Source organism: Mesorhizobium sp. M0306, from assembly GCF_040321655.1.
Taxonomy (GTDB): Bacteria; Pseudomonadota; Alphaproteobacteria; order Rhizobiales; family Rhizobiaceae; genus Mesorhizobium.
On sequence record NZ_JAMYRY010000003.1, the window covers coordinates 1 to 55,533 of the forward strand.

At 61.5% G+C, this 55,533-nt stretch carries 61 protein-coding genes (1 of these 61 only partly in view); 27 read left to right on the forward strand and 34 right to left on the reverse strand.

The annotated features are described in order from the left end of the window. Positions 1–40 precede the first annotated feature (40 nt). The 7 genes from NKI95_RS06930 to NKI95_RS06960 all read right to left on the reverse strand — a co-directional run bounded on the left by NKI95_RS06930 (position 41) and on the right by NKI95_RS06960 (position 5,151). Positions 41–769, reverse strand: a complete 729-nt coding sequence (locus NKI95_RS06930) for a hypothetical protein (RefSeq protein ID WP_352715249.1) — start codon at positions 767–769, stop codon at positions 41–43. Positions 770–1,041: 272 nt separating this feature from the next. After that, positions 1,042–1,515, reverse strand: coding sequence for a DUF2269 family protein (locus tag NKI95_RS06935; RefSeq protein WP_352715251.1), 474 nt, complete (start codon positions 1,513–1,515; stop codon positions 1,042–1,044). After that, entirely contained in the window at positions 1,515–2,801 is a 1,287-nt protein-coding gene (locus NKI95_RS06940) for an SDR family oxidoreductase (protein WP_352715253.1), read from the reverse strand. Before NKI95_RS06940 ends, NKI95_RS06935 begins: the two co-directional genes overlap by 1 nt. A 34-nt stretch (positions 2,802–2,835) precedes the next feature. Continuing rightward, positions 2,836–3,174: a hypothetical protein gene (locus NKI95_RS06945; protein WP_352715255.1), complete on the reverse strand. Its 339-nt coding sequence runs from the start codon at positions 3,172–3,174 to the stop codon at positions 2,836–2,838. After that, the gene (locus NKI95_RS06950; RefSeq protein WP_352715257.1) at positions 3,174–3,536 is read right to left on the reverse strand and encodes a hypothetical protein; all 363 of its coding nucleotides are present in this window, start codon (positions 3,534–3,536) and stop codon (positions 3,174–3,176) included. The genes NKI95_RS06945 and NKI95_RS06950 overlap by 1 nt, the downstream gene beginning before the upstream one ends. Beyond that, on the reverse strand, positions 3,536–4,756 hold the full coding sequence (locus tag NKI95_RS06955) for an NRAMP family divalent metal transporter (RefSeq protein ID WP_352715260.1): 1,221 nt from the start codon (positions 4,754–4,756) through the stop codon (positions 3,536–3,538). The genes NKI95_RS06950 and NKI95_RS06955 overlap by 1 nt, the downstream gene beginning before the upstream one ends. Beyond that, on the reverse strand, positions 4,753–5,151 hold the full coding sequence (locus tag NKI95_RS06960) for a hypothetical protein (protein WP_352715263.1): 399 nt from the start codon (positions 5,149–5,151) through the stop codon (positions 4,753–4,755). The genes NKI95_RS06955 and NKI95_RS06960 overlap by 4 nt, the downstream gene beginning before the upstream one ends. 219 nt (positions 5,152–5,370) lie before the next feature. On the opposite strand from NKI95_RS06960, the gene NKI95_RS06965 reads away from it, so the two are divergent. From NKI95_RS06965 to NKI95_RS06975, 3 genes are read left to right on the forward strand one after another with little or no spacing between them, the layout of a single operon-like run. Continuing rightward, entirely contained in the window at positions 5,371–5,586 is a 216-nt protein-coding gene (locus tag NKI95_RS06965; protein WP_352715265.1) for a DUF2934 domain-containing protein, read from the forward strand. A 5-nt stretch (positions 5,587–5,591) separates the two neighbouring features. Beyond that, positions 5,592–5,720 carry a hypothetical protein gene (locus NKI95_RS06970; RefSeq protein WP_352715267.1) on the forward strand — a complete coding sequence of 43 codons (129 nt, stop codon included), beginning with the start codon at positions 5,592–5,594 and terminating at the stop codon, positions 5,718–5,720. Between the two features lie 8 nt (positions 5,721–5,728). Then, a complete protein-coding gene (locus tag NKI95_RS06975) occupies positions 5,729–5,917 on the forward strand; it encodes a hypothetical protein (protein ID WP_352715270.1) in 189 nt (62 codons plus the stop codon). Here NKI95_RS06975 and NKI95_RS06980 read toward each other — a convergent pair. From NKI95_RS06980 to NKI95_RS07005, 6 genes are all read right to left on the reverse strand, one after another. Next, positions 5,903–6,664: a GntR family transcriptional regulator gene (locus NKI95_RS06980; RefSeq protein WP_352715272.1), complete on the reverse strand. Its 762-nt coding sequence runs from the start codon at positions 6,662–6,664 to the stop codon at positions 5,903–5,905. The genes NKI95_RS06975 and NKI95_RS06980 overlap by 15 nt on opposite strands. A gap of 71 nt (positions 6,665–6,735) precedes the next feature. After that, positions 6,736–7,518, reverse strand: coding sequence for an SDR family NAD(P)-dependent oxidoreductase (locus NKI95_RS06985; RefSeq protein WP_352715274.1), 783 nt, complete (start codon positions 7,516–7,518; stop codon positions 6,736–6,738). Between the two features lie 98 nt (positions 7,519–7,616). Then, positions 7,617–8,531 (reverse strand): PfkB family carbohydrate kinase, encoded by a 915-nt coding sequence (locus NKI95_RS06990; RefSeq protein ID WP_352715277.1) that lies wholly within the window; start codon positions 8,529–8,531, stop codon positions 7,617–7,619. Next, the gene (gene uxuA / locus NKI95_RS06995) at positions 8,528–9,727 is read right to left on the reverse strand and encodes a mannonate dehydratase (RefSeq protein ID WP_352715279.1); all 1,200 of its coding nucleotides are present in this window, start codon (positions 9,725–9,727) and stop codon (positions 8,528–8,530) included. Before uxuA ends, NKI95_RS06990 begins: the two co-directional genes overlap by 4 nt. Before the next feature lie 151 nt (positions 9,728–9,878). Beyond that, positions 9,879–10,538 (reverse strand): ThuA domain-containing protein, encoded by a 660-nt coding sequence (locus NKI95_RS07000; RefSeq protein ID WP_352715282.1) that lies wholly within the window; start codon positions 10,536–10,538, stop codon positions 9,879–9,881. 11 nt (positions 10,539–10,549) lie between these two features. Beyond that, positions 10,550–11,647: a Gfo/Idh/MocA family protein gene (locus NKI95_RS07005; protein ID WP_352715284.1), complete on the reverse strand. Its 1,098-nt coding sequence runs from the start codon at positions 11,645–11,647 to the stop codon at positions 10,550–10,552. 266 nt (positions 11,648–11,913) lie between these two features. On the opposite strand from NKI95_RS07005, the gene NKI95_RS07010 reads away from it, so the two are divergent. Beyond that, positions 11,914–12,822 (forward strand): dihydrodipicolinate synthase family protein, encoded by a 909-nt coding sequence (locus tag NKI95_RS07010; RefSeq protein WP_352715285.1) that lies wholly within the window; start codon positions 11,914–11,916, stop codon positions 12,820–12,822. On the opposite strand, the gene NKI95_RS07015 is transcribed toward NKI95_RS07010, so the two are convergent. From NKI95_RS07015 to NKI95_RS07040, 6 genes are all read right to left on the reverse strand, one after another. Further along, a complete protein-coding gene (locus NKI95_RS07015) occupies positions 12,823–13,221 on the reverse strand; it encodes a DUF1801 domain-containing protein (RefSeq protein WP_292654454.1) in 399 nt (132 codons plus the stop codon). A gap of 91 nt (positions 13,222–13,312) precedes the next feature. Continuing rightward, positions 13,313–13,783: a DUF1801 domain-containing protein gene (locus NKI95_RS07020; RefSeq protein ID WP_352715287.1), complete on the reverse strand. Its 471-nt coding sequence runs from the start codon at positions 13,781–13,783 to the stop codon at positions 13,313–13,315. Positions 13,784–13,787: 4 nt separating this feature from the next. Continuing rightward, positions 13,788–14,018 (reverse strand): hypothetical protein, encoded by a 231-nt coding sequence (locus NKI95_RS07025; RefSeq protein ID WP_292654431.1) that lies wholly within the window; start codon positions 14,016–14,018, stop codon positions 13,788–13,790. 85 nt (positions 14,019–14,103) lie between these two features. Next, a complete protein-coding gene (locus NKI95_RS07030) occupies positions 14,104–14,496 on the reverse strand; it encodes a VOC family protein (protein WP_352715291.1) in 393 nt (130 codons plus the stop codon). Positions 14,497–14,570: 74 nt separating this feature from the next. Continuing rightward, positions 14,571–14,981 carry an SRPBCC family protein gene (locus NKI95_RS07035; protein WP_352715293.1) on the reverse strand — a complete coding sequence of 137 codons (411 nt, stop codon included), beginning with the start codon at positions 14,979–14,981 and terminating at the stop codon, positions 14,571–14,573. After that, positions 14,978–15,301: an ArsR/SmtB family transcription factor gene (locus NKI95_RS07040; protein ID WP_023716560.1), complete on the reverse strand. Its 324-nt coding sequence runs from the start codon at positions 15,299–15,301 to the stop codon at positions 14,978–14,980. Before NKI95_RS07040 ends, NKI95_RS07035 begins: the two co-directional genes overlap by 4 nt. Positions 15,302–15,499: 198 nt before the next feature. On the opposite strand from NKI95_RS07040, the gene NKI95_RS07045 reads away from it, so the two are divergent. From NKI95_RS07045 to NKI95_RS07055, 3 genes are read left to right on the forward strand one after another with little or no spacing between them, the layout of a single operon-like run. After that, entirely contained in the window at positions 15,500–15,742 is a 243-nt protein-coding gene (locus NKI95_RS07045; RefSeq protein WP_352715296.1) for a type II toxin-antitoxin system Phd/YefM family antitoxin, read from the forward strand. Next, a complete protein-coding gene (locus NKI95_RS07050; protein ID WP_352715834.1) occupies positions 15,742–16,167 on the forward strand; it encodes a type II toxin-antitoxin system VapC family toxin in 426 nt (141 codons plus the stop codon). The genes NKI95_RS07045 and NKI95_RS07050 overlap by 1 nt, the downstream gene beginning before the upstream one ends. Beyond that, the gene (locus NKI95_RS07055; RefSeq protein ID WP_352715298.1) at positions 16,164–16,325 is read left to right on the forward strand and encodes a hypothetical protein; all 162 of its coding nucleotides are present in this window, start codon (positions 16,164–16,166) and stop codon (positions 16,323–16,325) included. Before NKI95_RS07050 ends, NKI95_RS07055 begins: the two co-directional genes overlap by 4 nt. Before the next feature lie 87 nt (positions 16,326–16,412). Here NKI95_RS07055 and NKI95_RS07060 read toward each other — a convergent pair whose 3' ends face one another. From NKI95_RS07060 to NKI95_RS07100, 9 genes are all read right to left on the reverse strand, one after another. Beyond that, entirely contained in the window at positions 16,413–17,669 is a 1,257-nt protein-coding gene (locus tag NKI95_RS07060) for an RNA polymerase sigma factor (RefSeq protein WP_352715301.1), read from the reverse strand. An 85-nt stretch (positions 17,670–17,754) separates the two neighbouring features. Continuing rightward, positions 17,755–18,156, reverse strand: coding sequence for a YciI family protein (locus NKI95_RS07065; RefSeq protein ID WP_352475767.1), 402 nt, complete (start codon positions 18,154–18,156; stop codon positions 17,755–17,757). A 205-nt stretch (positions 18,157–18,361) separates the two neighbouring features. After that, positions 18,362–19,144: an ABC transporter ATP-binding protein gene (locus NKI95_RS07070; protein WP_292654399.1), complete on the reverse strand. Its 783-nt coding sequence runs from the start codon at positions 19,142–19,144 to the stop codon at positions 18,362–18,364. 10 nt (positions 19,145–19,154) lie between these two features. Continuing rightward, entirely contained in the window at positions 19,155–19,952 is a 798-nt protein-coding gene (locus NKI95_RS07075) for an ABC transporter permease (protein ID WP_352715303.1), read from the reverse strand. A 97-nt stretch (positions 19,953–20,049) separates the two neighbouring features. Beyond that, a complete protein-coding gene (locus tag NKI95_RS07080) occupies positions 20,050–21,051 on the reverse strand; it encodes an ABC transporter substrate-binding protein (RefSeq protein ID WP_502908316.1) in 1,002 nt (333 codons plus the stop codon). Positions 21,052–21,276: 225 nt separating this feature from the next. Beyond that, positions 21,277–22,008 (reverse strand): histidine utilization transcriptional repressor HutC, encoded by a 732-nt coding sequence (gene hutC / locus NKI95_RS07085; RefSeq protein WP_352715306.1) that lies wholly within the window; start codon positions 22,006–22,008, stop codon positions 21,277–21,279. 31 nt (positions 22,009–22,039) lie between these two features. Beyond that, on the reverse strand, positions 22,040–23,062 hold the full coding sequence (locus NKI95_RS07090) for a zinc-dependent alcohol dehydrogenase (protein ID WP_352715308.1): 1,023 nt from the start codon (positions 23,060–23,062) through the stop codon (positions 22,040–22,042). 15 nt (positions 23,063–23,077) lie between these two features. Beyond that, complete coding sequence (gene hisD / locus NKI95_RS07095; protein ID WP_352715310.1) at positions 23,078–24,400, reverse strand: histidinol dehydrogenase; 1,323 nt, start codon at positions 24,398–24,400, stop codon at positions 23,078–23,080. 80 nt (positions 24,401–24,480) lie between these two features. After that, a complete protein-coding gene (locus NKI95_RS07100) occupies positions 24,481–25,254 on the reverse strand; it encodes an SDR family NAD(P)-dependent oxidoreductase (protein ID WP_352715312.1) in 774 nt (257 codons plus the stop codon). A gap of 196 nt (positions 25,255–25,450) precedes the next feature. On the opposite strand from NKI95_RS07100, the gene NKI95_RS07105 reads away from it, so the two are divergent. After that, positions 25,451–27,514 carry a N,N-dimethylformamidase beta subunit family domain-containing protein gene (locus tag NKI95_RS07105; protein ID WP_352715315.1) on the forward strand — a complete coding sequence of 688 codons (2,064 nt, stop codon included), beginning with the start codon at positions 25,451–25,453 and terminating at the stop codon, positions 27,512–27,514. 58 nt (positions 27,515–27,572) lie between these two features. Here the strand turns inward: NKI95_RS07105 and NKI95_RS07110 are convergent, their stop codons facing one another. Then, complete coding sequence (locus NKI95_RS07110; RefSeq protein WP_352715318.1) at positions 27,573–28,427, reverse strand: SDR family oxidoreductase; 855 nt, start codon at positions 28,425–28,427, stop codon at positions 27,573–27,575. Positions 28,428–28,561: 134 nt separating this feature from the next. On the opposite strand from NKI95_RS07110, the gene NKI95_RS07115 reads away from it, so the two are divergent. The 7 genes from NKI95_RS07115 to NKI95_RS07145 all read left to right on the forward strand — a co-directional run bounded on the left by NKI95_RS07115 (position 28,562) and on the right by NKI95_RS07145 (position 35,240). Continuing rightward, the gene (locus NKI95_RS07115) at positions 28,562–28,912 is read left to right on the forward strand and encodes a winged helix-turn-helix transcriptional regulator (protein WP_352715320.1); all 351 of its coding nucleotides are present in this window, start codon (positions 28,562–28,564) and stop codon (positions 28,910–28,912) included. Between the two features lie 486 nt (positions 28,913–29,398). Then, positions 29,399–29,752 carry a hypothetical protein gene (locus tag NKI95_RS07120; protein ID WP_352488411.1) on the forward strand — a complete coding sequence of 118 codons (354 nt, stop codon included), beginning with the start codon at positions 29,399–29,401 and terminating at the stop codon, positions 29,750–29,752. Positions 29,753–29,855: 103 nt separating this feature from the next. Beyond that, positions 29,856–30,218 carry an ArsR/SmtB family transcription factor gene (locus NKI95_RS07125; protein WP_352715322.1) on the forward strand — a complete coding sequence of 121 codons (363 nt, stop codon included), beginning with the start codon at positions 29,856–29,858 and terminating at the stop codon, positions 30,216–30,218. After that, the gene (locus NKI95_RS07130; RefSeq protein ID WP_352715324.1) at positions 30,199–30,717 is read left to right on the forward strand and encodes an SRPBCC family protein; all 519 of its coding nucleotides are present in this window, start codon (positions 30,199–30,201) and stop codon (positions 30,715–30,717) included. Before NKI95_RS07125 ends, NKI95_RS07130 begins: the two co-directional genes overlap by 20 nt. An 869-nt stretch (positions 30,718–31,586) precedes the next feature. Then, on the forward strand, positions 31,587–32,801 hold the full coding sequence (locus NKI95_RS07135; RefSeq protein WP_352468839.1) for a glycosyltransferase family protein: 1,215 nt from the start codon (positions 31,587–31,589) through the stop codon (positions 32,799–32,801). A 1-nt stretch (position 32,802) separates the two neighbouring features. Further along, positions 32,803–34,047, forward strand: coding sequence for a glycosyltransferase (locus tag NKI95_RS07140; RefSeq protein WP_352715326.1), 1,245 nt, complete (start codon positions 32,803–32,805; stop codon positions 34,045–34,047). After that, a complete protein-coding gene (locus tag NKI95_RS07145; RefSeq protein WP_352715328.1) occupies positions 34,044–35,240 on the forward strand; it encodes a glycosyltransferase family protein in 1,197 nt (398 codons plus the stop codon). The genes NKI95_RS07140 and NKI95_RS07145 overlap by 4 nt, the downstream gene beginning before the upstream one ends. Positions 35,241–35,435: 195 nt before the next feature. Here the strand turns inward: NKI95_RS07145 and NKI95_RS07150 are convergent, their stop codons facing one another. Both NKI95_RS07150 and NKI95_RS07155 read right to left on the reverse strand, forming a co-directional pair. Continuing rightward, entirely contained in the window at positions 35,436–36,107 is a 672-nt protein-coding gene (locus tag NKI95_RS07150) for a class I SAM-dependent methyltransferase (protein WP_352715836.1), read from the reverse strand. Between the two features lie 145 nt (positions 36,108–36,252). Next, a complete protein-coding gene (locus tag NKI95_RS07155) occupies positions 36,253–36,546 on the reverse strand; it encodes a hypothetical protein (protein WP_352715329.1) in 294 nt (97 codons plus the stop codon). 29 nt (positions 36,547–36,575) lie between these two features. Between NKI95_RS07155 and NKI95_RS07160 the strand changes: the two genes are divergently transcribed. The 3 genes from NKI95_RS07160 to NKI95_RS07170 all read left to right on the forward strand — a co-directional run bounded on the left by NKI95_RS07160 (position 36,576) and on the right by NKI95_RS07170 (position 40,873). Then, positions 36,576–39,290: an ABC transporter transmembrane domain-containing protein gene (locus NKI95_RS07160; protein ID WP_352715332.1), complete on the forward strand. Its 2,715-nt coding sequence runs from the start codon at positions 36,576–36,578 to the stop codon at positions 39,288–39,290. Positions 39,291–39,447: 157 nt separating this feature from the next. Beyond that, positions 39,448–39,897 carry a cyclic nucleotide-binding domain-containing protein gene (locus tag NKI95_RS07165; RefSeq protein ID WP_352468857.1) on the forward strand — a complete coding sequence of 150 codons (450 nt, stop codon included), beginning with the start codon at positions 39,448–39,450 and terminating at the stop codon, positions 39,895–39,897. A 121-nt stretch (positions 39,898–40,018) separates the two neighbouring features. Then, positions 40,019–40,873: an MBL fold metallo-hydrolase gene (locus NKI95_RS07170; protein ID WP_352715333.1), complete on the forward strand. Its 855-nt coding sequence runs from the start codon at positions 40,019–40,021 to the stop codon at positions 40,871–40,873. A 90-nt stretch (positions 40,874–40,963) separates the two neighbouring features. Here NKI95_RS07170 and NKI95_RS07175 read toward each other — a convergent pair whose 3' ends face one another. Both NKI95_RS07175 and NKI95_RS07180 read right to left on the reverse strand, forming a co-directional pair. Beyond that, a complete protein-coding gene (locus NKI95_RS07175; protein ID WP_352715334.1) occupies positions 40,964–41,740 on the reverse strand; it encodes a polysaccharide deacetylase family protein in 777 nt (258 codons plus the stop codon). Beyond that, positions 41,737–42,825, reverse strand: a complete 1,089-nt coding sequence (locus NKI95_RS07180; protein ID WP_352715336.1) for a glycosyltransferase family 4 protein — start codon at positions 42,823–42,825, stop codon at positions 41,737–41,739. The genes NKI95_RS07175 and NKI95_RS07180 overlap by 4 nt, the downstream gene beginning before the upstream one ends. Positions 42,826–42,917: 92 nt before the next feature. Here NKI95_RS07180 and NKI95_RS07185 point away from each other — a divergent pair, with 92 nt between their 5' ends. The 8 genes from NKI95_RS07185 (at position 42,918) to NKI95_RS07220 (ending at position 53,726) form a co-directional block, all read left to right on the forward strand. Beyond that, positions 42,918–44,078, forward strand: coding sequence for a DUF3095 domain-containing protein (locus tag NKI95_RS07185; protein ID WP_352468858.1), 1,161 nt, complete (start codon positions 42,918–42,920; stop codon positions 44,076–44,078). Positions 44,079–44,183: 105 nt separating this feature from the next. After that, complete coding sequence (locus tag NKI95_RS07190; RefSeq protein ID WP_352715337.1) at positions 44,184–45,527, forward strand: nucleotide sugar dehydrogenase; 1,344 nt, start codon at positions 44,184–44,186, stop codon at positions 45,525–45,527. 51 nt (positions 45,528–45,578) lie between these two features. Beyond that, complete coding sequence (locus tag NKI95_RS07195) at positions 45,579–46,919, forward strand: adenylate/guanylate cyclase domain-containing protein (RefSeq protein ID WP_352715338.1); 1,341 nt, start codon at positions 45,579–45,581, stop codon at positions 46,917–46,919. A 149-nt stretch (positions 46,920–47,068) separates the two neighbouring features. Further along, positions 47,069–48,964, forward strand: a complete 1,896-nt coding sequence (locus tag NKI95_RS07200) for an ABC transporter ATP-binding protein (protein ID WP_352715340.1) — start codon at positions 47,069–47,071, stop codon at positions 48,962–48,964. Continuing rightward, positions 48,961–50,859: an ABC transporter substrate-binding protein gene (locus NKI95_RS07205; protein WP_352715342.1), complete on the forward strand. Its 1,899-nt coding sequence runs from the start codon at positions 48,961–48,963 to the stop codon at positions 50,857–50,859. The genes NKI95_RS07200 and NKI95_RS07205 overlap by 4 nt, the downstream gene beginning before the upstream one ends. 2 nt (positions 50,860–50,861) lie before the next feature. Next, positions 50,862–51,860 carry an ABC transporter permease gene (locus NKI95_RS07210; protein ID WP_352570080.1) on the forward strand — a complete coding sequence of 333 codons (999 nt, stop codon included), beginning with the start codon at positions 50,862–50,864 and terminating at the stop codon, positions 51,858–51,860. Then, a complete protein-coding gene (locus NKI95_RS07215) occupies positions 51,857–53,038 on the forward strand; it encodes an ABC transporter permease (protein WP_352715344.1) in 1,182 nt (393 codons plus the stop codon). Before NKI95_RS07210 ends, NKI95_RS07215 begins: the two co-directional genes overlap by 4 nt. A 208-nt stretch (positions 53,039–53,246) precedes the next feature. Further along, positions 53,247–53,726, forward strand: a complete 480-nt coding sequence (locus NKI95_RS07220) for a class I SAM-dependent methyltransferase (RefSeq protein ID WP_352715347.1) — start codon at positions 53,247–53,249, stop codon at positions 53,724–53,726. A gap of 37 nt (positions 53,727–53,763) precedes the next feature. Here NKI95_RS07220 and NKI95_RS07225 read toward each other — a convergent pair whose 3' ends face one another. Continuing rightward, positions 53,764–55,179: an adenylate/guanylate cyclase domain-containing protein gene (locus NKI95_RS07225; protein ID WP_352715349.1), complete on the reverse strand. Its 1,416-nt coding sequence runs from the start codon at positions 55,177–55,179 to the stop codon at positions 53,764–53,766. A gap of 203 nt (positions 55,180–55,382) precedes the next feature. Between NKI95_RS07225 and NKI95_RS07230 the strand changes: the two genes are divergently transcribed. Further along, positions 55,383–55,533, forward strand: partial view of a hypothetical protein gene (locus NKI95_RS07230; RefSeq protein ID WP_352715350.1) — the beginning only. 674 nt of this gene lie beyond the right edge of the window; 151 of the gene's 825 nt are visible here — the first part of the coding sequence; its start codon is at positions 55,383–55,385; the stop codon falls past the right edge of the window.

The window sequence follows — 55,533 nt, forward strand, 5'->3', positions numbered from 1 at the left end:
CTGACAAGGGTTGTCAGGCTGCGAGTGTCCTGATTGTCAGTCATGGGTTTCGCTCCAGGCTTGCATTGGCCCAGTCATCGCCGGACTGATCGGATCCTAGCGGGGCCGGCTCAACTGCCTCTGCCGATCGCCATCCGAACTCATTCGAGCTAGGACCCGTCTCGGGCGCCCGGCCTGTTCCCGACTGGCCCGGTGCTCCGGTTTGGGCAGAGGGTGGCGAGCTCTTGATGAACCGTCCCAACGCCAGGCCTGCCAATACCGAACCGGCGATCAGCGCCCCCGAGTTTTCGCGGCCGAACCACTGAATTTCGCCAAGCACCTCGTCGAACGGTTTATCCTTCAGGGACGAGGAAAGCCGCTCGAGCCCGCCTGCGGCGTCAAGGGCGAATTTCGAAGCGGTCCGTTGATCATTGTTGGCAAGATGCTCGCTTGCCGCGCGCAATGCGCCGCTGAAGGCCTTGAGATTGGCGCTCACGTCGCGCTGCGTTCCCTCCGCCTTGTTGAACAATGCTTGCTTTGCTTCCGATGCGTAATCTCCGGCTTTCCTGGTGATCTCGTCACGCGCATCGTGGAGCGCTTCCGTCGCGGTCTGCTTTTCCCGTTGTAGTCTTTCCGAAAGCTCGCTTCTGGCGGTCTCGAAATCGGCCGTCTGACGGCCCTGATCGTCCTGGTCCTGCATGGTATCTCCTAGTGGAATCCGAGGAAGGAGAGGATTGCAAGCACGACGACGACGAGGCCGATGAGATAAATAACACTGTTCATGGCGCAATCTCCTCCACTGCGCACCGAACTTGCCTGTGCTTCCCGTGTTCCCTCAGACGTCATCTTTTTTGGTAAGCGAAGCCTAACCAGCCTCAAGACGGGATCTTGTCCTGTGCCGATGGCGGTGAGCGCGCGGTTGGAAATGATACGGGACCGGACTCCGGTGCGACTTACAGGTCGAGGCGCAGGTCCGCTCCGGGCAGATATTCGCGCTGCATGGGCCGGAATTTTTCCGCAGTGCTTTGACTGGGCATTATCGCAGGGGGACCTGCCTGCGACCTACCATTCGATTGCTGGCCGAGCGATCATCACCCAGAAAATCCCGAGTACCGCAGCGAAGGCGGGGAAGCCGAAGGCGAACCACAGCCAGAAGAGCCGATGATAGCGCGGCGGCAACGGCGCGCCTGCAGCGGCGGCTTGAGATGCCAGCTTGCGCATCTCCATTTGCATCCAGACGACCGGGAGCCAGAACATTCCGGTGAAGATATAGAGCGCGATCGAAAGTACGATCCAGCCCTCCGACAGCGAGTAGCCTGCCTGCCAGGCGAGCGCGGCTCCCGTCAAAGGTTGCGCGACCACGGCCGTCGCTGTGAAAAGGAAGTCGGCGACGACGACGATACGCGCCACCGCCGCAACCGCCGCGGCATTGCCGGTCCTGTGGGCGAGCAGCATGAAGAAAGCGATACCGGCGCCGGTGCCAAGCAGCACGGATGCGCCGATGACATGCAGAAATTTCAGCAGGAAATAGAGCATCAACGCTCCTCCAGCACCGCCAAGGCCACAAAGTGCAGCACCAGGATCGGTAACACCTTGAGGAACGGCCCAAGCGGGTCGTTCCACAGCTCTGGGCGCAGGAAACTTCCGACGGCCAGGTAGAAGAGCGAGAGCGCGATGCCGCCATAGAGGCCTTTTCGCGTCGCCGGCCGCCAGGCTATGAGCGCGCCGACGGCGATGTCGGCAAGAGCGCCGGCGAGCACGGTCGGCGCCGACAAGATGCCGGCCCCCGTGCTTTGCATCAGATCGACGCCGCCGACGTAGCCGGTGGTCAGCGACACGATCCCCGTCACGATCCAGAAGACGGGCAGGACCACGAATATCGCCGGCTTGATGAAGTACAGCCGGGCAAACCATTTTTCCTGCACCGTTGCCGGATTGAGCGCGAGGAAGCCCGCCAGGGTTTGCGGGCGTATGCCGGTCGCGGCGGTCCAGTCCGAGGGATCTCCAACCGCTCCTCGGGCGATCTCCCTGGCCGCGTTGGTGCGCATCGGTGGGCGCCAGCCGAACATCGCGGCAAGGTCGCCGAAGCGGTAGAGAAGCCTTGCAACAGCCACTGGCAAGACAAACCTGGCTGCCGGAGCCCAGCCGAGCCATCGGCGATAGCTGCCGACGACCTCGTCCATGCTCAGCTGTTCGGGACCGACAAGTTCCAACACGATGCGAGACGGACTGTCGGGATCGAGAAGGAAGACGACTGTTGAGACCACATCGTCGAGTAGTACCACCTGGAGCCGGCCGGTGCCGGGCATGGACGGCAGCACCGGCAGCGAAGCGAGACCCCGAAACAATGCGCTGGCTCCGAAGACCGGCCGGCCGAGCACCACGGACGGGCGCAGGACCACCCAATCCAGATCAAGCGCCATAAGCGCTTGATCGCCGGCCAGTTTCGTCGCCGAGAACGTCGAAGGCTGCGCCCGATCGACGCCTATCGCCGAGAAGTGGATCACCCGGGCAACCCCTGCCCGCGCACAGGCGAGGAAGAGTGCTGCCGCCGCATCGCGATGGACTTCGCGCGTCTTTTCGCGAGGGCTGTCCTGCAGGACGCCCGCGCAATTCACGACGGCGTCGATACCCCTGAGATGCGGCAACCAGTCTTCTGGCTGCAGCGCCACCGCCATGTCCAGCACCAGCAACTGATAGTTGCCGGCCCGGTTTGCGCCGGGGCTGCGGACCAATCCGATCACCTCATGCCCATCGGAAAGAAGACGTGCGACGACGGAGGCACCGATCAGGCCGGTGGCGCCGGTAACCAGGACTTTCACTGGACCCCATTCTCCGACGGCGGGAAAGTATCGTTCATTCCGGTTTATCGCCCTCGATACGCCCCTTCATACCGGAAAGTTCTTTCTTCGTGCATAACAGTCGCGGCTGCGCCGGGTCGGAGATGTCGAGCTTGTCCCAGGGAATGCGGTACATGCTGTCGCGACTGCGCAGTCGAAAGGCGTCGAGGACCGCAATGCCGATGGCCGAGGCGGACAGACGCTCGAAGGCCGCGTGGATGCCGACATGGTACTCGGTAACTACCAGGTCGTCGCCATCCGGTTCGGCGCGTATCTCCTCGATACGGCCGATGCTTTTGCCGCGCTGCGAAAGCACAGTCCTGCCAGCCAATTGCTCAAGATTGACGGTGGCCATCATCCAGCTCCCGGAATACGCCCAATGACATGATCGCGCAGCCAGTCCTGCCAGTCGAAAACCGCCGTTTCGCGGACGTCGATATCGAACTCGATGTCGACGCCGATGTCGCGCACCTTGTTCCAGGCAATGCGGTGCGGCTCGGCATGGCGCTTGCCGCCGAGCCTTGCCGCAAGCAGGGCCATCCAGCGCCCGGGTCGCTCGCCAAGCCGACGCGCCAGCGTGATCGAGCCGAGCTCGACCGCAACGATTTTAGGCGGCTTGCCTGGCCTGAGCTCGGCCACCAGCCCGTCCACCTTGCCGATCTTGACCTGCTCGCGGTCGACCACTTGCTTGTCCAGGATGTCGCGCAGCAACTCCATCACGTGCCTCCGAATATCTGCAAAGGAATGGTCACGATCGCGAGCACGAAACCGAGCGCGATGATGAAGATGACCGCGGCATTCGCTATCATGCCATTGCGGTGCTCGCCGACATAACGCTCGTCATTCAGCAGGAAGAGGAACGGCACCACGGTCAGCGGCAGGCTGGCGGCCGTCAGCGCCATGGAAAAGATGGTGAGCTTCAGCGGATCGAGGCCCAGTGCGATCGGAATGGCGGCGAGAACCAACAAGATCGTATAGACGGTGCTGAAACCCGGGTCGTCGCGCGGTTTCAGGTTCTCGCCCCAGGTCCAGCCGAAACCCTGCGCCACAAGGTAGGCTTGCTGCAGGCCGATTTCGAGCGCGGCACCGAAGCAGGCAATGCCCAGTGAAGCAACGAACAGGACAAATCCCCAGAAACCGAAGATCGGAATCAGCATCAGCGGCAGTTGGTGGTAGTCATCGACCTGCTCTATGCCGTGCGCGGCCAGCACGAGCGCCGCCACAATCAGCACACCGATAGCGATTGTGCCGCCAAAACTCATGCCCAGGCCGGCAGTGGCTCGATTGGCTCCGAGATAGCTCTTGTCCCACTTGTCCTCGATCGCTCCCGACGAATAGAACATGAACAGATAGGGCGAGATCGACGCACCAAGAATGCTGACCGCCATGAACCAGTAGTTGGCCGCGTCGTGATCCGGCAGTGTGGGCAGGGCCCCGGCCGCGACCTGCCCCCAATCGGGCTTCAGCATGACTGCGCCAACCACGAAGCACAGCGTGACCAGCCCGAGGATCGCGACGCCTTTTTCGATGAATCCGAACGTGCCTTTCCAAAGGAACAGCCATGCCAGAAACGCGACCGGCAGCGCCCACCACTGAAAGCCGATGCCGGTGGCGAGCTCGAGCGCAATGGCAACACCGCCGATTTCGGCTGCCATGACCAGGAAGTTGACCAGCAAGGTCGCAAGCAACGGCCACAGAAAGGCGTTGAAGCCAAACCGTTCCCGAATCCCGTCGGCGATGGTGTGATGGCTAACGGCGGCGAACCGGCCGGCCATCTCGACCAGGAAGATGATGCAGATCGTGCCCAGGACGACGGCCCATATCAGCTGGAACCTGAACGCCGCGCCGGCCTGAGCGGCTGTCGCCATTGATCCGACCTCGAGAAAGCCGCCAACGCTGGTGACGACGCCCAGCGATATTTCGAGCAGCTTCTTCATGATTTCGGCGTGAAATATTTCGCGTAGGACGTTCTCAGATCGGCGGCGGCGGCCCGCAGATCCTGCTGCGCGTGTTCCACTTCCGAGCGGTTGCCGTTCTGCACGGCCGTCGCCGCGCGCATTACCACTGCCGAAAGCCGTCCAACCGCCATCGTCAGACCGGCTTGCTCGCTGGGCTCAGGCGACTTGGCGGACTGGATTTGCGCACCGGCATCGGCGAGCGCCTTGCCGACGGATTGCAAAGTGCGCGACGTGTATTTCGACGGGGCTCCCCCAGCGATCCAGCTCTCCAGGACCAGCGAAGCAGTCTGTGTGGCGGAAGCGGCGGTTTTCGACTGCTGCTCAACCTGGCCGGAAGGCGAGCATGCCGTCAGTACAAATATTATCGGCAGCAAGCACGGGCGGTCCGGTCGAAGACCGACGGCTGTAACGGCATTTACAATACGTGCTTGTAGCGTTGCTGCCACACGATTGTTCTCCCCGCACCAAGCGACTTCGGCGTGAAGTTTGATCTAGAGCGCCCGGTGATCACGTCAACTGAACCGCAATGAACGGCGCTGGCAGCGCGGAACAAACCAGCGATCGCCGGATTAGGGGATGAGGAGGCAAAGGCCATGGACAGGGAAGAGCGTATCAGGCAGCGAGCCCATGAGATCTGGGAGCGCGAAGGCCGTCCGCAAGGACGCGAGCGCGAGCATTGGGATCAGGCCGTGCAGGAGATCGAAGCTGAGGGTTCCGAGGCCGAGCGCGGTCCGGTCGTGCCCGATCCAACGGTCGGGGCCGGCTCCGATCCGGAGGCACGCGGCAGCAAGCGGCGGCGAGGGACGTGAGGCCGATGCCTCGCCTCGTCGCCTGGATCGCGGTCGTACTGGTCGTGCTGTTCGCCGCCTGGCTGATGATCGGGCGCGACAGAACCGGCGGCGGAGGTCAGCCCACGCCGCACGCCATTGATCAAAATGGATAGGAGCCGACATGACGGGAGCCGATACTCATCCTGAACAAGACCCGGCGGCAGGATCGCGATCGATAGTGGAAAAGCAACTCCGCAAGGAGCAAGGCGGCGAGGGTCAAGATCGCAAAGCCGAGCCAGCTTCCGACAAATCCGGCAGCAAGACCAAGACGCTTTCGGAAGCGCGCAAGAAAGGCTCAGGCTTGGATTGAGCCGGCCGACGGCGGGCTCACACTGCCGTTTGCCTCGAAATAATAGGGATAGCGCTCCTGGACGATTTCGAGCACCTCGAAGATGCGGCGAAGATGCGTTCGCATTGCTTCTTCCGCCGCAAGCGCGTCGGCCTGCTCGAGCGCATCGACAATCCGCCGATGCTGGCCGAGGACCACCGACATGCTGTCGAGGCGCGGGAAAGACAGGAAGCGGAAGCGGTCCATGTGCAGCTTCGCCGCGCTGATGTCGGCCCAGATTCCGGGGAACCCGGCATGGCTGGCGATGTGCTGGTGGAACAGCTCGTCCGACTTGAAGAAGCGCCTGTCGTCCGCGATGGAGGCGAACGTCTCCTGGACCGCCAGTTCGCCTTTGAGCATGGCAAGCAGTTCGGCACGGCGGGGGCTCTCGACCGCGCGCTTGATCAGGCCGACTTCGAGCGCTTCGCGCAGGAACTGCGATTTCTCGAGATCGGCGATCCGCAGCGGCGCCACCATGCTGCCGCGCTGCGGATAAATGTCGATCAGGCCAAGACCGGCCAGCCGGGCGAGCGCCTCCCTGACCGGCGTGCGGCTCACGCCGAGGGCTTCCGACATCGCCTTTTCAGAAATCAGCTCGTGCGGCTTCAGGCGGAAGGTCAAGATCTGGTCGAGCAGAACCTCGAACGTCCTAGCCCCAACTGAAGCGCCGGGGCCGGTTTCGCCCAGCCGCCCCTCAGTGAGGGTCCGCATTCCCAAAAGCCCTGCCATCGGCAATCCCCTTAAAGGCTCTGCAGCTTCAAGCCGTTCATGAAATGCCTGCGCAAGCAGCAGCGCCGGCGCTATTCCTTGCGCGGAGAACCGCCGATGCGCGCCAGCAGCCCGCCATCGACGCGCACGACCTCGCCGGTGACGAAGGAGGCATCATCGGACAGCAGGAAGGCAACGACTGCGGCAATCTCTTGCGGCCGGGCGGTACGGCCGAGCGGATGCATGTTGTCGAGGATGCGCAGGATCTCGTCGGGCTTATCGTTGAGCTTGACCGCATCCCTCAGCATCGGTGTGTCGACCGCTCCCGGAGCGACGGCATTGACGCGCACGCCGAGCGGCGCATAGTCGACGGCCATCGATTTGACCAGGCCGATCAGGCCGTGCTTGGCCGTGCTGTAGGCCAGAACCCCTTCCTGGCTGGCCAGACCCTGCACCGAGCTCATATGGACGATGGCGCCGCGGCTTTGGCGCAGCAGCGGCATCGCCGCGCGGGAGAGCAGATAGGCAGCCTTGAGGTTGACGTTCATCACCTCGTCCCAAAGCGCCTCGTCCGTGGTCTCCACCGTTCCGTAACGCTGGATGCCGGCATTGTGGGAGAGCATGTCGAGCCCGCCGAACGCGGACCGGGCAAGCTCGACGGCGCGGCCGCAGGCTTCAGTGTCGGCGGTTGAGCCAAGCACGGTGTGCACGGTCTCGCCGCGCGCCGAAAGCTGCGCCGCGACCTCGTCCAGCTGATCACCCGCCCGGTCGAACAGGATCAGGTCGACGCCTTGCTCGGCCAGCCTTTCGGCGACGGCACGGCCGATGCCCATGGCCGCCCCGGTGACGAGTGCGCGTTTTTTGAATTCAGCCATTTATCCTCCCAAGAACAGCTGCGCAGTGACTACCATGGTAGTCGATCGGCGCCATTTGACGTGCCCTTCTTTGCGAACCGGCCCAAGCGTGTTCGGCTTCATGTCGATCCTTGCATGAAAGCCAGCGTTTCCGCGCGCGTCGGTGCGCCAAGACGTCCGCCAAAGCGCAGGCATTTCAGGGCGGCGGCGGCGCTGGCCACCGCTATGGCCCGCTCTTCGTCCCAACCTTCGGCCAGACCGAGAGCGAAGGTGCCGTGAAACACGTCGCCTGCCGCCAGGGTGTCGACGGCTTCGACCCGCGGCGACGGCAGACGACGGACATCATTGCTGCCCGAGTAGCGGAACGCGGTGCCGTTCGCCCCATCGGTGACGGCCACGAAGGCGCCGGTCCGTTCGCCGAGAATAGCGACGGCAGAGCCGGCGGATATCTCCGGACCGCAAAGGATGCGTGCCGCCGGCAGCGATGCAACGACATGCGAGGCGAGCGGCAGCAGCCGGTCGAGCACCGGTCGAGATGCGACATCGGCGTCAAGGATCGCCGGAATGCCGCATTCTCGAGCCTTCGCCAGCGCCAGGGCGGCGGCTCCGGGCCAGCGGACATCGACCAGCACGGCGTCGAAGCGGGAAAAATCCGCCGGCGGAAGGCGGTGCGGATCGGCTTGCGTGACGGCATCGTAGAAGGGCACAATCATACGCTCGCCGGCGGCATCGACCAGGATCGTGGCAATGGCCGAGCGGCCACCTTCAACCCTGCGCACCAGCGAACAGTCGACCCGCTCCGCCTCCATCTGGCCGATGACATCGCGGCCGACCGCGTCGTCGCCGACGCTTGCCCATAGCCAGACCTGCCCGCCCTGGCGGCTGGCCGACGCGGCGGCGCTTGCCGCCATGCCGGCCGCGATCTGCACGGCCTCGCTTGGCAGGAACTTGCCGGCGCCGGAGGGCAGGACATCGAGGCGCAAGATCGTGTCGTAGGTGAGCGCGCCGACGCAGAGCAGGCGGGGCGCCGTCATTGCAGCCGGTAGCCGCGCTGATGGGCAATCGCCGTCATCACGCCTCTCAGTTCGGCAAGGCCGCGAAGACGGCCGATCACGGGGTAGCCGGGATGGGTGTGCCGCGCGGCGTCATCGATCAGCTCGTGGCCATGATCCGGGCGAAACGGCAGCAGCGCCGCCTGTTCGCCGGCGTCGCGGCGGCGTTGCTGCTCGTCGAGCAAGATCGAGACCACCGACACCATGTCGACATCGCCGCTCAGATGCTCGGATTCCATGAACGAGCCGTCCAGGTCCTTGCTGACGTTGCGCAGATGCACGAAGTTGATCTTGTGCGCAAAACGTCTGGCCATGGCGGGCACGTCATTGGCCGGGTTGGCGCCCAGCGACCCCGTGCACAAGGTAAGGCCGCTATGGGCCGATGGCACCGTGTCCAGGATAAAGGCGATGTCGTCGGCGTTCTTGACGATCCGGCACAGGCCGACGAGATCGCGCGGCGGATCGTCCGGGTGGATCGCCAGCGTGACGCCCGCCTCTTCGGCCGCCGGCAACACGTTTTCGAGAAAACTGACGAGGTTCTCGCGCAGCCGGTCGTGCGACAGGCTCGACTGCTCGGCAACCACTTCGCGCAATTCCGCTATGTCGTAGCGCTTGAAGGCGCCCGGCAGGCCGGCCATGATGTTGGCGAGCAGACGCTCTTTTGACGTATCCGGCGTCGTCTCGAACCATTCGCTCGCCCGCTGGAGAACATCGGACGCATAGTCGCGCTCAGATCCCTTGCGCTGCAGCATGTAGCAATCGAACGCGGCAAGCTCGTGCATGTTCATGCGGAGCGCCCGTCCGCCGCCCGGCAGCGGCGCAGCCAGGTCGGTGCGGGTCCAGTCGAGGATCAGCATGAAGTTGTAGCAGACCGTGCGCACACCGCAGGCGCCGAGATTGCGTAAAGTCTGCCTGAAATTGTCGTAGAGCCGATCGAGATCGCCGCGGCCGAGCTTGATGTCCTCGTGCACGGGGACGCTCTCGACGACGCTCCATTTGAGGCCCATCGCCGGATCCGCCTCGATCAGCGCCTGGCGCTGCCTGATGGCGTCGATCGGCCAGACTTCGCCGTAAGGGATGTCGTGCAGTGCCGTCACTATCCCGGTCGCGCCGGCCTGCCTGGCATGGGCAAGCGTAGCCGCGTCGCTCGGGCCAAACCATCGCCACGTCTGCTCCATTCGACCTCCAGCTACGGAATTCCTTATGAGACCGCAAATGTATTGCATACTACCATGGCAGTCAATCGGCTGCAGTTCGGGCCTGTGTGTCAGCCTTCGGACGGCCGTTCTTTGAAAGATTACAACGATACGTGGCGTTCAGATCGAATGGCTACGCAAGATCCGCGTCTCGGCTGGCCCAAATCGCGCCGCGTTCGAACATCGTGCGCATTTGCGGCACGGTGAACTCGTCGGCGGTGTGGCCGAGCGCGCTGTAAAAGACGCAGCCGTTGCCGTAGCGGCGCTTCCAGACAACCGGCATGACGACGCCAGCGATGAAATCGAGATGCTCGCCGGTGAAAGTAGTCGTCGCCAGCACCTCGTTGGTCGGATCGACATGCATGTAATACTGCTCTGAACGGTAGGCGAAGCCGTCGATGCCTTGCATGATCGGATCGTCTGGCCTGGTGATGTCGACGTGATAGTCGATGATGTTGCCGGGATGGGCGACCCACTGGCCGCCCGTCATGAACTGATATTCCGGTTCGTTGCGGAAGCTGTCGCACATGGTGCCGTGAAAACCCGCAAGGCCGGTGCCGGCCCTGACGGCGCTGGTCAGGTTTTGCAGCTCCGACTTTTCGATCGTCGACATGGTGATCACCGGGACAATGAGATCGAGCTTGCCCAGCTGCGGATCGGCAAGTGCCGAAGTCCCCTGCTCCAGCTGCACGTCGAAGCCGTTGCCGGCCAGCATCTCCTTGACGATTTCGGCGCTTCGGGCCGGGGTGTGACCTTCCCAGCCGCCCCAGAAAATCAGTGCCGTCTTGCTCATCGCATTATTCCCTATTCCAGAATTCCGAAAGGCAGGTCGGCGCGCATCGGCGCCGGCCGGGCGCAGCCATATCTCAGGTCGATACGCTGCCCTATCTCTGCTGAAGAGATGATCGATTCCATGATTTCCAGGACATGGAGGGAAAGATCGAGACTAGCACGGTGCTGTCTGCCGGAGACGATCGCCTGCGCCATGTCGGCAAGGCCGAGGCCCCGGTAATTGCCGTCGCCATAGGAATGGATCTGATCGGCCACGGTCCAGTCGCCCTTGCGCTGGCTGGTCCTGATGTCGCCCTGGAACTGATTGGGATCGGAGACGATCATCGAGCCGGTGGTTCCGTAAAGTTCGATGTGATTGTGTTCATGCTTCCAGACGTCGAAGCTGGTGGTGATCGAGACCGCGGCGCCATTCTCGAATGTGAGCAGGCCGGAAATATGGGTCGGCACCTCGACCTGGATCGTTTCGCCCTGGCGCGGTCCAGAACCGATGGTGCGGGTGGGATAGGATGACTTTGCCTGCCCGATCACCGATTTTGCCGGACCCAGAAGGTTAACCAGGCAGGTCAGATAGTACGGTCCCATGTCGAGCATCGGCCCACCGCCGGGCTGATAGTAGAAATCCGGATTGGGATGCCAGAGCTCGTGGCCGGGCACCTGCATGAAGGCAGTGCCGGCGACAATGGTCCCAACCGTATCCTCATCGACCAGCCGCCGCGCCGTCTGGTGGGAGCCGCCAAGAAAGGTGTCGGGTGCGCAGCCGACACGCACGCCCTGTTCGCGTGCGGCCGCAACGAGCCGCTCGGCGTCGTTGAGCGTCGTTGCCAGCGGCTTCTCCGAATAGACGTGCTTGCCTTGCCCGACAGCCTGCAGGCCGACCGGCACATGATGCTGCGGCGTCGTCAGATTGACCACGATCTCGACGCGCGGATCGGCCAACAGCGCGTCGACCGGCATGGCAGCCAGGCCGTAGGCCGCTGCCTTGGCCTCGGCCGCCGTCCGATTGATGTCGGCGACGCCGACAATGTCGAGCACCGGAAATTGTGGCGACGCCTTCAGATAGGCATCCGAAATGTTGCCGCAGCCGATAATGCCGACACCGATCCTCCGCATGGGCTTCTCCTCAAAAGGCGGCATTGATGAAACAGCAGAACTCGTTTGTCACCCCCCTTTCGGCCAGACGACGTTGTCCCGTGACAAGGATATACCTCGAGGGCCTCAGAACCGCCGCCCGATCACAATCGCGCGTCTATGCGCGAGCCGCTTGCTTTCGAGGCCGAACGGCCGGTACTCAGCAACACTGCTTCATGTAGCTTGCTCGACACTCTTGTTGCCGGGCGTTGAGCACTGCACAGATTTTCACCGGTAGAAGGACGCACATGATCCGCCCGCAAGGAACCATCGCACCGATCCTGACGCCGTTCGAGAACGACGGCCGCATTGCCCGCGACCTCTGGATATCACACGCCAAGTGGGTGCTGGATCAGGGAGCGCATTTCCTGTCGCCGTTCGGTACCACGGGCGAGGCGTTGTCCGTCTCGTTGCGCGAGCGCATGCAAGCGCTGGAGTGGCTGGTCGAGGCTGGCATTTCGCCGGGCAGTCTGATGCCCGGCACTGGCGTCACAGCACTTGCCGAAACCGTCGAGCTGACCGCGCATGCGGTCGGTCTCGGCTGTGCCGGGGTGATGGTGCTGCCGTCGTTCTTCTATACGGCCGCCGGCGACAACGGTCAGGCCCGCTACTACAGCGAGCTGATCGGACGGGTGGCGAACCCGGCGATGAGGATGATCCTCTACCATATCCCGCAGAATTCCGGCGTACCGGTGAGCCCGGCGCTGACCGCCCGATTGAGCGAAGCGTTTCCCGATGTCGTGGTGGCTTACAAGGACAGCGCCGGCGATTGGAACAACACCGCCGAGGTCATTGCCGCGGCACCAAGGGTCGCGGTCTTCCCGAGCTCGGAAGCACAGCTGACCAAAGGCCTCGCCCACGGTGCTGCCGGCTGCATCTCGGCGACAGTCAATCTGAATGCCGCAGCGATCCGGGCCCTCTACGACGCAGCGCTGGCGGGAGAGGACACTACCGACGCGGATGCCGCCATCAAGGCGTTCCGCAAAATCATCCAGGACGCCGGCCTCATCTCCGCGATGAAGGCAGTGCTGGCGGTACGGTCTGGCGACAGTCGCTGGCTGAACCTGCGCGCGCCGCATGAGAACGCGACGCAAGCCACCGGCGAAGTTTTGCTCGCCGCTCTCGGCCCGCTAGCCGACCATATCGGCCGGAGCTGACTATCGGGCCGTGTTCAGGGCGGCAGCAGCGCGTATCAGCGCCTTGAACGCATTCTCATCTATGTCCTCGCCCTCACGGATATCGATGGCGCGCCTGGTGTTGCCTTCAAGGCTGGAGTTGAACAGGCCTGAAGGATCCGGCAGGGAGGCGCCCTTTGCGAAGGTCACCTTCACGACGTTCTTGTAGGTCTCGCCGGTGCAGATTATTCCGGCGTGCGACCACACCGGAACACCTCGCCACTTCCACTCCTCGACCACTTCCGGGTCAGCCTGCTTGACGAGAGCGCGGACATGGGAAAGCGTCTTGCCTCGCCAATCGCCCAGCTCACTGATCCTCGCATCGATCAGCTGAGAGGGAGAGCTCTCTGCATTTCCTTCCATAGAGCCACTCTTCATCATCATTGTCGCTTTCCCTGCGGTTGTTGCCGCTCGCCCGTCAGATGAATACCGCTAGTCGGCACCGGGTTTGCGGGAATGACTGGCATTCCACTCACATTCGCTCGCCAGGCAACTGGCTGGCTTGCTTTACCCAGTCGGTGAGTTGAGCTTCGTCGAGCTGGTCGTCCTCGCGGATGTCGAGGTAGCGCACGTCCTTGTGCTTGGACTCGCCTGGAGGGACAGGCTGCAGCGACGTGCCGCGGAAGAAGGCCAGCTTGATGTACTTTGTGAAGCAATGGAAGTTGAGGAACCAGCCTTGACCCTCTACGCCATAGAAGGGCGAGTTCCATTTGACGGCCTTGCGCAGGTTGGGAACGTTGTGCTCGATGAGTGCGTCGAGGCGGCGCCCGACGTCGCGTTTCCAGCCCGGCATGGCCGCGATGTAGGCCTGCACAGGAGCGTCACCATCACCCTTCGGGATCTGCGGGTTGCCGCCTGCGAGGAGGACCGGCTTTGCGGCTGCAGGCTTCGCGGCTGGCTTCTTCACGACCGCCGATGACTCGATAGACGTCTTATTGGCCATGCATTCACTCCAGTGCGCCGGTGCCCCCCGCGCTGCGCCACTTGGGCGCGTAAGGCAGCACGAACATGTACAGACCGGTAAGCAGGAGCAAGCCTAGCGGAAGCAGCGGCAAGAGGTATACCCAGTAGGCGGGTTCCTTGCCTGCTCCCAAGCTGATGAAGATAGCGGCGACGACCGCCGCAAAGATAATCGACAGCCAGCGGTGGATCTGCCGAACCCATTTGTTCCAATCCATTGAGACCTCCTCTGAAGACGAACGAGCGGATCGGGCGGCCCGTTTGGCGGCTCTCGCCGGGCAGCCACGCCACTGAACGCGTGCTTTACCAGCGCGCCAGCTGGGTGATTTGAACGAGATTGCCGCAGTTGTCGTTCAGCTGGGCGATGGTCGAGCCGGTTACTTCGGTCGGCGGCATGGTGAACTCGGCGCCGCGCGCTTTGATGCGCTCGTAGTCGCCCTTGATGTCGTCGGTGAAGAACATGACCGCGGGCTGGCCCTGCTGGAAAATGGCTTTCTGATAGGTCTTTGCGGCCGGGTTGTCATTGAGCGCGAGTTGCAGCTCGGCACCGTCCGGCCCGTCGGCTGATGCGACGGTCAGCCAGCGAAACGGCCCATTGCTGAAATCGGCCTTCTTCGTAAAGCCGAGCGTTTCGGTGTAGAAACCCAGAGCCTTTTCCTGGTCGTCCACGTATACTTTGGTCAACTTGATCTTCATTGGCTTGCCTCCATTATCGCCCCGCCATCTGCCGCTCTGTAACAGAGCCCTTGCTTGAATAGCGCCCGCGGATCTCAGTCCGTCCGCGCCAGAACCTGCTCCAGATCGTCAAAGAACCTCGGCCAGCCGACTTTGGCACCCCGGAAGTAAGGCTGCTGATCCGGCCGGAAGCCCGACTGTTCCATGCGCAAGCGGGCTCCGGTGCTCGTGGGGGTCAGGGTCCAGGAGACGACACTCTTGAGATCCTTGGTATCCCACGTGTAAGTCAGCGTTCTGTTCGGCTCGACCGTCTGGACCTGACATTCGACAGAGCCCCAGGCTGCGTGAAGATTGAAACGGTGGTCCGCGACAGGTTTGAAGTCGTTTTTCATGAGCCACTCTTCGATCAGATGTGGTTGGGTGAGTGCGCGCCAGATCTTCTCGGGCGGATAAGCGATTTCCCGTTCGACAATGACGGAGAGCGTTTCGGTCGCGATTTCGTTCACTGGTCCATCCTTTTGAGCAGGTCTTCGAGGTCGTCGAACCGGCTCTGCCAGAACCCGGTCATCTGGCTTGTCCAGTCGATCAGGGGGGCAAGCGCAGCAAGCTGCGCGCTATAATGGGTCTGCCGTCCTGCATGGCGGTCGCGCACGAGCCCGGCTTGCCTCAAAACGCCGAGATGTTTTGACACGGCCGGTTGCGAGATCCCGGCCTGAGCCGTCAGAGCCCCGACCGTCTGCTCTCCTTCACGACACAGTCGCTCAAAAATAGCGCGCCGAGTCGGATCGGCAAGCGTTCTGAAGAGCACATCGTGAGCGTTTGGCATTGGGATCGATAACCCTTCGGCTATTGATCGATGTATAACCATCGGGATATGTATGAGTCAAGCGGGAAGCGGCATAATTCTCGTTGCAGGAGCGATCACCTGCTTCGCTCACGCAGCCAGTTGCTCATTCGCCGTGCTCTGCACTGGAATTGTCACGCGTTATGCGCTACATGACCATCTACATGGTCAGGAGCTGAGATGGACGCGGTCAATTTGGCGGACGCCAAGGCACATCTGAGTGAGCTCGTCGACCGGGTCGAGGCTGGAGACTCGATCGACATAACCCGGCGTGGCAAGCCGGTCGCCAGGCTCACGGCCGTGGCCCGCCCTCGCAAACGGATCGACGCCGGCCTGCTCCAATCCCTGACCGCAACCATGCCTCTGCAGGCCCAGGTTGCCGCCGATCTGGTGCGATCGATGCGAGATGGCGATCGCTATTGATGTTCTATCTCGATACTTCGCTGATCGTCGCGGCGCTATCCAACGAAGCCATCACCGCGCGCGTTCAGGGCTGGCTGGCGGAGCAGGACCCAGCGCAACTTGTGATCAGCGACTGGACCATCACCGAGATATCCTCCGCCATGGCGACCAAGCTTCGGACCGGACAGATCGACCTGGAGCAGCGCGCTGCAGCGCTCGCGATGTTCAATAAGCTGGTCGCTGAGAGCTTCACCATGCTGCCGGTGACGGGCGGGCATTTTCGGGTCGCCGCGAAATTCGCCGATCAACATATGCTCGGGCTTCGTGCTGGCGACGCCCTGCACCTCGCGGCGGCATCGGAGCATGGCGCCACGGTGTGGACCCTCGACCAGCGGCTCGCCGAGGCAGGACCGATTATCGGCGTGCCGACGCAGTTGCTGGCATGATCGAGGCCCTCTCCTCCAAAATGAATATACCCAAGCCGCGAAAACCGATTGGCTCGATTCACGCTGGCTGCGATACACTTTTGTCAGAGGACATGCAGCACGCAATGGCGCTCGACGAAGGCTTGCGCATCGTTAATCCCTTTCGCGTTGCGAGCTGATCGCGCTCATTGAAGGGAGCTGGCCGTGAGCGAACTGGCGGCTTTCGATGTTGCCGAGCGGCGCTTCAGGCACGGAGAGCGATGCTGTCAACCACAAGCGTCTGCGCGGGCGAGGAGAAAGGCCGCCTCGCGCACGTTGCGGGTGAGCTTGGCCGCAGCCTCGAATTCGGCGCGGGCCTCGGCCAGCCGGCCGGCCCGAAACAGAAAATCGCCCCTCGCCGCTGGCAATGGCGCATAATTGCGCAAGGCGGCGGCGTCGGCAATCTCGTCTACCAGCCGCAGGCCCGCTTCGGGCCCGAAGGCCATGCTGTGGGCGATCGCCCGATTGAGATCGACCACCGGCGAGGGCATCACTGCACGCAGCCGGTCGTAGAGCGCTGCGATGCGGGGCCAGTCGGTATCGGCCGGACTGCGCGCCCGCGCGTGACAGGCTGCAAGCGCGGCCTGCAACACATAGGGGCCATCGCCCCCGAGGGCTTCGGCACGGGCCAGCGCGTCAAGGCCTCGGCGGATCAGCAACTGGTCCCAGCGCGCGCGGTTTTGCTCGGTCAGGGTCAAGAGGGCGCCGTCCGGCCCGATGCGTGCCGGCAGGCGCGATGCCTGGATTTCCATTAGAGCCAGCAGGCCGAACACCTCGGCATCCTCGGCCATCAGCCCCGCCAGCATGCGGCCCAGCCGTTGTGCCTCCAGGCACAGGCCCGGCCGGACAAGGTCGTCGCCGGCCGTGGCAGCATAGCCTTCATTGAAGATGAGATAGATGACCTCCAGCACCGAGGACAGACGCGCCGCACGCTCGGCGCCGCGCGGCACCTCGAAGCTGAGCCCGGCCTTTCCGATCGTCCTCTTCGCGCGGACGATGCGCTGGGCGATCGTCACCTCGCTTGACAGGAAAGCACGGGCGATCTCGTCCGTCGTCAGGCCGCCGATGACGCGCAGCGTGAGCGCCGCGCGGGCGTCGGCCGAAAGTATGGGGTGGCAGGCTGTGAAGATGAGGCCCAGCAGCTCGTCGCCAAGATCGTCGTTCATGGCCATTTCGTTTCCCTCGGCCGTACCGTCGCACTCGCCGTCCAGCTCCCGCGCGATCTCCTCATGCTTGCGCTCGCGCATCTTGTCGCGACGGATCGCGTCGATGGCGCGGCGTTTGCCGACCGTCATCAGCCAAGCGCCGGGATTGGCCGGAACGCCGGCCCTGGACCATTCGGACAGGGCTATGACGAGGGCGTCCTGCACCAGTTCCTCTGCAAGGTCGACATTGCGCACGAGGCGGACCAGGCCCGCAATGAGCCGGGCCCGTTCAATGCGAAAAATCGCCTCGATCGCCTGCTGCGTCTCGCCTGCGGTCATGCTGCCTTGTCGGCCAAAGCCATAATGGAGGCAAGCAGGTTGCGGCCGACAGTCTCAGTTGCCGCTGCGCTTCTCGCGCGTCCGGTCATGGATTTCCGTGACCTCCGGCGTCAGATTCCCATTGCCAATCAGCCATCTCGTACAGCGGCCGGATTTCAATCTCGCTCGGTCCCGGCATGGGATTGGGGCAGCGCTTCACCCAGGCGACCGCCTCGTCCATGTCCTTGACTTCCCAGAGCCAAAAGCCGGCGACCAGTTCGCGGGTCTCGGCGAAAGGCCCGTCGATGACCGTCCGGCGGGGACCATCGAACGCAACGCGCTTGCCCTGCGAGGAGGGCTTGAGGCCGTCGGCGTCGAGCAAGATGCCGGCATTGCGCAGCTCGTCGTTAAATCTGCCCATCGCCTCCATCGCTTCCTTCGCCTCGGGCGTGGGGAGAAAGCCCTTTTCGCTGTCCTCGGTAGCCTTCACGAGCACCATCACACGCATCGTCTGTCTCCTTGTTGAGCCGGCCTCACCGGCCGGCATCGAAACGACGAACGGAGTTTAGGAAATCGACATTGTCCTGCAAATTTTTTTCGAGGTTGAGGAGCAGGACGCCAATGGCGGCTCCCCTGGTCGGGAATTTGCGATGGCGCGATATCGAGATTGGGCGCAACGCTGGTCGCCGATTGTAAGTAATTGAGTGGCCCGCCTAAACCATTTCGGGACGTTTTGAGGCCTCGCGGATCGCCTTGTGCACGCTGCGCTGCAAATCCATGAAGGCCGGGGTTTCCATGACCTCTTCCCGGCGCGGGCGCTCGATGTCGACATTGAAGGTCTGCATGATGCGTCCCGGGCCGATCCCCATCACGATGATGCGGTCCGACAAGTAGACGGCTTCTTCCACATCATGGGTGACGAAGAGCACGGTGAGCCTGTGCTCCTCCCAGATCTGCGTCAGGAGTTCCTGCATCTGATGCCTGGTCAAGGCATCGAGCGCGCCAAAGGGCTCGTCCATCAGAAGCATTTTGGGTCGATAGGAAAGAGCACGCGCTATGGCCACCCGTTGCTTCATGCCGCCCGAAAGCTCGGACGGATAGCGATTGGCGCTGTGCGGGAGCTTGACCAGATCGAGATGCTCGCGTGCTATCCTGCGGCAGGTCGCGCGATCATGACCCGCGGCCTTGAGGGCGAACTCGATGTTCTGCTGCGCCGTCAGCCAGGGAAGCAGGGTGTAGGACTGGAAGACGACGCCGCGGTCGAGGCCCGGCTGCAGGATCGGCGCGCCATCGATGGCAAGATCTCCGGCGTCGAAATCCTGCAGTCCGGCAACGATCGACAGCAGCGTGCTCTTGCCGCAACCCGACGTGCCCACCAGCGAGACGAACTCGTTGTCGGCAAGATCGAGATTGATATCGCGCAGCACTTCCGTGCGCCGCGCGCCAGTGCCGAAGCTCTTGTGGAGACCTTTGATCCGCAGTTTGGGCAAACTCATCGGCCTGGCCTCATTGCACGTGGCCTTCCTGCCGGAACAGCACTTTTCCCAGTGCCTTCATGACCTGGTCGGTGATGAGACCAAGCACGCCCAGCAGCAGGATGTACCCAATGATGGTGTTGGTCTGGAAATAGCGCTGGGACACGGTGATGCGGTAGCCGAGGCCTGATGTCGCCGCGACAAGTTCCGCCAATACCAGCCAGGTCCAGGCCCAGCCGAGACTGATGCGCAACGTATCCCAGATGCCCGGCAAGGCGCTGGGAACCACAATGCGCGTCAGGATCTTGCGATCCGGCAGCCCGAGCGTCCTGCCAAGGCCAATGAAATCAGCGGGAACCCGCTTCACATTGTCCATGATCATCAGCACCTGCTGGAAGAAGGTGCCTATGAAGATGATCAGGAACTTCTGGGCATCGCCTGTCCCCGACCACAGGATGGAGAGGGGCACGAAAGCGACCACCGGCATGTAACGGATGAAATCCACAAGCGGCTCGATCGCCGCTTCCCAGGTCCTGAAGCTGCCGATCAGCACGCCAATCGGAATCGCCAATGCCGAGGCGATGAGGAAGCCAATGGAAATACGGTATATCGAGGTCCTGAGATCCAGCCACAGCGTGCCGTCACCCGAGAGCTTGCCGAGTTGGGTCACCACGCTTCCCGGCGAGGGCAGGAAAATTGGCTTTACCAGTCCCAGCCCCGTTGCCGCCCACCAGGCGAGGCCGAGGCCGGCAAAGACGGTCACTGCAATCATCATCAAGCGCGAGGGTGCGAGGGGCGCCCCTAACCCGTCGGATCGGCGACGGAGCATCGGTTGCTTGGTCACCGGCCTCGGTACTGCGTGAGACGGGCTCGTTTTGGTGGCACGCTGCTCGGACATTTGCGTCACCACCGCGAGCCGGCCCTCGTCATTTCGCGGCCTTGACGAATGACGGGTCGATCATCTGCTCCGGCGTCACGTCCGCCTGAAGCAGCCCGGCGTTCTTGGCGGCCGCTTCGACATCGGCGAATATCTTGGTGGAGAATTCGCCCATCAGCGCATCCTTGTTTTCGGCGAGACTATAGTAACGCACGCCATCAAAGGCGGTGTTGAGGTCTTCGACGCTCGAACCAACCGCCTTGGAGATGATCGCCCGGCCGTCGGGCGTGTCGGCGTTGTAGGCCTTCAGGGCCGCATCCCAGGTCTTGATCATGGCAAGCACCTGGCCAGGACGCGACTTGATCACCTCATCGCGCACCACGAACACGTCGCTGATCAGGCCGGGATCTTCGCCTGCGGTGAAGAGTAGCTTGACATCCTTGTTCTGTGCCCTGGCGGCGGTGAGATAGGGCTCATAGGTCACCGCGACCGGGACCTGGCCGGCGATCAACGCACTGCCGGCATCCGCCGCCGGCATTGGTACCGGCTGGACATCGGCGATGGACATGCCGTTCTTGGCGAGCGCGTATTTGAGCAGGATGTCGCTCGTCGTGCCTTCCTCGAAAGCGACCTGTTTGCCCTTGAGGTCGGCGACGGAGGCGACGTCCTTGCCGGCGATCATGGCGTCTGCCGTCATGCTGACGTCGAGCAGAAGCACGATCTTCACCGGCAGGCCGGCCGCAACCATGCCCATAGCCGTGTGGGTCGCGATGTTGGCGGCATCGAGCTGGCCGCTCGCCAGGGCGGCGTTGATGTCCTTGTCCTCGGCGAAGTTCACGATCTGCACGTCGGACAGCCCGCTTGCCTTGAACAGGCCCTTGGCCTCGGCGACGTGCCACTGGCCATAGCCAAGCCATGGCTCGATGCCGATCTTGAATGTTCCTGCCTCAGGCGTCGCCGGAATTGTCGTGTCGGCCGCGTAGGCCGCCGGGGCAAACCCGACGGCAGCAGCCATAACGAGTGCCCGAAATTGTCCTGCTAGGTTACGCATCATCTTGTTCCCCTTGATGATCAGGCCGCTTTTTTGAACCAAACATCCGGCCTGGTGAGAATGCGGGCTTCTGCTCTTGCAGCACCGTGCCTCGGCATCTTAGCTGTCCGTTCAACGAAAGTGCGACGACACTTCAACGTCAGCAACGGCGGATGTCAAGGCTAAATACATACATGCATATACAAGTTAGACCCCTCCTTCCAACTCTGATTCGCTTCACTGCGATCAGGTCTTTTTGGACGGAGAATACCGACTGCCAAGCGAGTAGCGGCTTCCAACGTAAGTCAGCTTGCTGATCGTGGCAACGACGGCGCCCGTCCATGTCCGGCGATGCAGAAACAGGCAGCAGCTTGCGACATCGATGCCCAGATGCCGCGCCGTCTCGGCATCGGCAGGAGTCGCCGAGATGATGTGCTCGACCTCCGTCACCGGGGTTTTTTGCATGAGATAGTCGTAGGTCGCCGTCTTGGAAAAGTCCTGCTTGTCATAGTCGGGTATCAGGCTCGGGTTGACGAAGCGCTCTTCCAGTTGCACAGGCAGGTCGTTCTCGAAGTTGACGACGATGGAATGATAGACCGACGCGCGCCTTGCGAACTCGAAAGAAAGCGCGAGCTCCTTTGTCGGCATGATCTTTTCGAGGACGATAACCTCGGAGCGATGCCTGTTTCCCCGCGCGACAATTTCCGCCGCGATGTTGTTGATCTCGATCAGTGCGGATTGCGGTCGAGGTGGCGCGATGAATGTGCCGACGCCCTGGAGCCGGATCAAAAAACCCGCAGAGGTCAACTCCCGCAAGGCACGGTGGACCGTCATCCGAGACACGCCGAGTGTCGCCACGAATTCATTTTCGGACGGCAGCTTCCGGTCCTTGCTCCATCGCCCCGTTCCGATGTTCGTCAGGATGTAGTCCTTGACCTTCTCGTAAAGAGGGCTGGCGGTGTCGGGCAAAGTGATCATTTCAAAAATCCTTTCCGGCAACGTTCGGAAATCACACGCGCCCGGCAGACCGCATCTGGATGATTGTTTTCAAGCCATCGCCCTGCCCCGCCAACAACCGCTCATAGGCTGCGGGAACATCATCCAGGCCAATCTCGCGGTCGATCAGTTCGACCATGGGCTCGGTCAACTCGCCGAGCATCCGGATGGCGTCGGGAAGCTCATCGGCAAAGGCGTGGCATCCCAGCAATGCGATTTCGCGTTCAACCAGGATGTTGGGATCGATATCGAGGCGCCCATGGAATATGCCGACCATCGCAACGGTGCCGCCGGCATCGAGAACGCCGAGCAACTGGCTGAGTGCTGCGATGCTGCCGGTCGCTTCGACGGCAGCGAGCAAGGGGGCATCCGCGGTGGCGGCGGCAATGGCGTCCCGGTTCAAATCGACGATGCTGGCGCCGGTCACCCGCGCCACCCGAGCGCAGCGGCCCTGATTGCGATCGGCGACGAGCACGGTACCTGCGAATGTCCGGGAAAGCAGCAGTGCGGCAAGCCCGCCGATAGTCCCGCAGCCGACGACAAGAACGGAGCCGGCCGTTTTCGGCAGACGCCGCACTGCGTGCAACGCTACAGCCAGCGGCTCGGCCATCGCCGCGATCCGTTCGTCCAGCGCGGCATCGATGATGTGCAGGAGGCGCGCGGGCAGGACCGCCTGTTCGGCAAATCCGCCGTCGCATATCTCGCCGACGAAGCCCAGCGACGTGCAAAGATGCCGCCTGCCTGCATGGCATTGCGCGCACTCTCCACACCAGAAACGGGAATCGGCGACCACTCGGTCGCCAACGGCGACGGTATCCACGCCCTCGCCGATGGCGATCACCGTGCCTGTCAGCTCATGGCCAGCCGTCGAAGGCGATCGGCTTATCCATTGGCCCGTGCGAAAGTTGTGAAGATCGGAACCGCAAATGCCTGCGGCATCGACCCTCAGCTTCACCCAGCCTGGCTCGGGAGCGCCTGGCGCGGCGATATCCTCGACGCGCAAGTCGCCGGGTCCATGGAGTCGCGCCGCCCTCATCATCATCGTTTCCGCTCAGCCGGCGAGATAGCGATCGCGGATCTCCGAAACCGCGTTCTCATGCGAGCTGAATCCTTCGTAGCGGGCGAGCCTGCGGGCATGCAGGGCGAGTTCCGGATAGGCCGCCGAGGTCACATAGCCGACCGACGATCTCTTGACGAAATCCGTCACGGAAAGCGGTCCAAAGGTTCGCGCCCACCGGCTGGTCGGCAGCACCGCATTGGGCCCGAGGACGAAGTTGGCAAGGGTCACCGGCGTATGCGGACCCATGAGGATCTCGGCGGCTTCCGTAATACGTCCGAGATGCGCAAATGGCTCCGTTGACAGAATCTCGAGGTGCTCCGGCGCATAGTCGTTGATGAACCGGTAGCTGTCCTCCAGCGACTCGGTCAGCACGATGCCGCCGCGCTTCCCAGTCAGCACCGCGCGTGAGAACTCCACACGCTGTTCGCTCATCCTCGACCAGTGTTCCGGTATCGCAATCAATGCGGCTTCGGCGACCTTGCGGCTGTGCGTCACCAGGTAGGCCGAGGAATCCGGCCCGTGCTCGGCTTCGATCAACAGGTCAAGAGCGGCCAGGCCGCCGTCGACGCTGTCATCGGCAAAAATAATCGCTTCGGACGGACCGGCCGGGAGACCTGTGTTGATGATTGGGGACAACACGCTCTTTGCCGCCACCACCCACGGGCTCCCCGGCCCGACGATCTTGACGGCGGGCTTCACAGTCTCGGTTCCATAGGCGACGGCGGCGACCGCATGGGCGCCGCCGCACTTGTACACGGTCTCCACGCCGGCGAGGCGGGCAGCAACCAGCGTCGCGGCGTCGACGGAACCATCCGAAGTCGCAGGCGTCACGATCGCGATCTGGGGAACCCCGGCAATCACCGCCGGAACCGAGGTCATCATCGTCACCGAAGGGAAGGCGCCTTTGCCGCGCGGAACATAAAGCGCAACCGAAGCGATCGGTGTGTATCGGTCACCCGCATAGGCGCCCGGCCGAACTTCCTTGAGCCACATTGTTTCCGGACGCTGCTCCTCGTGAAAATGCCGGATGTTGTCGATGCCGAACCGGATACTCTCGACGACATCCTTGTCGACCTTGTCGAACGCCGCGTCGAATTCCGCCTCCGAAACTTTCAGTTCACCGTCGGCAACATCGGCTTTGTCGAGCTCGCGTACAAACCGGAGCAAGGCCGCGTCACCTTCATCCTTGACGGCCTGGATGATCGGACGGACCTTTTCGATGAAGGAAGACAGATCTCCTTCGGCACGTTTCAGTAAACTGGCCCGCTGATCGACACTGAGGGATGACAGGCGGTGAAAGCTGACGTCAGACATGGCGGCTCCTTTTCTTAGGACGCAATTACGATTAGCGCTTGTCGATCACTTCTGGGACACGTCTCCAGCCCCTGAAGCCTTCAAATCGATGCGAGAAAGCCTCCATCCACGGGAATGGACTGGCCGGTTATGTAGGCCGCCGCATCCGAAGCGAGGAACACCGCGATTCCGTGCAGGTCCGAGAGATCGCCAAAACGGCGCTGCGGAATCTTGGCGAGCATCGATTGTTGCCATGCCTCGTTGCTGTAGAACACGTCTGTCATCGCTGTCCTGAAATAGCCAGGCGCGATGGCATTGACCCGGATCCCGAGATCGGCCCACTCCGCTGCAAGCGCCCGCGTCATGCCGAGGAGGCCTGATTTCGACGAGCCGTATGGCACCGCCGTGGGAACCCCGACCTCGGAGGTCAGCGAGCAGAGATTGATAATGACGCCGGGCCGTCCGGCGTCTCTCATCTGCCGCGCGGCGGCTTGGGCGCAGAAGAAGGCGCCTTTGAGATTCGTATCGACAATCCTGTCCCACAGCGCCTCATCGACGTCGAGCGAGGGCCGGACCTCTTCCATACCTGCATTGTTGACGAGAATATCGAGACCTCCGAGCAGGCTGCCGGCCTCGGCTGTCGCCGCCCGGCACCGGTCGACATCGGTGACGTCCAGAGCGACGGCATGCGCGACCCCGCCGGCGATGCGGAGGGCGGCCATCGTCTCCTCGAGCGAGGCCACGCTGCGCGCCGTGATCGCTACGTCGGCGCCGGCCGCGCTGAGCGCCTCGGCGATGCTGCGCCCGATGCCGCGGCTTGCGCCGGTTACAAGCGCCTTCCTGCCTGACAGATCGAAGAGAGATGCGTTGCGCATGTCGTCCTCCTTGGTAATGTGGCGCTTGGACCGATCGCGTCGAGACTATCCGAATGCAGCTTATCTATACAAGCATGTACATCATGGCGGTAGTGCGCCATGCGGCCTTTGCTTGTCAGAGCGGCAGCGCATTGGCCGACATCGGACCGGTCTACGCGGTTCGCCCCAGCCCATCTGGAGTTCATCGGGAGGATAGATGAAGCGCGCAGTAGACCACGACGCGATGAGAGTGGTTGGTTATACCACCCCCTGGAGTGCCAAAGCAGGCCAGCAGATCAACCTCAGCCTGTCTTGCGATCGGCCGATAAAGGCCACACGAATTTGCCGGCTTGACAAGCCGGCTCCGGAATTTCTCGCTTGGCCCTTCGAAACGATAGGTGAACCACAGCATCGGTATTTCGACCAAGGGTCGTTCCTGTTCGTCCGACCCGGCGAGCTGGCCAAAGTACAAGCCGTCCACGGCATTCGTTTTGAGCTGTTCCTCACGCGCAACGAAGGTGCGCGTACGATCCTAGAAGCAGGCGTCCTCGGGCTGCGCCTCCGCGACGGCGCATTTGTCCTGGAAATCGGTGACGAAACCTTTGTCCAGAAGAAGGCGCCAACTGGTGTGTGGCTCACTGTCGAGTTGGATCTGCGGCAGGAGCAGCCGCGCCTGCGCATCAAATCGCATGATCTTCTCGCGCCTTACGAACTCCATGAAGGTTTTGGCAGCCCGGCGCGGAACCTCCAGGCGCACGGCATCCATTTCGGCGCAAGTGCTACCCACCACGAACCTACCCTCAACGCGAAATTTGCCGCGATCCGGCTCGACACACCACAGGGGACCGTTGCCTGGGATTTCCCGACGCTGTTGCCAACGCAGCCGATCCTGTCGTCGGGCGGAGCAGATCCGCTGCTCCTCGATGTGATCAATCAGCCAGCCTTCTGCATGACTTCGGCACGCTGGGACGGATCGAGCTTCGAGCCTCGCTTCGTGCCGTCGCACTACGACGCTATCCATTGCCACGACGACGACATCGGCCCGCTTGAGTGGCCGGCATCGCACCGCTTGACGATCCCTGAAAACGTACGCCCAGGCGTCTACGCGTTCCAGATCGAATGGGATGGTGGCTACGAACGCGTGGTGTTCTTCGTCACCTCTTCACAGGTTTCGTCGCCGCTGTTGTATCTCGTGCCGACGGCCACCTATCTCGCCTATGCGGACGAATATCTCCCAGATCATCTTTATGAATGGAAAAGCGACGACCGGGGACATCGCTTCGCGGTCGCCAACAATCTGAAATCTCTTTACGACTACCATTCCGACCTTAGCGGCGTTTCCATCTGCTCCTACAAAAAGCCGAAAGTGACGCTCAGGGACGATTACGATTATCCGCTCTGCGGCTGCCCACATAATTTGCCGGTCGATCTGCACTTCCTCCGCTTCTGCCACGACAATGGAATCGTGTTTGACGTCATGACCGATCACGATTTGCACGAATGCGGCATAGACGGTCTGCGTCGACATCAAGCCGTCGTCACCGGCAGTCACCCCGAATATATGTCGATCGAGATGGAGCAGGCGCTGCGGCAGTTTGTGGCCGAAGGCGGCAGCATCGCCTATCTCGGCGGAAACGGCTTTGCTGCCACTGTGGCTTTCAAGGACGATCTGATGGAGCTGCGGCGCTCGCCGCTGGAGGCCGGCCGAACCTGGGACGGCCCGGTCGCCGCACAGGCGCTGTCGATCACCAACGAACCAGGCGGCTATCTCCGCTCCCGCGGCCGAGGCGAATTCTCGCTGATCGGCGGCGCGATCTCACTGATGGGCTTCGAAGGCGCGCGTCCCTTCACGCGCACTGAGGAAAGCCATGAAGCAGGATGCGCATGGCTGTTCGAAGGCGTTGAAGATGCGACCTTCGGCACGGACGGCATCGTGCTGGGCGGTGCCGCGGGCTACGAAGTGGATGCGACGGATCCAGCCCTCGGCACTTCCGCTGACACCGTCGTGATCGCGCGTGCGACGGGATTTCCCGACAGCTTCTTCCAGGATCCGACGCGTTGGTATGAGGGCGGGGATACGCAACGCATCGCCTGCCGTTGCGCCGAAATGACCCTGCGAAAGCTCGCAGCAGGCGGCTTGATCTTTTCGGCAAGCTCGGTTGCCTGGTGCGGCGCGCTGCCAGCCGCAGGCGCCATGAACGATGCGGGCAGGATCACGCTCAATCTGCTCAACCGCCTCGGTGCGACGAAAGGAGAACCCAATCCAGTCGAGAAAATCTAAAGACCCGTATCCGCTTTCGACCGGCGGCGCTATGCACGTCGAGTTCTGAGCCCCGGCTTCAACCGCGCAATGCGGCCGCGACAAGGCTCTGCATCGAGGTGGTCGGACGACCGATCAGCCGCCCCAGGGCGCCTCCGTCATCGAACAACGCTCCGCGTGCGGCTGCAGCGTCGGTATCGGCCAGAAGCGCAGCGAAGTCGGCCGGTAGCCCGGCCCCCGTCAACACATCCTGATAAGCGGCCTGGGAAAGATCGTTGTAGGCGATAACCTTGCCCGATTGCCGCGAGACCTCCGCCGCAAGCTCGGCGAGCGTGAAGGCCTGGTCTGCGGCGAGCTCGTATGTTTTCCTCGCCTGGCCGTCGGTCGTCAGCACCACGGCTGCGGCCTCGGCATAGTCCCGCCGCGCGGCGGACGAGAAGCGCACGTCTTGCGCGGCGCCGACGAAGGCGCCGTGCTCCAGAGCCGCCGGAAGCGCCAGCAGATGGTTCTCGGTGTACCAGCCATTGCGCAGGATGACGGCGGGAAGGCCCGAGGCCGCGATGACCTCCTCCGTCTGGCGATGCTCGATTGCGAGCGTTGCGGGAGACGTGTCGGCGTGCAGCATGCTGGTGTAAGCGATCAGCGAAACCCCGGCGCGTTGGGCTGCCTCGATCACCGTCTGATGCCGCGGCAGGCGGCCGCTGACCTCGGTCGACGAAATCAGCAGCAGTTTCTGGACACCGGCGAAGGCTGCGGCGAGCGTGTCGGGATGGTCGTAGTCCGCCCCCCTTACGATGACACCGCGCTCTGCCAGATCGCTGGCCTTCGCCGGATTGCGAACCGCCGCGACGATCCGGTCGGCGGGAATGGTCTTCAGCAGTGCCTCGATCACCAGGCGGCCAAGCTGTCCCGTTGCTCCAGTTATTGCGTACATCATTCAGTCCATTTCGTGGTTTCGTGGATCGGAGAGCCTTCGAATAGCGGCCATCGTTACCATTGGAAACCACGTATCTTGTGGTTACCACCATTTTCCGGTAACCAACTGGAAACTCCCCATGGCGGACGGCGATGGTTCTCAAGACGCGAAAAAAGGTGAAGGCTCTCGCCGGCTGCCCCATGTCGAGGTGCATGGCGCTGCTTGGCGGCTGCTGGACACCCGAGGTGCTCTGGTCCCTGAGCGAAGGCCCGCGTCGGTTCTCGGAACTCCGCCGCGATACCCCAGCCGTTTCGGCGAAGGTACTGACCAGCAGACTGCGGGACCTCGAGGAGCGCGGCGTCCTCTATCGCAACGTGATGCCGACATCGCCGCCGACCGTGGAGTATGAGCTGACGTCGCTGGGGCAGGAACTGCTTCCCGCTATCAGGTCTATTGTGGACGTCGGGTCGCGCCTGCTGCTCCGTGATTCTTCGGCTGAATGATCGTGAGCACATCGTTTGGCGGCCGGACTGCATTCGGGCTGTCCCCCGAACAGGGATGACGCTTGATGTGCCCGTTGATCTGGTGGTGGAGCAGTTCCGCCCGCCGGCAGGTCGGGCGTTCCAAATGGATGCCAGCTTCAGCCTCGGGTCATTGTTGGCCTGAACGCCCCTTCAGACCGGCCCGACGCAGCAATTGGGAGATCGGAGAGTGTGGCGAGGGTTACTTCGCCGAAGCGGGAAATCAGGAGTTGCTCCGCTCAAGCAAAGACTGGTCGAGGTGTGTTTACGGCAATGCGGCGCGCCGGAGCGATCGCCGAGGGTGAACAAGGCAGGGCCCGTAAACTCGGACCTGCGCTCACTGATAGGCATCGACAGGACTGACGCAAATAGCGGGCGGGCATTTAGAGGGTGGTAATGCGCAGTGACTTGGGTCCTCCAGGAGACTAAGCTAGCATGCTTCTGCCAGCATGAAGAAAAAACCGCCGCATGCCCCGTTTTCTTGCCGTCTACACCATGAAGCCCGAAGACCTCGCCCGCTTTCGTAGCCTGCCTAAGCCCGAGCAGGATGCGATTGATGCCGTCGGCCTACAGCAGTGGGCGGACTGGGAGGAGAGAAATGCCGCATTTTTCCCCGATCGCGGCGGCATGGTCGGTAAGACGAGGCGCGTTACCAGGGACGGCATCGCCGACGCCGTGAACCCTTTCTGCGGCTATATTGTCGTCGAGGCCGATACCATCGATGCCGCCGCCCGCCTGTTCGAGAACCACCCGCATTTCACGGTCTTCCCAGGAGACGGCGTGGACATCATGCCCTTCCTCACCGACCCTGCTCCGACTTGAACATCCGCTAATCGCTTGCGATTTACCAGAAGGGGCGGCCGGCAACGCAGCCCACTCGGCCTCCCCTTGCACGCCGCCAACCCGTCTGGTAATACTGAACCATATGGTTCAGTATATTCAGACCCGTCTCGATGCCTCGTTCGCCGCACTCTCGGACGCCACCCGACGCGGCGTTCTGGAGCAGCTCGGACGTACAGACGCTTCGATCACGGACCTTGCCGAAAAGTTCCACATGACCCTCACGGGCATGAAGAAGCATATCGGCGTCTTGGAGCAGGCGGGGCTCGTCACCACGGAGAAGATCGGGCGCGTGCGGACCTGCAAGCTCGGCCTACGCGCACTGGAGGAAGAGGCGGCATGGATCGAGAGGCACCGCCAGCTCTGGGACGCACGCTTCAACGAGTTGGACAAGGTTGTCGAGGAATTGAAACGGAAGGAGAAAGTCGATGGACGAAACAAGAGCTAGTGAGCCCACCCCCATGAAGAACCGCACGACAGTGGAACGGAAGTCCGACCGGGAGCTGGTCGTTACGCGAACTTTTGACGCGCCGGCGCGCACCGTGTTCGAGGCTTGGACCAAGCCCGAGCTGTTCATGCGGTGGTGGGCACCGAAGTCGATGGGCATGTTCCTGCGTTCCTGCGAGATGGATGTTCGTGTCGGGGGCAGGTACCGTTTGGTGTTCGGCCACGATGCCTCAAACCCTGACGAGTTCTTCGGTAGGTATATCGAAGTGACACCGCACTCGCGCCTCGTCTGGACCAATGACGAAGGTGGTGACGGTGGACCCATCACCACGGTGACCTTCGAGGAAAAAGGTGGCAAGACGCTGCTGGTCATGCACGAGCTCTATCCCTCAAAGGAAGCTCTCGACGCTGCCGGCACCGGGGCGGCGGATGCGATGGGCGAGACGTTCGAGCAACTGGACGAGCTTCTCGTCACGCTAGGCGCGAGCGTGCGATGGTGATGAAGTCGTCGATCTCCCGGTCGGCCGCCTGGATCTTCAACTAGGCGGAAGAGAACCCCGACGAGATCGTCGCCGCCCTCTGTGAACCTACGAGGCCAATCATCAAACTCATTGAGGTTTCGCCAACTATCGGGACCAATCGAGCGATTTTCGCACCTCGCGACGTTCGGCGACGCGCTCAGGTCGTCTCAAAAAGTACCGTCACCGCCCCAGCTAAGGCATTAGCCAGAGGCCATAGCGATCGACAAGCAACCGGTGTTGCACACACCCTGCTGCAGGCGGTGTGTTGTGAGCGCTGGCATCCACTCGATTCCTGCCGAAATTCCGGCTAGCTTGGGCGATAGATGGCTCAGTTCTGGTCGGTGAATCATAATCAGACCGCCCGTCAAGAGATTGATGGGCAGCACCTTTGGTCCCCCAAGACCGAGAGCAATGGCGCGCGAAATGAGTTCTACAACAACATGCGCCGTGCGACGCCCGGCGACCCTGTCCTTTCGTATACCGATCAGGCAATTGACTATATGCGCAGGATAGCGGAATTCGCTTTCACCGCTCCGAGACCAATCGAGTTCGGAGAGACCGGAGCTTATTGGAATCAAGAGGGATGACTTCTGCCGATCTTTTGGACACCGCTTTCCCCGTCCATCCATCCCAAAACAACAACAGGGAGTCTCGGCCCGCTCCCGCCGAGGCGATATTCGCCAATCCATCTAGTTTCGGACTCAGGCAATCAGAAAGTTATCTGACAGGCATTCCACAGAAGTAATACAAATTGAAAATCGCGGCCTCATGTTTCAAAACCAGGATGGTTTCGAAGCCGTCGGGTCGCTCACGGTCCTCAAAGCGAGAATTCTAAGAGACGTTCAACAATGACCCAGCACGCAGAAAACGCTCGAATTCTCATGTACAGCCACGACACGTTCGGGCTCGGCCATTTGCAGCGCTGCCGGACTATCGCGCATTCGCTGGTCGAGGATTTCCGCGGACTTCAGGTGCTTATCATTTCGGGTGCGACTATCGCTGGCGCCTTCGACTACCGCGCCCGTGTCGACTTCGTGAAGATCCCCAGCGTCATCAAGCTGCGCAACGGCGAATACACCTCGCTGGAAAAGGACATCGATCTGCATGAGACGCTAAGGATGCGTCAGTCGATCATCCGCCATACAGCTGAGACCTTCCGGCCGGATATCTTCATCGTCGACAAGGAACCGCTCGGCCTGCGCGGTGAGATTGAGGACACGCTGTCCTACCTCAAGACGCGGGGCACTACTCTGGTGCTTGGCCTGCGCGAGGTGATGGATGCGCCGCATCTGCTCGAAGCAGAGTGGGCACGCAAGGATGTGATGCGCAAGATAGGCCTCTTCTACGACAAGGTCTGGGCCTATGGCCCGCCGGATTTCTACGATCCGTTGACCGGCTTGGATGTGCCGCCGGCTGTCAGGGCAAAGATGAGGTTCGTCGGTTTCTTGCAACGGAGCCTGCAGCGGAACGAGTTGCCCGGCCACCGGCCAGAGGGCGACTATATCCTCGTTACCACCGGTGGCGGCGGTGACGGCGCCGAACTGATCCACGACGTCATCGATGCCTATCAGCAGGATCCGCAATTGCAGCATAGAGCCCTGATCGTGCTTGGGCCTTACATGCCGGCGCGCAAGCGCAACAAGCTGCTCAAGAAGGGGTCCAAGATCCCCTACATCAAGATCATCGAGTTCGACAACCGCATGGAAGACCTGATTGCCGGCGCCAAGGCGGTAGTGGCGATGGGCGGCTACAACACCTATTGCGAGATACTGTCTTTCGACAAGCCGGCGCTGATCGTGCCGCGCGTCGAGCCCCGCCAGGAACAATTGATCCGCGCTCGGCGCGCAGCCGAACTCGGCCTCATCGAGATGCTTTTGCCGGAGGAAGCCAAGGATTCCCAGCGGTTTGCCGATGCACTGGTGGCGCTGCCGGACCGGCCCCACCCATCACAGAGCAATCCGCATCTGACGCTGGAAGGGCTGCCTCATATTTCCGAAATCGTCGCGGAACTGCTCGACCGGCGGGCCGGCCATCACCTTTCGGTCATTGAAGGAATGACCTGAGTTGCAACATCGCAAGATCGTCGTGGTTCTGAAGGGCTATCCGCGGCTGTCCGAAACCTTCATCGCGCAGGAACTCCTTGGTCTTGAGCGTGCGGGGTTCGACCTGATACTCGTCGCGCTCAGGCGGCCGACCGATGAAAAACGCCACCCTGTGCATGACGAGATCAAAGCGCCCGTCCATTATCTGCCAGAATATCTGCATGAAGAGCCGCTGCGCGTGCTTCGCTCGCTGTTTGCCTATCTGCTGCGGCCGGGCTTCTGGCGCGCGCTCGGATCGCTGGCTGCCGATATGCCCCGCGACTTTACGCGCAATCGCGCGCGCCGCTTCGGGCAAGCGCTCGTGCTGGCGGCCGAGTGGCCGGAAGACGCGGGCTGGCTGCATGCACATTTCGCGCACACACCGGCATCGGTGACGCGCTATGCCAGCCAGCTTCGTGGCCTGCCCTGGAGCTGCTCGGCCCATGCCAAGGACATCTGGACTTCGGCCGACTGGGATCTGGCTGGGAAGCTTTCCTCGGCGCGCTGGACGGTCACTTGCACGAAAACCGGCTTTGACCGTCTGAAAAAACTCGCTAACGGCAACTCGTCTGTGCATCTGAGCTATCATGGGCTCGACCTTGATCGCTTCGGCAGTTTCAGCGAGGCGCGAAAGCAGCATGACGGCTCGGCGCCGGACGAACCCGTTATCGTTCTGAGTGTCGGGCGCGCCGTTGAAAAGAAAGGTTACGACACGTTGCTGGAGGCCCTTGCCCTCTTGCCCGGTGATTTGGCGTGGCGTTTCGAGCATATCGGCGGCGGCGAGGAACTGGAACGGTTCAAGGCGCTGGCGCAAAAGCTCGGCCTGGATGGTCGAGTCTCTTGGAAAGGCGCGCTTGCGCAGGAGGAGGTGCTTGAGCACTACCGCCGCGCCGACATCTTCGCCCTGGCCTGCAGGATCACTGCAAATGGCGACCGGGACGGTCTGCCGAATGTTCTGGTGGAGGCGGCTAGCCAGCGGCTTGCCTGCGTGTCGACCGATATTTCCGGCGTGCCGGAGCTTTTATCGCCGGATGAAACCGGGCTGCTGGTTCCGACGGAAAACCCAATTGCCCTGGCACAGGCGCTGGAGCGCCTGATCCGTGATCCCGTGCTGCGCGACCGCCTCGGCGACGCCGCAGAGCGGCGCGTGCGCGGCAATTTCGATCATATGGCAAGCATTGGACAGCTCAAGGAACTGTTCGAGCGGGAGTGGCGGGCCGCCGAATGAAGCGGCTGCGCGCTTTCTTCTATGTCCAGCACCTGCTCGGTATCGGCCATCTCGCGCGCGCCAGCCGCATTGCGGCGGCTCTGGTCGATGACGGGTTTGACGTAACCGTCGTGACCGGCGGAGCGCCGATCGCCGGGTTTCCGGGACCCGGTGTAAAATCTGTAACCCTGCCACCTGTCACCTCCGGTGATGAAGGATTTTCCGGACTTGTCGACCTGCAAGGCAAACCCATCGACGATGATTTCAAGAAATGGCGTTCAGAGATGCTGCTGCAGGCATTCCGGGATTGCAGGCCTGATATCGTCATTGTCGAGGCGTTTCCATTTGGACGCCGGCAGATGCGTTTCGAACTCTTGCCGCTGATCGAGGCCATCGACGCGACGTCGCCCAGACCGCTGCTGGCGACGTCCGTCCGTGATATCCTTCAGGAGCGCGTCAAGCCGGGCCGAAACGAGGAAACGGTCGATCTCATCAACAGGCATTTCGACCTTGTTATGGTCCACGGCGATCCGGCTTTCGCAACCATCGACAAGACATTTCCACTGGCTGGGGCGATCAGGGCCGAGGTCACCTACACAGGGCTCGTTGCCGCGCCGCCCTCGCCCGCGGCCTCCGAGCGCTTCGACGTTCTGGTGTCGGTTGGCGGCGGGGCTGCCGGAAAGAGCCTTGTCAGCTCCGCCATCGCAGCGGCGCAGGATGCCAACAACGCTTGGAAATGGTGTTTGATCACCGGCCCAAACCTGCGGAAAGACGAGTTTGACGCGATCGCACGCGATGCCACGCCGGGCCTGTCCATCTTCCGGTTCCGCGAGGATTTCGCTAGCCTGCTGACCGGCGCGTGCCTGTCAGTCTCGCAGGCGGGTTACAACACGGTCTGCGATGTCCTGCGCGCGGGTTGTCGCTCCCTGCTGGTTCCATTCGCAGCCGGCGGGGAAACCGAACAGACGGTTCGCGCCCTGATGCTCGAAGAACTCGGTCTTGCAACGGTGCTGATGGAAAAGGACCTAACGCCTGAAGGTTTGGTGCAAGCGATCGAACAGGCGCTTGTAGGACCGACGCCATCTGCGCATCGTCTCGATCTGGAAGGCGGGCGTCGCTCCGCGCAAATCCTGCACGAGCGATATCGAACATGGTCCCAAAAAGTGGGGCCCGGTTTCGGAAAAGTTCATGATCAAACAGACGATAGATCCTAGAGCGGTTCATCGTTTCACGCAGAACCGCTGTATCTCTTTGTTTTGATGCAATTCCTGACGGAAAACCGTTTCACACTTTTCCTGGAATTGCTCTAACGCGCGTCGCGTCTGGTGAGATTCGTACGACGCGCTTCAAGTCCTGTTTTTATGCATGTCGTTGTCCCAAAACCGCTACGCACTTTTGGGCGAAATGCATTAAACAGTTCCAATCAGCATGAAGCGCGTATAGTTTTTTGTCGGCAGTTCGCCGGAGAACCGCACCTCCCGTAGCGCCGCCATTGCTTCGAAGGCTGCAAGTGAAGCCACGCAGTTGATGTGCGTCGGCTCGCTGAAATAATCGTTCGATTGCAGCAGTACATTCGTGCCCCGCGGAAGCAGAGCAAGCCAGGCGCGCAGATCGGCTATGTGTTCGCAGCTCGTATTGACCATCAGGTCGGACCGCCCGGCCGCATAGTCGAGTGCGTACATATCTGCCGTTAGCGCCCGGAACCGGTCGCCGGCTTCCCGGTTGAGGGTCCGGGCGACCGGCGCGACTTCGGGATCGATGTCGATGCTATCGATCGCCGCGATGTCGAAGCGGGCGTCGTTGAAAAGCATTGCCGGCAATACGCCGTACCATCCACCCAGAACCCATATGCGCCCGAACCGGCCGCCGCAGCTTTCGAACAGCCTGTCGAGCGCCCACATCTTGCAGGCGACCTGCTTGTGGTTGAAGGCGTTGGCGATATCGGCCTTCGGATGCTTGGTGACGACGCGCGCCAGCCCTGCCACGAGAGGGCAGTTGACATAAGCAGCAATTCCCCGCGTGAGGTCCAAGGCTTGCTCGTGCCAGTCCATACCGGCATTGCGTGGTTGCGTGACATCCATCATATTTGTCTTGTATGTTGGGATTTCGGGCGACACAACGCAATCTTGCCTCCCGCAAGACTGTTTGATTTCCGCGGACGTGATTATGCTGCAAGCCGCTTGGCTATTGCCCGGTGCCGGAGAGAGCCTGTTGCATCTGTCCGGATCATCGGCGTCCATCCACCAGCACCAGCCGCGCAGCTGCGGCCTCGTGCTGCTCAGCTATTCGCCAAAACCCTGCCGAAGCCGCGAACCGTTTGGCCAGCTGCTTTCTTCGCTGGTCAACAGTGCCCGTGTCGTTGTCATCGACCATGCGCCGGAACTGGATCGCGCCGCCTCGCGGGTCCCTTGCATCGTTGAGCGCAGGACAATGTCCGTGCACAGCAGCTTCGAACTTGTCGTTGGCGACGAAGAAATTGCCGATACGCCATTCGCCAGCAGGTGCTTTTACATCCTGCATCCTTTCAACTGAAGGGTCCGCAGTCGCATATGGAACCCAGCCTAGCCCGCTATATCTGGACGCACACCAAGAAGCAGCAGCTCTGGATATTGATGATCGTCGTGCTTTCGATGATCCCGTATTTCATGTCCTTCGACCTACCGAAGCTGATCGTCAACGGCCCGATCCAAGGTAGGGGCTTCGAGCAACCGGGCGCGACCCAGCCATTCATGAGGCTACACTATAACCTGCCGTTCATTGGAGAGGTCCAGTTCTTCTCCGGTTTTCAGCTCGATCGCACGGAGACCCTGTTTGCCCTGAGCCTCGTGTTCCTCTTGCTAGTCGTCATCAACGGCCTGTTCAAATTCTACATCAACACCTACAAGGGCCGCCTCGGCGAACGCATGCTGCGACGTATCCGCTTCGATCTGGTCGACCGTGTGCTGCGTTTTCCGCCGGTTTACTTCAAGCGGGTGAAGTCCGCCGAAGTGGCGACCATGGTGAAGGACGAGGTGGAGCCGCTGGGCGGCTTCATCGGCGACGCCTTCCTGCAGCCGGTACTGCTCGGCGGCCAGGCGCTGACGGCCATGCTGTTCATCATGATCCAGAACGTCTGGCTCGGAATGATAGCGGTCGTGATCGTGGTGATCCAGATCGTGCTCATCCCGCGAATGCGGCGGCGGCTGATCGTGCTCGGGCGCCAACGGCAGTTGACGGCGCGCGCGCTTTCGGGCCGGGTTGGCGAAATCGTCGACGGCATCGGCGCGGTTCACGTCCACGATACATCAAACTACGAGCGCGCCGACATAGCTGCCCGGCTCGGGCTCATCTTCAAGATCCGCTTCGATCTTTACCAATGGAAATTCATGGTGAAGTTCCTCAACAATTTTCTCGCGCAGCTCACGCCCTTTCTGTTCTACATGATCGGCGGGTATCTGGTCATCCAGGGGCGGCTGGACGTCGGCCAGCTCGTGGCCGTGATCGGCGCCTACAAGGACCTGCCCGGACCGATGAAGGAACTGATCGACTGGGATCAGGATCGGCAGGATGTCCAGGTCAAATATCAACAGGTCGTTGAACAGTTCACCGTCGAGGGTCTCATCGCGCCGAAAATCGGGGCATTGACGATCGACGATCCCGATCCGATGACCAGCCCCCTGTCGGCGATCAATCTGTCCATAGCAGACGATGGCGGTGCAATGCTCCTCAACCGTATCTCCCTCCAGGTCAAGCCGGGTGAGACGGTGGCGCTGGTCAGTACCGCAACAGGTGGAGCGGAGGCGCTTGCAGAAGCCTTCGCGCGGCTGAACTGGCCGGACAGCGGAAGGGTCGCTTCGGGCACCGACGACCTGCTTGAACTCCCCGAAGCAGTAACCGGCCGGCGCATGTCGTATGCCTCTTCGGATGTTTTCCTGTTCCAGGCAAGCCTCCGCGACAACCTGCTCTACGGGTTGAAGCATGCGCCGCTGACATCGGTGCCTTATGACGGTGCTGCGGCAGACCAGCACCGCTGGAACATCCACGAGGCGCGCCGGTCGGGCAATCCGGATCTTGATATCCACAGCGACTGGATCAACTATGCTTCCGCTGGCGCTACCGGCCCGCACGACCTCTTTGAAGCCGTGCGCCGGGTGCTCGACGCGGTTGTTCTGTCGCGCGACATTCTGGATCTTGGCTTGCGCTCTTCGGCCGACCTCACGCGTCACACGGAGCTTGCCAGGCGGATCGTCGAACTGCGTGCGGCGCTGCGAACCCGGCTGGAACAAGAGGGGCTGAGCGGACTGGTGGTTCCTTTCGAACCGGGCGCCTACAACAAGGAAGCAACGATCGGCCAAAACCTGCTCTTCGGCGCTGCCGCCGGCCCCGAACTGGCCGACAGGGCCCTGGCGGCCAATCCCTATTTTGCTTCTGTGCTGAGGCAAGCCGGCCTCGACCGCACGCTCTACGAAATGGGCTTGGAGATCGCCAAACAGGCGATCGAGCTGTTTGCCGACCTGCCGCCCGATCACCAGTTCTTCCAGCAGCTCGCCTTCATGAGCGCCGAGGAGATACCCGCCTACGAAACCTTGCTGCAACGGCTCAAGAACCGTCCTCACGAGGCGGTTTCGGAGAACGATCGCGCCATGATCGTCACCTTGAGCTTTGCCTACATCGAGCCCCGGCACCGCTTCGGCCTGCTGAGCGACGAGCTGATGAGCAAGATCGTCGCTGCACGCAGCCGGTTCTATGAAAACCTGCCGCCCGAACTGCACAATGCGGTCGAACGGTATGATCCTGCCAAATACATTGCCGCGGCCACCGTCATGGATAACGTCCTGTTCGGGCGTGTGGGCAACAACCATCCCGACGCGCCGGACCGCATACGCTCCATCGTCTATGACATTCTTGACGAACTGGGGCTTTATGCCGAACTTCTGGATGTCGGCCTGGACTTCAACGTCGGCTCCGGCGGCAGGCGGCTGACCGGTGGACAGCGACAGAAGCTCGATGTTGCCCGGGCCCTGCTCAAGCGTCCCGATTTTCTCATTCTCAACCGGCCGCTGTCGGCGCTCGACCAGCGCATGCAGGATAAGGTGCTGCGAAATGTGCTGGAGGAAGCCAGGTGCGACGGCCATTCGCCGGCAATTGTGTGGGTCGTGACGAATCCGGCAATGGCGATGATGTTCGATCGCGTTATCGTCTTCGACTCGGGTCAATTGGCGGAAGACGGAACACACGAGACACTTTTGGCAGGGAACGGTATCTTCAAGGAACTGCTGTCATAGAGCAACGGACATTCAGATGGGATCATTCTGCCGGTGCACGACATCGGGCTCGCCACCTTTCGCGTGGTTTGTCTCGCCATCCCGAAAAGAGAATTGATTCCATCTGGGCGTCCGTTGCTCTAGTCTGGCAAACGCGAATTTTGGGAAGGTTGCGACAATGCTGCTCAAGGATGAAGTTGGAATGCTGCAACGCATTCCCTTGTTCTCTGCCATCGAGCCGACAAAGCTCAAGCTGCTTGCGTTCACATCCGATCGTGTCAGCTACAGCGCCGGCCAGATCCTTTTCCGGCAGGGCGATGAGGGAGACGCCGCCTATGTCATCCTTTCAGGCAGGGCGGATATTCTGGTCGATTCCGACAGCGGGCCGATAAAAGTTGCCGAACTGGAGCCAAATTCGATTGTTGGCGAGATCGCCATATTGTGCAACAGCTCCCGCACTGCCACCGTCAGAGCGGCAAGTCCGCTGGAAGTCTTGAGAATCCGCAAGGATCATTTCCTGAGGCTTATGAGGGAGTTCCCGGAAATGACCATCGAGATATTGCGGGTTCTTGCCGATCGCCTAAGCCATACGACCGCGGATCTGATCGACGCACGAAGTGCCAAATAACGAAGACGTGCGCTCGATCCTCGTCGTCGTGATGGCACTGTCCTCTTGCTGAGAAGGTCACCCGGAGAAAGCCTGTCTCGCGTAGCAGCAGTTGTTTGGCTAAGATGGGCGAAGGGGTAGCATGGTCGACGACGTTTTCCTGGTCAGGTTTTGGGGTGTCCGCGGCAGCATTTCGGTATCAGGGCCAGAATTCTCTCGCTATGGCGGCAACTCAATCTGCATTGAGATGCGATGCGGTAAGCATACGCTTCTGTTCGACGCAGGCTCTGGCCTACGGCCTGCCGGCGGGGCGCTTCAGGCGTTGGGCGTGACCGATTTCGACCTGCTGTTCACCCATTGCCATTACGATCACATCATCGGGCTGCCGTCTTTTGCGCCGATCTATGACCCGGGCGTCAAGGTTACGCTTTGGTCCGGGCATCTTGCAGGACACATGACGACCCGGCAGATGGTCGATGAGTTCATGCGGCCGCCGTGGTTTCCGGTGAAACTGGAGATCTGCAAGGCAAGCCTCGACTATCGCGATTTCGTATCCGGAGACGTGCTTCGCCCGCGCGAAGGGGTGGTGGTCCGAACCGGCAGTCTTATCCATCCGGGCGGCTGCGTAGGCTACCGGGTCGAATGGGGCGGCCGCGTCGTGGCGGTGATCACAGACACTGAGCACGAGCCGGACAAACTCGATCAGGCGGTGCTCGGCCTGATCGAAGATGCCGACCTCGTCATTTACGATTGCACCTACACCGAGGAGGAAATGGAACGCCGCCGCGGTTACGGGCACTCGACATGGCAACAGGGCGTCAAGCTCTGTGAGGCGGCCGGTGCGCGCGGGCTTGCGCTGTTTCACCACGATCCGACACGCACCGACAAGGAACTGGACAAGATCGAGAAACTGGCCAAGGACAGGTTTACCGGCGCTTTTGCCGCGCGGGATGGCCAGACGCTCAAACTTCCAGTCTCATTGCGCAAAAAGCGCTGAGCTATTTTCCTCTAGAGCGCTTCACCGTTTCACAGAAACGGCGAAGCGCTCTATCTCTTTGTTTTGACGCAATTCCGGACGGAAAACCGTTCACACTTTTCCTGGAATTGCTCTACCGGCGCTGCGCCCGATCAATGTCCTGATCGGAAGCCATGCGCAGGCTTCAGTCTGTACGGTGACGGTGAACAGCCGTTCGAGGAAAAGCCAGGCCGATTCATCATGTACGAGATGATGGGTGAGCAGGCCGACCGGTTCGCCGCCATCGAATGCATGCTGCAATTGCGCGATGATAGCCTGAACCAATAGGCCGTGATCGCGGCAGCCGCGCGTGCCATGCCAATCCATGATGTCGACATTGCTGTTGATGACCGCCAGTGAAGCCCGCCTCGGCGGCCCATAGACCGACAATGCCGCAAATCCTATCGATCCAAGGTCGGATACCAAGCCGGCGTCGATCCTGTTCCAGGGTGGCACCAGCATCGGCACGGCACGTGCGCCGTGCAGGCCGGTTACGTGCGACAGCCCGCGAGCCAGATCATCGAGCACCGCCTCGCGTGGCCGATGCGCGCCGAGCTCCTGCTTTTTCTGGCCCTCGGGCGCATGATTTCGGTGCGCCCAGCCATGGATGGCGACCGTGGCATGCGGCGCCTCGTCAAGCCGAACGACAAGCTTCTCGTCGGTCAGGGCGGGAATGACGGCCAGAGTCACCGGAACCGCGAATTTACCGGTGAGGTCGAGCAGCCGATCAAGCGCAGGCGTCGGATCCACGGCGTCATCGTCGCGCAGCCAGAACTCTGCCTTACGGTCCGCCCGTTGCCGGCTCGCCAGTTCCTCCACCAAGGGTTGCCAGATCTGGTCGGATGTCATGAAACCGGGATCTTCGCGAGAAGTTCGGCCAGACGCGCCGCCGCAGCACCGAGAGAACGTTCTACGAGGATGAAACGTCTGGCTTCTGTGGCCATGATGGATCTTTCGTCGTTACGGGCCAGAAGCCTTTCAATGGCAGAAGCGAACGCCGCCACATCGCCCGGCGGGGTGAGAAACCCGGCCTGGCCATCCCGCACGACCTCCGGCACGCCGGCGATGTCCTGAGCCACAACCGGAAGGCCGGCGGCCTGTGCTTCAAGATAGGCAACGCCAAAGGCCTCGCCGAAACCCGGCCAGACGTAAATTCCCCCACTGTAGAGGACATCCGGCACGGCGGCTGGCTCAATCGCGCCAAGCCATTCGATACGGTCGGCGGGCAAGCCGGCGAATTGCGCTTTGACCTCTTCGCGGGCAGGTCCGTCCCCGACGACCGACATGGTCCAGGGCAGGTGACCGATCGAACCGAGCGCTTGCGCCAGCATGCGATAGCTTTCGACTTTGTCGCCCGGGCGCATCATGGCGACGGTAACGAGGCGCGTCGGACAACCCCGTGCCGGCGTTTCCCGGAATACCGATGTGTCGATGAAGGGCGAAAGCATGCCGAAAGCGGCGTCGGGTATCGCATCTGCCAGTCCCTGACGATCCCTTTGCGTGAAGCAGATGTTCAGCGCCGCCTGTTCGACGGCTCGCGCCACCAACGCTTGCGTATCGGCCCACAAACCGGTGTTGCGCCGCCTCGAATATGAGGCTTCCGCTGTCACATAGGGGACACCAAAGGCCAACGCCAGCTCGGGCCCGATCAGGTCGGGCGCCTTGTAATAGGGATGATAGGTGAACCACAGATCGGGCTTGCCGTCACGATCCCAAAGCCTTGCCAGCCGCGCGGCTTCCTCCCGGGCCTCGATCTTGAGCGCATCGAAACTTTTCGAATCCGGTTCGCGTAGATAGAAGCGTAATTCGGATGCCAGTTCGACGCTATGCCCTCCATGCTCCAGCGCCTTGACCAGCATCCGTGCCATCTGGCGGTCGCCGGAGGCAACGGGATGGTTGGGTGACTTTAGCGGCGCGTAGAAAGCAATTCGCATCGCCGGACCGTATCATCGGAAAGCCTGCGCAAGTCAATTTCGAAGCATGATCGACTTCACCTTCAAGCAGTGGAATGTGCTATCTGATGCTCATGGAAACAGTTGCCGCGTCCGATCCGTTTGTCGCTTCCCTGCCGGTCTTCGCAAAGTTCGAAAGCGTTGCCGATATCGATAACTATCGGCCTCTCCCCGATAACTGGGCGCTGGCCACCGCCGACATCGTCGGCTCGACCAAGGCGATCGAGGCGGGGCGCTATAAAACCGTCAATATGGCCGGCGCCAGCGTCATTTCGGCGCTGCTCAATGCGCTGGGTAGGCAAGATCTTCCCTTTGTCTTCGGCGGCGACGGCGCGCTCGTGGCGTTTCCCGGCTCGGCGCTGGAGATCACCCGCAACGCGCTGGCGGCTGTCCAGAGATGGGTGGCGGACGAACTGGATCTGACCTTGCGTGCCGCAATCGTGCCGATAAAGGATATAAGAGCGCAAGGCCTCGACGTTCGCGTGGCGAGGTTCCAGGCCTCCGATGCGGTCTTCTATGCCATGTTCGCAGGCGGTGGCGGCAGTTGGGCGGAAGCCGAGATGAAAGCGGGGCGCTACCGCATCGATCCTGCGCCGGCCGGCACGCGGCCGGATCTGACCGGCCTCTCGTGCCGCTGGAACCCGATCGAAGCCCGGCATGGCGAAATCGTCTCGATCATAGCCATACCGGGGGCGTCGCGCGACTTGCGCGGTTTTCAGTTTCTGGTTTCCGACATCATCGCCCTTGCCGGCAGGCAGGAACGCGATGGCCACCCGGTGCCGGTGAACGGGCCGGACTACAGTGTGCTGCCCGCCGGCCTCGATATCGAGGCGCGTGCCACGGCGCCGGCAGGACGGCGGTGGCTGTCGAAGCTGTGGATAGTGTTCCTGATGACGCTTACGGCCGTCACCGATAGATATGGCTGGACGATCGGCAGATTCGATCCGAAGATCTACAAACGCGACGTGGCCAGCAATTCGGATTTCCGGAAGTTCGACGACGGCTTGAAGATGACCATCGACGTTGACGCGGATGTGTTGCGACGGATCGAGAACCGGCTGAAGCAGGCGGAAGAGGCGGGCATCTGCAACTATGGCCTGCACCGCCAGAAATCGGCCTTGATGACATGCCTCGTCGCCTCGCCGCTGCAGCGCGATCACGTTCATTTCATCGATGGCGCCGCCGGCGGCTATGCGATGGCTGCCGCAAGCCTGAAGGCGAAGGTGCCAGTCTGACGGCTTGCGGACATCGATTTTCCGCAATATGCCTCGGGGTTCTTGGGACCGGTGAGCCTCGCCATGGGCGCGGACAGCCTGTCCGAATTGACGGGAAGCAGATTTTTGGACGCCTCACGATCGACATATGACCGTCTTCTGAACCGGATTTCGACGCGTGCCGCGCAAGTCGGCGTGATCGGACTGGGCTATGTCGGGCTGCCGCTGGCGGTTGCGATCGCACGCGCCGGCTTCCCGGTTTCCGGCTTCGACGTCGAAGCCCAGAAGGTCGAGAGCCTGAACAACGGCCAATCCTATATCGAGGCGGTGACGTCGACAGCCCTTGCCGGCCAGGTGGCGAGCGGACGGTTCCGCGCCACTGCGGATTTTGCCGAACTGGCCGTCTGCGATGTCATCATCATCTGCGTTCCGACACCGCTGACGAAACACCGCGAGCCGGACCTCTCCTTTGTCAGGAACACGGCAGGCACCATCGCGAAGCATTTACGTCTCGGCCAGCTGATCGTGCTGGAATCGACTACCTATCCTGGCACCACCGACGACGTGATCAAGCCCATCTTGGAAAAAACGGGCTTGCGGTCGAAGATAGACTTCTTCCTCGGCTTCTCGCCCGAACGCGAGGATCCCGGCAACCGCAGCTTTGAAGTCGCGACGATTCCCAAGGTCGTGGCAGGTGACGGCATCGAAGCGGCGACGCTCGTGCAGGCTTTCTACCAGGGCGTGGTCAAGACCGTCGTTCCGGTTTCCACCACGGCGACCGCCGAGGCGGTCAAGCTGACGGAAAACATCTTCCGCTCGGTCAACATAGCCCTCGTCAACGAGTTGAAGGTCTTGCTCGGTGCGATGGGAATCGACATCTGGGAGGTGATCGAGGCGGCAAAGACCAAGCCCTTCGGCTACATGCCTTTCTATCCTGGCCCTGGACTTGGCGGGCACTGCGTTCCGATCGATCCCTTCTACCTGACGTGGAAGGCGCGCGAATACGAACTGCCGACCCGCTTCATCGAGCTGGCGGCAGAGATCAACACGGCTATGCCGCGTCATGTGGTCGACGAACTGGCGAAGGCGCTGGACCAGCGCTGCGGCAAGGCGCTCAGCCGCTCGCGCATTCTCATCATCGGGCTCGCCTATAAGAAGAATGTGCCCGACATCCGCGAAAGCCCCTCATTGCGGCTCATTGAACTCATCGAGGAATGGGGCGGCAAGGCGGAATTCCACGATCCGCATGTTACCGAAATCCCGACCACACGGGAGCATATGGCGATCAAGGGGCGTCGCTCGGTCGAATTGACCGACGTGGCCTTGAAGGATTTCGACGCTGTCGTCGTTGCAACCGACCACGACGCGATCGACTATCAGGCGATCGCGGATCACGCTCTACTGATTGTCGACACACGCAATATTTTTGGCCGCCTCGGGCTAGCCCGAGAGACGGTGGTGAAGGCCTGACGGCGTCCGAGCCGGCGAATTTGTGGCGAATCAAGGAGATTTCGAGATAGCATGAGCACAGCGCAAGCAGAAATTTCTGCCATTCTCATGGACAAGGTTGCCGATTGGCTGACCCAATCGGCGTTGGCCGGCGACGACCTGGAGACACTGGTAAAGGGCTTTTGTGAACGGCTGGCTGCTGCCGGCCTGCCGTTGAAGCGGGTGCATTTGAGCTTTTCGATGCTCCATCCGCTTTATGACGCGCTTGGCTTCACCTGGCTCCGCGGCCAGGGCCTGGAAGTGGAAGGCTTCCGCCATGAGGACGGCGTTCCTTCCGACAGATTCCTGACCAGCCCATACTACCATCTGCTCAGCCACAAGCTCGACCATCTGCGGCGCCGGCTCGACCCGTCGGTGCCGTCGGAATTTCCTGTTTTCGATGACCTCAAGCTTATGGGCGTCACCGATTACATGGCTTTCGTCCATCCCTTCAGCGGCAACACCAGTCAGGGCATGATCGGGTCTTGGTCCACCGACAGTGCTGCAGGCTTCAGCGACAACATGATTTCGGCGCTGCTGCGGATCCAGAACCATCTCGCTATCGCAACCAAGATGGCGGTGCTCACCAAGCTTGCCGACAACATGATGACCACTTATCTCGGCGGCGACGCCGGCAGGCGGGTGCTGGACGGCCAGATCAAGCGCGGCGAGGGCGACACAATCCGGGCTGCACTGGTCATGGCCGATATGCGCGGGTCGACAAGGCTTGCCGAAACCTCCGGCCGCGAAATCTATATCGATACGCTGAACCAGTTTTTCGATGCCATTGCTGCACCTTTCAATCGCAGAGGCGGGCAGATCATGAGTTTCCTGGGGGATGGCTTCATTGCCGTCTACCCTTGCGAAAGGCACCGTGCGCAGTCCGAGATCGCCTGCCGGGCTGCCCTTGCGGCAGCGCACAAGGCCACCGCGCGCATGATGGATCTCAATCTGCGCAGAAAGGAGCAGCGGTTGGGCGACATTAAATTCGGTATCGGCCTGCATGTCGGCAATGTGATGTTCGGCAATGTCGGGCTTACCGACCGGCTCACATTCTCTGCCTTCGGCTCGGCTGTAAACGAGGTCCAGCGCCTTCAGACCCTGACCAAGAAATATTCGCACAGCGTTCTCGCCAGCGAAGATTTCGCCGGCTATTGCAGCGCCAATAGCTGGCTGACGCTCGGCAAGGAGGAACTGGCGGGCACCAAGAAGAAGCTGACGGTGCTTTCACCCGATTTGTCGGGTGCTCTCGCACTCGATGAAGACGGTGCGCTGGAGCCGATTTACGACCGAATATCGGACGCCGAGCAGGTCATGCTGCTTCATCGCGATGCCGCGCGGCTGTCGGCGGGCGACCCGAGGAAGCTCCAGTAACCGCCACGATCTGATCCGAACGCGTTTGGTATGCAGTCCGGTCGCCGGTTCCGCCAGGGAACTGGCGACTGTTCGAATCCAAGTTGCTCTAGGCTGGCAATGCGGTAGTCTCGCCTTCTGGACCTGCCAGAGTGGGGGCTGGTGTGAGAATGAATTTGGGCGTTGATCTGCTGCGAATCGAGGATGTTGGCATCTCTTTTGCCATTATAGGGGGACCGTTGCATGCCGTCAGGCGTGCAAATCTTCGCGTCCTGCCCGGCAAGGTTACCGCGCTTGTGGGCGAGTCCGGTTCCGGAAAATCGGTTCTCAGCCAGGCAGTGATGGGCATTTTGCCGAACACAGCCCATGTTCGCGGCCGTATCCTGTTTTCCGATCCTGAAAAGCCCGGCACGACGCAGGATATCCTGCAGATGCCGCGTGACGGACCCGAAATCCGGGCGTTGAGAGGCAGCCGCATCGGCAAAATATTTCAGGAGCCGATGACATCACTGTCGCCGCTGCATACGATCGGCAATCAGGTGAGCGAATCCCTGCAGATTCATACGCCCATGGCTCGGGTGAAGCGCAAGGCGCGGACCGAGGAAATGCTCGGACTTGTCGGCTTTCCCAACCCCAAGCGCGCCTATGACATGTATCCCTTTGAACTTTCGGGAGGATTGCGTCAACGCGCAATGATCGCCATGGCGCTTATCTGCCGGCCCGCCCTGTTGATCGCCGACGAGCCGACGACGGCGTTGGACGTCACCATCCAGGCGCAAATCCTGCAATTGCTGCGCGAGCTTCAGACGAAGCTGAACATGGCGATGCTGCTGATCACACACGACCTTGGCGTAGTCGCCAATGTCGCCGACGAGGTCGTGGTCATGTACCATGGCGAGATCATGGAAGCGGGACCTGTGGAGGCGATATTCCGCCGGCCAGGCCACCCTTACCTGAAGGGCCTGATGGCAGCCGTTCCGCATTTCGACCTGAAGCCCGGCGAAAGGCTAAAGGCGCTCCGCGAGGTGCCGGTGAATGTCGGGAACCTGCTCGGCAAGCAGACGGCGCCGGCATCGAAGGGGCCGGACGACCTCCTGCTGTCGGTCAGGGATCTGACAAAGACCTTCACGATCCGCAAGTCCGGATGGTTCGGCGGAGATCATCAAACCTCTGTTCGCGCCGTGGACGGCGTGAGCTTTGATATCAGGCGGGGTGAGTGCCTGGGTCTTGTCGGCGAAAGCGGCTCCGGCAAAACCACCGTCAGCAAGATCCTCATGCGGGCTGTCACCCCTAGCGGCGGCTCTGTGATCTTCAACGGCCGGGATGGTCCGATCGACGTCTTGGAAGCCGAGGGAGACGCGCTGCGCCTGTTGCGCGCGAAAATCCAGATGGTCTTTCAGGATCCGGTTTCGTCGCTTTCACCTCGCATGACGGTGGAGAACATCTTGAGCGAGCCGCTGGAAATCCATCAACGCGGCAATGCCGCGTCCCGACTCGCCACGGTCAAGAGCCTGATGGAGGCAATCGGGCTCGATCCGCGCTTCATCAAGCGTTATCCGCACAGTTTCTCCGGCGGGCAGCGTCAGCGTATCGGCATCGCGCGCGCGTTGGCGCTGGGGCCTGAACTCCTGATCTGCGACGAGCCGGTTTCGGCGCTCGATGTCTCTGTCCAGGCGCAGATCCTAAACCTCCTGAAGGACCTGCAGAAGGAGCTGGGCCTGACCTACCTGTTCATATCCCACAACCTGGCGGTGGTGGACTACATGGCAGACCGCATCGCGGTGATGTGCGGCGGGCGTATCGTCGAGCTCGCGCCGCGCGAAATTCTGCTTAGGAAACCTATCCACCCCTACACGCGCTCACTGGTCGCCGCAGTACCTTTCCCCGATCTCGACAGGCCGATGGATTTCAAGACGCTGAAACTCAGCGGCGCTTCCGACACCAGCGCATGGGGGCCGCAATTCCGCGACGAGGGCGACGAGGATATGCTGTCGCCGCTCGATCTTGGCGGCGGCCACCTCGTGCTGGCCCGACGTTCGGCCGATGTCAGCGAGCTACGCCATTGATCAGCCGGCGCACCGTCCTTGGACTCATGGCTTCGGCATTTCTGCCGGGCACGTTGCACGCCGGCGATTTGGAGCCGGAATTTCTTGAGCCGCAGCTGAAGGCCAGAGCGCTGCCGGCACTCGCCGAACGCCTGCCCAAGCGCCCGCGCGCGTTGAATCTCGCTGCGATGGGCCGGCAGCCCGGCCAATATGGCGGCACGCTGCGCACGATCATCGGCAGCCAGAAAGATATCCGGATGATGACGATCTACGGGTACGCTCGCCTGGTCGGCTATGACGAAAAGCTTAACCTGCAAGCCGACATTCTCGAAAGTTTCGATGTAGCGGATGATCGTGTATTCACTTTCAAGATACGAGAAGGACATAAATGGTCTGACGGTAGCCTGCTGACGTCGGAGGATTTTCGCTATTGCTGGGAAGATGTCTGGCTGAACGATGAGCTTTCGCAAGGCGGGCTCGCCCCGGCCCTGCTGGCGGACGGCAAGCCGCCACGCTTCGAGATCGTCGATCCGTTGACGGTCCGCTATAGTTGGGATGCGCCCAATCCCGACTTCCTGCCCAAGCTCGCCGCTGCTTCGCCCCTATCGCTTGTTCTGCCAGCCGCCTATCTCAAGCAGTTCCACAAGAAATACCAGGATCCATTCCGGCTCGCCGGCCTAATGAAGGAGAACCGGGCCCAGAAATGGACGCTCTTGCATATCCGCATGTCGCGGCAGTATCGCCCGGAGAACCCGGAACTGCCGACGCTCGATCCCTGGCAGAACCGGACCAAGCCGCCGGCTGAGCAGTTCGTCTTCGAGCGGAACCCGTTCTTTCATCGAATAGACGAGAATGGCCGGCAACTGCCCTATGTTGACCGGATTGTCATGAATGTCAGCTCGTCGGCGATCATTTCCGCCAAGACCGGTGCGGGCGAGAGCGACCTGCAAGCCATGGGAATTGACTTCAGCGATTACTCCTTCCTGAAGGATACGGAGAAGCGCTACCCGGTGAAGATGCATCTCTGGAAACGCACACAGGGTTCGCGGCTGGCGCTGCTGCCCAATCTGAATTGTGCCGACCAGGTGTGGCGTGGCCTTTTTCGTGACGTGCGGGTGCGCCGCGCACTTTCGCTCGCTGTGGACAGGCGCGAGATCAATTTGGCTGTGTTCTACGGATTAGCGCAGGAAAGTGCCGATACGGTCCTGCCTGAGAGCCCGCTCTACCGGCCGGAATTCGCGAAAGCCTGGGTCGCCCATGATCCCGACCAGGCCAATGCCCTGCTCGACGAGGTCGGGCTTCAGGCGCGTGACGATGACGGCCTGCGGATACTTCCCGACGGACGCTCGGCGCAGCTGGTAGTGGAAACGGCCGGCGAAAGCACGCTGGAAACCGACGCGCTCGAGCTCATCACCGATCACTGGCGCAAGATCGGCATCGCCCTGTTCATCCGGACTTCGCAGCGCGACATCTTCCGCAGCCGCGCGCTTGGTGGCCAGATCATGATGTCGATGTGGTCGGGCATCGACAATGGTGTGCCGACCGCCGACATGAACCCGTACCAACTGGCCCCCACCGTCGACGACCAGCTGCAATGGCCGCTCTGGGGTGCTCACTACTTGTCCCGTGGCAAGGTCGGTGAAGCGCCCGATCTTCCGCCTGTGGTCGAGTTGATGGCTTTGCTCAAGCGCTGGAACGCATCGACCGAAGCCACGGAGCGCGCCGAAATCTGGAATTCAATGCTGTCGATCTATACCGATCAGGTGTTTTCGATCGGCACGGTGAACGGAACGCATCAGCCGATTCTGGCATCCTCGCGGCTGCGCAATCTGCCTGACAAGGCGCTCTACGGCTACGACCCGACCGCCTATTTCGGTGTCTACATGCCGGATACATTCTGGCTTGGAGAGTCCTGAGCGTGCTTCGATATTTTGTCTGGCGCATCGCCGTGATGGTTCCAACGCTGCTGGTCATATCGGCACTGGTGTTCACGATCATCGAACTTCCCCCAGGCGACTATTTCGACAGCTATGTTGCCGAGCTTCGGGCTCAGGGCGAAGCGGTGGATTCCGATCGCATCGAGATGATGCGCAAGGAATATGGTTTCGACAAGCCACCGGTCATTCGCTACTTCTACTGGGTCGGCGGGATGCTGCACGGCGATTTCGGCTATTCCTTCGAATATGAGCTGCCGGTTCGCGACGTCGTCGGGGACCGAATGTGGCTGACGGTGCTGGTTTCCTTCGTCACGATCATCTTCACCTGGCTCATCGCCTTTCCGATCGGCATGTACTCCGCCACGCATCAATACAGCTGGGGCGACTACGGCCTGACTTTCTTCGGCCTTCTCGGCCTTGCCATTCCGAACTTCATGCTGGCGCTGATCCTGATGTATTTCGCCAACATCTGGTTCGGCACGTCCATCGGCCATCTCATGGACCAGCAATATCTCGGCGAGCCGATGAGCTGGGCCAAGGCGAAGTCGATCCTCGCCCATCTCTGGATCCCGGTCTTGATCATCGGCACCGGGGGCACGGCAAGCATGATCCGGCGGCTGCGCGCCAATCTGCTCGATGAGCTACATAAGCAATATGTCGTGACCGCGCGCGCCAAAGGCCTTCATCCCTTCAGGGCGCTGGTCAAATATCCGCTGCGCATGGCGCTCAATTTCTTCATTTCAGACATCGGCTCTATCCTGCCCGCCATCATCTCCGGCGCCGAAATCACGGCGATCGTGCTGTCTTTGGAAACGACCGGGCCGATGCTGATCAAGGCGCTCCAAAGCCAGGACATGTATCTGGCAGGGTCGTTCCTGATGTTTCTCGCCTTCCTGACGGTCATCGGCGTCCTGATTTCCGACCTGGCGCTGGCGCTACTTGATCCGCGAATTCGTTTGCAAGGCGGCAGCACCAAATGAACACGCAATCGCCGCTGCCCGCTCCGGGTGCCCCACTGCAACACTACGTTTCCATCGAGCCCTTTGACCTGCAGTCCGTCGAGGCGATGACGCCGGAGCAGGAGAAGGTCTTTCAGGCGTCGCAGTTGCGGCTGATGTGGTGGAAATTCCGTCGGCACCGGCTTGCCCTTGTATCCGGCATATTCCTGGCAGCGCTCTATTTCGGGATACTGATCTGCGAGTTCCTGGCGCCCTACGATCTGCACACGCGCAACATGGACTACATCTATTCGCCGCCGCAGCGGGTGCACCTGTTCCACAACGGCCAGTTCGTCGGGCCGTTCGTCTATGGCCGCCAGATGAGGCTGGATATGGACACGCTCAAGCGGAACTACATCGAGAGACAGGATGATGTTCAGCGGATCCGTTTCTTCTGCAAGGGCGACAGTTACCGGTTCTGGGGCCTGATCGAAGGTGACAGGCATTTTGTCTGCCCCGCCGAAAACGGCCAGCTCTTTCTAGCCGGCACTGACAGGCTGGGGCGCGATGTGCTCTCGCGCATCATCTATGGCGCACGCATTTCACTGACAATCGGCCTCGTCGGCATCAGTTTCAGCTTCCTGCTCGGCATTGTCATCGGCGGACTGGCCGGCTATCACGGCGGTATCTTCGACCTGATCGTTCAACGGATAATCGAAGTTCTGCAATCGATCCCCAGCATTCCGCTATGGCTGGCTCTGGCGGCGATCATGCCGATAACCTGGAGTCCGATCCTGATCTATTTCGGCATCACCGTCATCCTCGGGCTGCTCGACTGGACCGGACTGGCGCGGGCCGTGCGTTCAAAGCTTCTAGCCTTGCGCGAGGAGGATTACGTTCTGGCCGCGCAGTTGATGGGCGCCAGAAGCAGCCGCATCATCGGGCGGCATCTCATTCCCGGCTTCATGTCGCATCTGATCGCGACGGCGACGATCTCCATACCCGGCATGATCCTGGGCGAGACGGCGCTGAGCTTCCTCGGGCTCGGCCTGAGGGCACCGATAACCAGCTGGGGCATCCTGCTCACCGAGGCGCGCAGCGTCAGCGTGATCGCGTTCTATCCATGGCTGCTTTTGCCGATGCTCCCCGTCGTTCTCGTCATCTTGGCGTTCAACTTCCTCGGCGACGGCTTGCGGGACGCCGCGGACCCGTACAAGTGACATCGCTATTCCGCCGCGCCAGTGCCGCCGACTCCACCCGGTACGATCCTTGTCGGCAGCCTGTTCGCTTGTTGCAGTGTTCATCGTTCGCCTCTACACGCGGCAAGACTCGATCGGGGTTTAACACGTCGGCCTCCGGTTTCAGCCGCGAAACGCTCTGGTCGGGGGCATTTGATTTCGTGGACTGGTTCAGGACATACAATCGCACATGAGTCGCCTCGACAGTTTCATCCGGAGGATGACCGCACAGCGCGACATACTCGATCATGTCTGCGCCGAGGTGGCGAAGATGGAGGGACCCGTGCTCGAGCTCGGCCTCGGCAATGGCCGGACGTTCCACCATCTGCGGGAGCGCCTGCCCGGGCGCCGGATCGTAGCGTTCGACCGCGCACTTGCCGCACACGCCAGCTCAATTCCTGAAGCTGAAAACCTCGTGCTCGGCGAAATACGCGAGACCGCGAGCAGGTTCATTGGCATCGACGCCGCTCTTGTTCATGCCGACATCGGCACTGGCTATGAAGATCGCGATGCAGTGACCCTTACCTGGCTTCCCGATCTGACCGCGCGCCTGCTTCGCGTCGGCGGCATCGCGGTCAGCGGCATGCCGCTCGATCACCCGCAGTTGCAACGCCTCCCGCTGCCCCCTTCGGTGCCCGCCGATCGTTATTTTATCTGTAGGCGCGTGTGAGGGGCCGAGACGACCCAAATCTTCAGGGGCCAAGTCTTCAGGGGATCGTATAGACTGCTATCTCCCGCTCAATGCCGCGCAGCGAGACATCGTGGGGCACGGGCGTCAGCGCGTTCCTGCGCAACAGATCGGCGGTGAGATTGTCGTCGACCACCGCCCGAGTGGCGAAGATCGCCTGTGCGTTGGCAAGGTTCTGGACCCGCGAAGCAATGTTGACCGTCTGGCCGAAATAGTCCTGTCGCTCGTTCATAGATACGGCGATGCAGGGGCCGGCATGGACTCCGATCTTGAGCAGCAGATCCTCGCGCCCGCTCTTGTCGTTGAGCGTACGCATGGCATCGCGCATCCTGAGGGCCGCAGCAATCGCACGATCAGGCGTCGCGAAGGTCGCCATCACCGCATCACCGATCGTCTTCACCACGGCGCCTGCCTCCGCCGCGACGATCTCGTGCAGAACCTGGAAATGCTCGCGCACGAGATCGAAGGCTGAAAGGTCGCCCACCCGCTCGTAAAGCTCGGTCGATCCGCGCAGATCGGTGAACAGGAAGGTCAGGCTGGTGATTTTCAGGCGCTGATTGATGTCGAGCGTATCCGTGCGATAGAGATCGCGGAACGTCTGGTTGGTGAGCAGGCGCTTGGCGGTCAGGAAGGGCCGGCGTTTACCCAGGAAATCATGCAATACCTGGCCGGCGATGAAGACCGTCGGCAGCACGCGGGTGTCGGTCCTGTTCTCCAGCGAAATGCGCAACGGGCCGGGTTGCATCTCCAGCGTCTGGTTCTGGACATGGTCGCGATCGAAGACCAAAGAGAGGCTCCGGCGCTCCTTTGTTGGTTCGCCCTTCCCGTCGATGAACTGCGCTGAATGGGTGACCGGCTCGAAGACGATGATGAATTCAGACGGAAGCTGTATGGGCAGAACCGCCTTTTCACCGGGGGCAAGCTCGATATCCTCCAGCGAGAACGCTTCTATCTTTTTCGCGAAATCCTCTTCCGGCAGATCGACGCCGGACGCCCAGTAGATCTGGCGGAAATATTCCACCAACGGCAGTTCGTGTGGATTGTGGGCGGCAATCCTGCGCACGCGGGGACTGACGGTGAATGTCACCTCGACCATCTCGTCGAGGGTCGGCGAATAGCCCTCGGAGCACAGCGCGCAGGTGTATTCGTCCTTCTGCAGGGTTTTCAGCGTGGCGTTGGTGTCGAGCACGCCGCCACAGCCGGGGCACAGAACATTCCAGGAAATGTCGAAGATGCCCACCCGTGCCGCATGGAGAAAGGCGCTTATGGCGCGTTCCTCGTCGAGGCCATGCTTGCTGGCGAAGGCTGGCGCATTGATGCGGCAAAGTTCGCGGTCCTCGCCCTCCGCGATGGTTCGCTTGATCGCGTCGATCGCCTGTGGATCGACATCGGCCGATTGTCGCAGAAGCGAGAACAGATCCTGAGCTTCGTTCATCGTGCAGGCTCCGGAAAATGCGCCCCGAGGCGTTTTGACCCGACCGGTCTTTGGTCCGACTGCTCCATCTTACTTCGAAACGGACCGTACGGCCATTCGAATGGCTAAGCCTGGTGACCGTTCAATTCCATTCGGCGGATTTTAACCGGCCGCAAGCAGCACTATGATGCTCCATGGAGCATTCATCTTTGGGATTTTCTCCCATGCCGACATCCGACAACCCGCCATTTCCCGCGGCCCTGCGCCTTTTCTCTGTGGTGGTCATCATCGTCCTGATCGTAGGCGCCGGCCTGTTTTTCGTGCCTGTTCTGGTCAAACCGGGCTGGCCTTGGGCCGTCACGCCGTTCAATGCGC

Coding starts and splice junctions, on each gene's coding strand:
- NKI95_RS07100 (WP_352715312.1), bottom strand. CDS start 25,254: ATGCGCAACGCATCTCTCTTCGATCTGTCAGGCAGGAAGGCGCTTGTA.
- NKI95_RS07185 (WP_352468858.1), top strand. CDS start 42,918: ATGGAAACAGTTGCCGCGTCCGATCCGTTTGTCGCTTCCCTGCCGGTC.
- NKI95_RS07120 (WP_352488411.1), top strand. CDS start 29,399: ATGCCCCGTTTTCTTGCCGTCTACACCATGAAGCCCGAAGACCTCGCC.
- hutC (WP_352715306.1), bottom strand. CDS start 22,008: ATGATCACTTTGCCCGACACCGCCAGCCCTCTTTACGAGAAGGTCAAG.
- NKI95_RS07005 (WP_352715284.1), bottom strand. CDS start 11,647: ATGCGGAGGATCGGTGTCGGCATTATCGGCTGCGGCAACATTTCGGAT.
- NKI95_RS06970 (WP_352715267.1), top strand. CDS start 5,592: ATGCCTCGCCTCGTCGCCTGGATCGCGGTCGTACTGGTCGTGCTGTTC.
- NKI95_RS07010 (WP_352715285.1), top strand. CDS start 11,914: ATGATCCGCCCGCAAGGAACCATCGCACCGATCCTGACGCCGTTCGAG.
- NKI95_RS07070 (WP_292654399.1), bottom strand. CDS start 19,144: ATGAGTTTGCCCAAACTGCGGATCAAAGGTCTCCACAAGAGCTTCGGC.
- NKI95_RS07020 (WP_352715287.1), bottom strand. CDS start 13,783: ATGGCCAATAAGACGTCTATCGAGTCATCGGCGGTCGTGAAGAAGCCA.
- NKI95_RS07065 (WP_352475767.1), bottom strand. CDS start 18,156: ATGCGTGTGATGGTGCTCGTGAAGGCTACCGAGGACAGCGAAAAGGGC.
- NKI95_RS06985 (WP_352715274.1), bottom strand. CDS start 7,518: ATGGCTGAATTCAAAAAACGCGCACTCGTCACCGGGGCGGCCATGGGC.
- NKI95_RS07130 (WP_352715324.1), top strand. CDS start 30,199: ATGGACGAAACAAGAGCTAGTGAGCCCACCCCCATGAAGAACCGCACG.
- NKI95_RS07055 (WP_352715298.1), top strand. CDS start 16,164: ATGATCGAGGCCCTCTCCTCCAAAATGAATATACCCAAGCCGCGAAAA.
- NKI95_RS07025 (WP_292654431.1), bottom strand. CDS start 14,018: ATGGATTGGAACAAATGGGTTCGGCAGATCCACCGCTGGCTGTCGATT.
- NKI95_RS06950 (WP_352715257.1), bottom strand. CDS start 3,536: ATGGAGTTGCTGCGCGACATCCTGGACAAGCAAGTGGTCGACCGCGAG.
- NKI95_RS07000 (WP_352715282.1), bottom strand. CDS start 10,538: ATGAGCAAGACGGCACTGATTTTCTGGGGCGGCTGGGAAGGTCACACC.
- NKI95_RS06935 (WP_352715251.1), bottom strand. CDS start 1,515: ATGCTCTATTTCCTGCTGAAATTTCTGCATGTCATCGGCGCATCCGTG.
- NKI95_RS07165 (WP_352468857.1), top strand. CDS start 39,448: ATGCTGCTCAAGGATGAAGTTGGAATGCTGCAACGCATTCCCTTGTTC.
- uxuA (WP_352715279.1), bottom strand. CDS start 9,727: ATGGAGCAGACGTGGCGATGGTTTGGCCCGAGCGACGCGGCTACGCTT.
- NKI95_RS07150 (WP_352715836.1), bottom strand. CDS start 36,107: ATGGATGTCACGCAACCACGCAATGCCGGTATGGACTGGCACGAGCAA.
- NKI95_RS07110 (WP_352715318.1), bottom strand. CDS start 28,427: ATGTACGCAATAACTGGAGCAACGGGACAGCTTGGCCGCCTGGTGATC.
- NKI95_RS06980 (WP_352715272.1), bottom strand. CDS start 6,664: ATGGCAGGGCTTTTGGGAATGCGGACCCTCACTGAGGGGCGGCTGGGC.
- NKI95_RS07080 (WP_502908316.1), bottom strand. CDS start 21,051: ATGCGTAACCTAGCAGGACAATTTCGGGCACTCGTTATGGCTGCTGCC.
- NKI95_RS07200 (WP_352715340.1), top strand. CDS start 47,069: ATGAATTTGGGCGTTGATCTGCTGCGAATCGAGGATGTTGGCATCTCT.
- NKI95_RS07135 (WP_352468839.1), top strand. CDS start 31,587: ATGACCCAGCACGCAGAAAACGCTCGAATTCTCATGTACAGCCACGAC.
- NKI95_RS07180 (WP_352715336.1), bottom strand. CDS start 42,825: ATGCGAATTGCTTTCTACGCGCCGCTAAAGTCACCCAACCATCCCGTT.
- NKI95_RS06945 (WP_352715255.1), bottom strand. CDS start 3,174: ATGGCCACCGTCAATCTTGAGCAATTGGCTGGCAGGACTGTGCTTTCG.
- NKI95_RS07225 (WP_352715349.1), bottom strand. CDS start 55,179: ATGAACGAAGCTCAGGATCTGTTCTCGCTTCTGCGACAATCGGCCGAT.
- NKI95_RS06975 (WP_352715270.1), top strand. CDS start 5,729: ATGACGGGAGCCGATACTCATCCTGAACAAGACCCGGCGGCAGGATCG.
- NKI95_RS07030 (WP_352715291.1), bottom strand. CDS start 14,496: ATGAAGATCAAGTTGACCAAAGTATACGTGGACGACCAGGAAAAGGCT.
- NKI95_RS07220 (WP_352715347.1), top strand. CDS start 53,247: ATGAGTCGCCTCGACAGTTTCATCCGGAGGATGACCGCACAGCGCGAC.
- NKI95_RS07050 (WP_352715834.1), top strand. CDS start 15,742: ATGTTCTATCTCGATACTTCGCTGATCGTCGCGGCGCTATCCAACGAA.
- NKI95_RS07195 (WP_352715338.1), top strand. CDS start 45,579: ATGAGCACAGCGCAAGCAGAAATTTCTGCCATTCTCATGGACAAGGTT.
- NKI95_RS07060 (WP_352715301.1), bottom strand. CDS start 17,669: ATGACCGCAGGCGAGACGCAGCAGGCGATCGAGGCGATTTTTCGCATT.
- NKI95_RS07115 (WP_352715320.1), top strand. CDS start 28,562: ATGGTTCTCAAGACGCGAAAAAAGGTGAAGGCTCTCGCCGGCTGCCCC.
- NKI95_RS07040 (WP_023716560.1), bottom strand. CDS start 15,301: ATGCCAAACGCTCACGATGTGCTCTTCAGAACGCTTGCCGATCCGACT.
- NKI95_RS07090 (WP_352715308.1), bottom strand. CDS start 23,062: ATGAGGGCGGCGCGACTCCATGGACCCGGCGACTTGCGCGTCGAGGAT.
- hisD (WP_352715310.1), bottom strand. CDS start 24,400: ATGTCTGACGTCAGCTTTCACCGCCTGTCATCCCTCAGTGTCGATCAG.
- NKI95_RS06965 (WP_352715265.1), top strand. CDS start 5,371: ATGGACAGGGAAGAGCGTATCAGGCAGCGAGCCCATGAGATCTGGGAG.
- NKI95_RS07015 (WP_292654454.1), bottom strand. CDS start 13,221: ATGATGAAGAGTGGCTCTATGGAAGGAAATGCAGAGAGCTCTCCCTCT.
- NKI95_RS07170 (WP_352715333.1), top strand. CDS start 40,019: ATGGTCGACGACGTTTTCCTGGTCAGGTTTTGGGGTGTCCGCGGCAGC.
- NKI95_RS07215 (WP_352715344.1), top strand. CDS start 51,857: ATGAACACGCAATCGCCGCTGCCCGCTCCGGGTGCCCCACTGCAACAC.
- NKI95_RS07045 (WP_352715296.1), top strand. CDS start 15,500: ATGGACGCGGTCAATTTGGCGGACGCCAAGGCACATCTGAGTGAGCTC.
- NKI95_RS07105 (WP_352715315.1), top strand. CDS start 25,451: ATGAAGCGCGCAGTAGACCACGACGCGATGAGAGTGGTTGGTTATACC.
- NKI95_RS07125 (WP_352715322.1), top strand. CDS start 29,856: ATGGTTCAGTATATTCAGACCCGTCTCGATGCCTCGTTCGCCGCACTC.
- NKI95_RS07145 (WP_352715328.1), top strand. CDS start 34,044: ATGAAGCGGCTGCGCGCTTTCTTCTATGTCCAGCACCTGCTCGGTATC.
- NKI95_RS07155 (WP_352715329.1), bottom strand. CDS start 36,546: ATGCAGGATGTAAAAGCACCTGCTGGCGAATGGCGTATCGGCAATTTC.
- NKI95_RS07075 (WP_352715303.1), bottom strand. CDS start 19,952: ATGCTCCGTCGCCGATCCGACGGGTTAGGGGCGCCCCTCGCACCCTCG.
- NKI95_RS06990 (WP_352715277.1), bottom strand. CDS start 8,531: ATGACGGCGCCCCGCCTGCTCTGCGTCGGCGCGCTCACCTACGACACG.
- NKI95_RS06955 (WP_352715260.1), bottom strand. CDS start 4,756: ATGAAGAAGCTGCTCGAAATATCGCTGGGCGTCGTCACCAGCGTTGGC.
- NKI95_RS07175 (WP_352715334.1), bottom strand. CDS start 41,740: ATGACATCCGACCAGATCTGGCAACCCTTGGTGGAGGAACTGGCGAGC.
- NKI95_RS07160 (WP_352715332.1), top strand. CDS start 36,576: ATGGAACCCAGCCTAGCCCGCTATATCTGGACGCACACCAAGAAGCAG.